Below are 57,671 nucleotides of genomic sequence, written 5' to 3'. Positions count from 1 at the left end.
ATTCAGTGTGCGGCAAAAATCGAGAGTATCCAGTTCCGTCACCTCTCGCGGCACGAATGTGATGTCATAAGCAGGTTGATTGAACACCAGCAACTTTCCATTACGGTCATAAATCGCACCGCGTGAAGGATACTGGATTTTATTGAGGAAAGCGTTACTATCTGCGTTCTTCTTGTAAGTATCAGTCATGATCTGCAACACAAAAAGACGCATGATATAAATGATAACAATCACAATTGCTACCCCACCTATCACTAATTTCCGCTTTTCGAGTGTATAATCTTTTGCCATCTTACTTCTTCTTCACTCCTTCTATAGCCATGATACAGGTTACAGTCAGCAACGTACTTGCCACAATTCTCAGCAGCAACGTTCCGATATGTGCGAACGAAAAGAATTCTATGGTAAGTAATATTGCATGATGAATAAAAACGCTAACAACCAAATACTTCAGGAAAGGAACAATCCCCATCGATTTGATCGAAGGAACTATATTTTCGAACGTATCCCGCGGTACAAACAGACGCAGGAAAGTAGGGCGTAAAAAAGCCAAAGCCACCGTAGCCGCAGCATTCATACCCGGTGTATCCGAAAAGATATCCACCGTCAGTCCCAGAAAAAACGCCCACAGCATCAAAGCATTCCGCGGCATTTCCGACTCGAATTTCAGTATGAGATAGATATATAGAAAAGGAGTGGCATATCCGGCAATATGCACATTATTCAATATCAGTACCTGCAATAGTACCAAACCGATAAACCAACCTATTTTATGCAGATAATTGAGAACCAATTTGATTTACAATTTTACAATTTACGATTTACGATTGAGGTTACTCCCCTATCATTTATCACTCCTATCACCTTATCACTCTATCACTTCTCCTCTTCCTTCTCCAGCGCTTTCTGCTCCTCTTGTCCGGTACGGGCAATTACCCGCACATTGCTCACCTTACCGAAGTCCGTAGCCAGTTTTATCTTCAATAGATAAGAGAGACCGTCGTGAGAGTCGGACATATCATCCACCGTTCCCACCATGACTCCTGCTGGGAATACTGTAGAATAACCACTTGTCACCACCGTATCACCCAAGTTGAACTCTGCATGGCGAGGTAAATCCTTCAGATATGCAAAGCGAGAATCTCCATATTCCCACTTCAAATAGCCAAAATACTCGCTGCCTACAATCTTACAACTGATGCTCGATTTACTGTTCAGCAACGGAATAACGGTAGAGTAATGCGGAGAAGTTTTATAGACAATGCCCACTACTCCATTAGCATCTACCACGCCCATTTCCGGACGGATACCTGCAGACGAGCCTTCATCAAGTGTAATATAGTTATCCACCCGGTTCAAACTGTTTTTGATGACATTCGCCTTGAATATTTGGTATTCTTCCGGGTCAAGCCGTTCCAGACTATAGAGCCGCACAGAGTCCATTCCTTTATTATTCAATGTTTTCTCCAGGAATGCCACTCGTTGCTCCAGCCACATATTACGGTCGAGCAAGTCCTCATTGACAGATTTCAGATGGAAATAAGAAGTTATAGTTCCCGAAACATCGTAAACTTTCCCCGCCACACTATTGGCCGATGTGAAAAACACACTCTGCTGATAGTAATTGAAGCGGAACAATAAAACAAAACTGGCTGCCTCTAACAGTAGAAAGAGGAACCAGTAGTTGTATTTAATAAGAAAGTTCAGTAAATTTCGCATATGCCTTTATTACCGCATCAAGAATGAGAAACGATCCACATTCTTCAGCGCCACACCCGTACCTTTGGCAACAGCGTGCAGGGGATCTTCGGCAATGTGGAACGGAATGTTTATCTTATCAGTTAAACGCTTATCGAGTCCACGGAGCAATGCACCACCACCTGCCAGATAAATACCGTTGTGCACGATATCGGCATACAATTCGGGAGGCGTATTTTCCAATGCATTCAAGATAGCTGTTTCAATCTTTGAAATTGATTTCTCCAGACAGTGCGCTACTTCCTGGTAGCATACAGGCACTTCCATAGGCAGAGCCGTGATACGGTTCGGACCATGAACGATATAATCTTCCGGAGCATCCTCACCCAGTTCGGTCAAGGCAGCACCTACATTGATTTTAATACGCTCGGCCATACGCTCGCTGACCTTCACATTGTGTTGACGGCTCATATACTCCTGAATATCAGCAGTCAAGTCATCACCCGCAATGCGGATGGAGTTATTGGCTACAATACCACCCAAGGAGATAACGGCAATTTCCGTAGAACCACCACCTATATCCACAATCATATTTCCTTCCGGAGCCTCCACATCGATACCGATACCGATAGCAGCAGCCATAGGTTCGAAAATCAGGTAGACGTCACGTCCGCCGGCATGTTCGGCAGAGTCGCGCACGGCACGCAGCTCCACTTCAGTACTACCTGAGGGGACACCGATAACCATACGGAGCGAAGGAGAAAACAGACGGTTACGATTATTCACCATCTTTATCAAACCGCGTATCATCTGCTCGCAAGCATAGAAGTCGGCAATTACACCGTCACGAAGCGGACGGATGGTACGTATGTTTTCGTGGGTCTTTTCGTGCATCATCTTTGCCTTATCACCCACGGCAATCATCTTATCGGTGCGACGGTCGAGAGCTACCACCGAAGGCTCATCCACCACAATCTTACCATTGGTTGTGATAATGGTATTGGCGGTACCAAGGTCCATCGCTATTTCTTGCGTAAAAGAGAATAATCCCATGTTGTTAATTATGAATTATAAATTATGAATTATGAAGATGACAGCATGCTCGGCGCAACTAACTCATCATTCATCATTCATAATTCATCATTAATATTAGTGTTTGAAATGACGAATTCCTGTGGTCACCATCGCGATGCCATGTTCGTTGCAATAGTCGAACGAAAGCTGATCCTTGATGGAACCACCCGGTTGAATAACTGCGGTCACACCTTCATTTCCGGCAATCTCCACGCAATCGGGGAAGGGGAAAAAAGCGTCGGATGCCATCACGGCACCTTTCAGGTCGAAGCCGAAGTTCTTAGCTTTTTCGATAGCCTGCTTCAAAGCATCCACACGTGAAGTCTGTCCCACACCGCTTGCCAGCAATTGCTTGCCTTTAGCCAGTACGATAGCGTTGGACTTGCTGTTCTTCACAATCTTGTTAGCAAAGAGCATGTCTTCTATTTCCTGTGCGGTAGGTGTTTTCGTGGTTGCAGTTTTCAAATCTTCAGGCTTCTCGATGTTCAGGTCGCGGTCCTGTACCAATACACCATTCAGGAGAGAACGGAACTGCTTCTTAGGCAGTGAGGCAGGCTTGCGAACCAGAATAATACGGTTTTTCTTCTGTCCCAGGATTTCCAATGCGTCTACATCGTAATCAGGGGCAATAATTACTTCAAAGAAGATTTTATTGATTTCCTCAGCAGCCTCCTTATCGACCACTCCGTTTGTGATGAGCACACCACCGAAAGCAGAAACAGGATCGCCGGCCAATGCATCGTTCCATGCTTCGAGCACCGTGGGACGTGAAGCCAGACCGCAAGCATTGTTATGCTTCAATACGGCAAACGTAGTCTCTTCAAATTCATCGATCAAGTCAACGGCTGCATTGATATCGAGCAGATTGTTGTAAGAGATCTCCTTTCCGTGAATCTGGTCGAACATAGCTTCCAGATTTCCGTAGAAGTAACCCTTCTGGTGCGGGTTCTCGCCGTAGCGCAAAGACTTCTGATTATTGGCAGAGCAACGGAACGCAGAACCTTCTTCGCCATCGAAGTAGTTGAAGATGGCTGAATCGTAATGGGAAGAAACGGAAAACGCCTCTTTGGCAAACCAACGACGTTCTTCCAGCGAAGTGGTAGCTCCATGTTCCATCAACATATCTCGGAACGGCTGGTATTGTGCCTGAGAAGCAATGATAACTACATCATTGTAATTTTTGGCAGCAGCACGGATCAGTGAAATACCGCCTATATCTATTTTCTCGATGACAGTCGGCTCGTCGGCACCGGAAGCTACGGTAGCTTCAAACGGATACAAATCGACGATAACGAGGTCTATTTCGGGAATTTCATATTTTTCTATCTGTTGCATATCCTGTTCCAGTCCGCGACGGCAGAGAATACCACCGAACACTTTCGGATGCAGGGTCTTCACACGTCCACCCAGAATAGAGGGATACGTGGTCAAGTCTTCCACTGCTTTACAGGGATAACCCAGTGATTCTATAAACTGACGAGTTCCGCCTGTTGACAGAAACTCAACTCCTTCTTCATGCAGTTTGGTGATGATTTCGTCCAAACCTTCCTTATGATAAACCGATACTAAAGCGGTTTTAATTCTTTTTGTTTCAGACATGGAATTGCGTATATAAGTATTTGATGCGCAAAGGTACTAAAAATGTTTATTTGCACACATACTCAAACACAATAAATTAGGTATAATTAAAAAAGGCAGCAATCCTGTTTAGGATTTACTGCCTTTATCTTTCTTTTTTGCCAAACGGAAAGGAAACCGCTCCACTGTGCCAGAGTTGTGCCACTGTTTTGGCACAGTTTTGCCATCACCTTGGCAAGACTATGCCATGCTCATGGCACAACTGTGCCAAAGCGATGGCAAAACTTACCAGATAGAGATACGTTCTTCTATCGGTACATACATCGGATCTTTCTCCGTAATGCCAAATGCATCATACCATGCTGCAATGTGCGGCAATGCAGCGTCTACACGCCATTTGCCCAAAGAGTGTACGTCAATCTTCGTCAATTGCAGGATGGCTTCGGGACGGGTATTGTTAGCCCAAACATTGGCATAAGCCAGGAAGAAACGTTGTTCGGGAGTGAAACCGTCTTTTACTTCCAGCGGAGCAGCAGCGGTAGCCTTCTTGAATGCCTGGTAAGATACTTGCAACCCTCCGTGGTCGGCAATGTTCTCACCCAGCGTCATACGACCGTTGGCATGTACCCCCGGTGCAACCTCGATGCTGTCAAAGAAAGCAACCATTACATCGGCACGTTTCTCGAAGTTCTTAGCATCTTCTTCCGTCCACCAGTCTTTCAGATTACCGTCTTTGTCGTACTGGCGACCTTGGTCGTCGAAGCCGTGTGTCATCTCATGACCGATTACAACACCGATTGCACCGTAATTGAAGGCATCATCAGCATTCATATCGAAGAACGGATATTGCAGGATACCGGCAGGGAAACAGATTTCATTCGTTGTCGGATTGTAATAAGCGTTTACGGTTTGCGGAGTCATCAACCACTCGTCTTTATCCACCGGTTTACCGGCTTTGGCAACCATTTCGGCATATCCCCAAAGATTGGCACGTTTGATGTTGTTCCAATATGAATCGTCTTTGATCTCCAAGGTAGAGTAGTCTTTCCATTTATCAGGATAACCGATCTTCACGTGGAAAGTGGCCAGTTTCTCCTGTGCTTTCTTCTTGGTTTCGTCGCTCATCCAGGCAAGGTTGTTGATGCGTTCGCCCAAGCTGGTCTGAAGGTTCTTCACCAAAGATATCATACGTTCCTTGGCAGCAGCAGGGAAGTATTTCTCTACATACATCTGTCCTACGGCTTCACCCAGTGCGGAACTTACCACAGAAACGGCAGTCTTCCAACGGGGTTGCATTTCCTGCGTTCCGGACATGGTACGTTCGTAGAAGTCGAAATTCTGTTGAGCCATCTCATCATTCAAATAACCGGCAGCTGAATCAATCAGTTTCCATTGCAGGTAAAGAGCTTGCTGATCGACGGGTAAGGTATTCAGGATGTTGGCAGCTTCAGCAACCGAAGCGGGCTGGCCGACAATGATTTCCTTCACATCTGTCAGTCCAAGACCTGAAAGGTATGCGTCCCAGTTGAAAGTAGGATAATTCTTCTTCACCTCTTCCATGCTCATCTTATTGTAGTTAGCATGCGGGTCACGCAGTTCGGTACGAGAACGGAAAGCCTTGGCAAGACGGGTTTCCACGTCCATAACCACTTCCATACCTTTCTTGGCAGTAGCCTCATCGAAACCTGCCAACTGATACATTTTCTGTACATGAGTACGGAAGGCATCACGGATAGCGGTAGTAGAAGGATCAGTAGCCAGATAGTAATCGCGTTCGCCCATGCTCAAGCCGCTTTGATAAAGCTGCACGGCGTTCTCGTTACTGTTCATTTCGTCAGCAGCCACATAAAGGCCGAGGTAAGCACCGATGCCCTGTTTGCGCAGATCGGCGAGCAAAGCATAAACAGCTTCTTTATCTTTCAGGGAAGCAATCTGTTCCAGATCGGCTTTGATAGGAGCAACACCTTCCTTATTCAGCTTCACGCTGTCCATGACAATCTTGTAGAGGTCGCCTACCTTTTGCGCTACACTGCCTGCTTCGTGCTGAGTGGCAGCCAGTTCTTCAATCAGACCTTGTATCTGCTTACGATTATTCTCGGCAAGTTCTGTAAAAGAACCGTACTGTGAATACTCAGGTGAAAGTGGATGGCTTTCAATCCAACCGCCACAGGCGTACTGATAAAAACTACTCCCCGGAAGGGCAGTTGTGTCAAGATTGGCAAGCTGGATACCGGCTGTCATTTCAGCTTTCTGCTTGCCCGTACCACATCCCACCATCATAAGGCAAGCTGCGGCTAAAGGTAAATAATGAGTTACTTTCATAAGATATAAATAATATTTAAGTGATAGCGTGATAAAGTGATAAGGGGAAGGTATTCACCATATCGTTTTATTGTTCTCGCTTGGCTTCTTCCAGTTCGGTAGAGACGGCATCCCACTCTTCCATCACAGAGTCGAGCTGTTGCTTCAGTTTCTGATGCTGCTCGTAAAGGGCCATATCCGAAGCTCCCTCAGGAGTTGCCATTCGGGCTTCGAGAATGGCGATGGCAGACTCGGTCTGTTCAATCTCCGATTCACAGTCAGCAACGCGACGTTCTAGTTTTTTGAGCTTCTTGTTCAGTTCCTTCTGTTCTTCGTAGGAAAGCTTGGCACCGGAAGATTGAGTGACGGTATCCGTATTCTCTCTTCCACCGGAAGGTGAGGTAGAAAGTGCGGGTGCTTTCTGTAATTCGTTCAGGTTTTCTATCTGCTTCTTTTGCAGGAAGTCGTAGATGCCACCGAGGTGTTCTTTCACAATTCCACCACCGAACTCATATACTTTAGTCGCAAGTCCGTCCAGGAAATCACGGTCGTGGCTTACTAAAATGACTGTACCGTCAAATTCGTGGATGGCATCTTTCAGCACATCCTTCGAACGCATATCAAGATGGTTGGTCGGTTCGTCCAGTATCAGGAAGTTCACGGGTTCCAGCAGGAGTTTGATCATTGCGAGGCGGGTACGCTCTCCACCGGACAACACTTTCACTTTCTTATCAGAAGCTTCACCGCCGAACATAAAGGCACCGAGGATATCACGTATCTTCGTGCGGATATCGCCTACGGCTACGCGGTCGATGGTATCAAATACAGTCAGGCTTTCATCCAGGAGTTGTGCCTGGTTCTGAGCGAAGTAACCGATCTGTACATTATGACCGAGGGTAAGCTTACCGGTATAGTCGGTGATTTCTCCCATGATACACTTTACCAGGGTGGATTTACCTTCACCGTTCTTACCTACGAACGCCACTTTCTCACCACGGTTTATGGTCAGGTTGACATCGTGGAAGATGACATGGTCGCCATAGGCCTTCCGGACATCCTCACAGATGACAGGGTAACTTCCGCTACGGCTGCTGCAAGCAAACTTCAGGCGCAATGCAGAGTTGTCTTCCTCGTCTACCTCGATGCGTTCTATCTTTTCCAGTTGTTTGATGCGGCTCTGCACCTGCACGGCTTTCGTGGCTTTATAGCGGAAGCGCTCGATAAAGGCTTCCGTATCTTCTATCTGTTTTTGCTGATTCTCATAGGCACGAAGTTGCTGTTCACGACGTTCCTTCCGCAGTACGACAAATTCGTCATACTTCACTTTGTAGTCGTAAATCTGTCCGCAAGTAATTTCAATGGTACGTGTGGTGACATTATTGAGAAATGCACGGTCGTGACTCACCAATACCACGGCATTGGCACGTGTAGAAAGGAAATTTTCAAGCCATTGGATACTCTCAATATCCAGGTGGTTGGTAGGTTCGTCGAGCAACAGCACATCGGGACGGCGAAGCAGGAGTTTGGCAAGCTCGATACGCATACGCCAACCACCGGAGAACTCACTGGTGGAGCGGTCAAAGTCTTCGCGGCTAAAACCTAAACCTTGCAGGGTTCGTTCTATTTCAGCACGGAAGTTGGTGCCGCCCATCATCAGGAAACGTTCGTTCTCATGAGTGAAACGGTCGATGAGTTTATGGTATTCTTCGCTGTCATAATCGGTGCGTTCGGCAAGTTGCCGGTTCATGCGTTCAATGTCTGCTTGCATTTCGAAGATGTGTTCGAAAGCCAGTTCCGCCTCTTGCATCACGGTACGCTTATCACTGAGAATCATCACCTGTGGCAGGTAACCGATAGTACATTCGCGGGGAATGGCAACGACGCCGGAAGTGGGCTGCTGTAGTCCGGCCAATATCTTGAGCATGGTAGACTTACCCGCACCATTCTTGCCCACCAGGGCGATGCGGTCTTTTTTGTTGATTACGTAAGAGACGTCTTCGAACAGAGGGGTTGCATTAAATTCTACCTTCAGTCCTTCTACTGATATCATAGTGTCAATGAATTTATCGTTCAGGGCTGCAAAGGTAACGATTTCCTGTGGGATATGACATCGGAAGCCTATATTATTGTAACTCGTTGGCGGAATTCATTCACTTCTATACGGTAATGAACAAAATGTGATAAGGTGGTAGGGTGATAAAGTGATAGCGGAATAACGCTCTGTGGTATATAGCGCAGCTACCTTATCGCCCTATCACCTTACCACCTTATCACTCTTGTATTCTTTTCTTTTCCGGTATGCACCAACTTATTCTTCTACTTTCAGCGGCAAAGTGATTGTAAAGCATGTACCCTTTCCGGGTGTGGACGTCACTTCGATCTTGCCTTCAAAACGTTTAACGATTGTTTTGCAAATGGACAGCCCCAGGCCCGTGCCTTGCTTGAAAGAGTCTCCTTTGTAAAAACGGTCAAAAATATGTTCAAGCACTTCTCTTGACATACCTGTTCCGGTATCTTCCACAAATATATTTACATACCCGGAAGCGGCCGGTCGGTATCCGATACGGATATTTCCTTCGGAAGTAAACTTTATCGCATTGTTCACCAGATTGTTTATCACCTGGCTCAACCGGGCGGGATCGGTATAAACAGTCACCTCCTGTCCGGGAAGGTCCAGCAGCAGTTCCACTCCTTCGCGCATATTTATCCTTTGCGCACTGCCTATCTCATTCAATACCCGATGGAGGGAAACACTGCAAAAACTAAATTCCATGGTGTTTGACTCTATCTTGGAAAGGTCCAAGATATCGGAGATCAAGACCATCAACAGCCGGCTGTTCTTTTCAATCAGAGAGGTAAATTCGATGATATCTTCTTTGGTCAAGTCCGATTCGCCATAAGCCAGCAGAGAAGAAAAACCTACGATAGCATTGAGTGGCGTACGTATTTCGTGACTCATATTGGCAAGAAAGATACTTTTTAGTTCGTCACTGCGCCGGGCTTTGCGCAAGGCTTCATTCAGCCTTTCTTCGGTATCCTTATATTTCTGGGTACTCATGCAGATACCGACAACGCGGAAAGGGGTTTCTTTCAACTGCCCGACGTAGGTGGACTGGGCTTCGAACCACTCCCAACTGCCGTCGTCACGGCGAAGACGGTATTCCACGGGGGCTTCATACAGACTGCCATCCAGTTGGAGGGTCAAAGCGTCAAATACCGACTGACGGTCATCGGGATGCATCAAATAAGCAAATTCTTCAGGAGTAAGAGTATAATCTCTTGTGGGAATACCCAAATATTCGAAGTAGCGGGGATCGATAATCATAAGGTTACGCTCCATGTCGTAAGACCATTGGAATATCTGCGTGCGGCTCAGGGCGATGTTCAGCAGATGTTTTCGGGTACTTTCTTCCAGCACGTTGCGGTAGTAAAGTACGATTCTTACCAGCCGGTTTTCCTCATATATGCCCATCAGAGCACCTTGTATAAGAAAACTAATATGTCTCTTTGGTTCAAGCATGAAGCAATTGGAAGACAAGTGGATAATGCTCTGACGGCCTTCATGCAGATCCTGTAGGTAACGGGGCAGGACGTTCTCTCGGTCCTGCACCACTTCTAGCATGTCGACGACGGGCTTTCCAATGATGTCCGCATCCTGTTGAAGTTCATCACTCATCTGCTTGTTCATACGCCAGATGCGGTCTTCAAGATCGATCATGACAATGCTTACGGGCCATACATCGAACAATTGTTCGGCAATGGCGTTCACTATCCGTACTTCCTGAGGTATATCGGGGTTCATAGGATTATGTTTATCGTGTAGGGTGACAAAGGTCGGGCATAAACAGGTAGTTGGCAAACAAACCGGAAGAAATCAATATTCCATTTTGGCACAGATATATTCCATCGTTCACACCTTTACATCTTTTAACGGGACAGAAAGAGATAAAGAGTCGGATTTAACGGTTATTCCTGTTGATTATATACCGATATCTTTCAATTTTGCATACCTAAAAGGAAAGAGATGAGCATAAGTAAATTCAATATACATGCAGGCTTCACTGCTTACAAGTGTATCACAGTTCATAAGTTGGAACCTTTATTGGAGAAATCCTATAAGACAGAGGGAGGTATTTTTGTCCTCTGCAGCAAAGGTTCCCTGAAAACAATCATCAATCATACCGAATACCGGATTCGGGCGAATGAGTTGATAGCGCTTCCGCCAGAGAGTTTCGTACAGTTGCTGGCAGCGTCGGATGATGTGGAGATCCATGCTGTCATGTTTTCACAACAACTGATCCAGAACGCGGGGATGGGTAAGAATATGATGGATAAGTTCCACATCATCGGCAAGCACTATGTTTTCCCGCTGTCGGAGGTGGCTTCCATGCTATATGCGGAAATGTTTACGTTTCTATCGCACCTTTATAAAGAGATAGGGGAGAATTTGAGTGAAGCTATGTCCCAGTCGTTCCTGAGCCTGATGTTACAGGGGGTGTCCGAGCTTTGTCCGGAACAGGCGAAGCTGATAGAAACGCCGGGTAGCAGGCATTTCCAGCAGTACCGGATTTTTGTCAGACTGGTACATGCAGACTATGCCCGGGAGCATCAGGTGGCGCATTATGCTAGGCAGATGAATATGCAGCCATCAGCCCTTTGCCGGCTTGTCAAGAAAGAGTCGGGGCATACGGCAATGGAAATTATCAATCAGACACTCATCATGGATGCCAAGACACAACTGCGCACGGAGAATACACCGGTGAAGGATATTGCACTGGGTCTGGGGTTCAATAATGCAGCTTTCTTCAATAAGTTTTTTAAGAAACATACGGGGGTGACGCCGCAGATGTTTCGGAATTCGGTGAGATAGCGGGGATACAGAAAAAGAACGTATATCTCCACATTCCCAGCAAGCGAAGATATTTATTTCATCTTTCGCTGCTTTGCCTTACGAAGCAGACGTCGGGCAGGAATGGCTTTTATTTCACCATCAGGTGTACCCACTATCACAGTTTCGTTCCGCTGTGCTTTTTTCTCAAGCATGCGTTGCTAGGCCAGTGCCAACCCATAGTGCAATTTCTCGCTTAATTCCTTCCACTCATCGTTTGACATAACTTTCTATGGTTTTAAAGAGTTCTACTTCATACATCCGTGTCGGAAGAGTAGGACCGCCTTCAGCAACAATAACGCGGTTCTCCTTCAGCATATTCTTAGTAAGAATTTAGAGTTGCTAACATTTTCACCGCAGCAGCTGCGACAAAGATAAAGAAACTCCCCCAAACTCATGCACCACAAGCCATTATTTTTCAATTCCTCTCTGTCCTGTCCGGAGAAACAAGTATACAGAAAAGTGTCCCTATCGCAAACCTTTTATGCTGCAAACGAGTTAAATAAGAAGTTATAGAGACTTCTTACGAAAAATACAACTACGTGCATTTGATAATAATCCCTATGTTTGCATCATGAAAAAGTTACTGCTGACTCTGTTCGCTTTCCTGATAGCCATTGATGTGGCTTATCCGCAACTCGCCATTCGCCACCGGTTAGCCACTCCAAAACCTGCCGACTCGCTCGATATAGACTATTACTCCCACAAAAGGGGGCTTCAGGCGGGCACCATGTCTTCGGCATCAATATGGGAGTCTGGGCTTTCGACCGCTATATCCGTAAGGCTGACTTTGCCTACATCAATGGGCGTACCATCAAGGACAACCTCAAGCATGGTTTCGTGTGGGACAATGACGCCATGGGTACCAATATGTTCATGCACCCCTACCACGGTAGCCTGTACTTCAACTCAGCCCGATCCAACGGATACAATTTCTGGCAGTCCGGGTTCTTTGCCTTCGGCGGCAGCTTCATGTAGGAGATGTTTATGGAAAACGAGTACCCCTCTACCTACGACATCATTGCCACCCCCATTGGCGGTATGGCCCTGGGGGAAGTGACCTACGAAGTGGAACCGAAGACACTCAATGCACAGGGCGACCGTTCGAGGGCCATTCTCCATGCAGTCGGCCTCCGGCTGGACCTGAAATTGCGGAAGCAACTGTACCTCACCAGCACATTTATGAACTACACCCGCGATACCAAATACAGGTATCACGCCAATGTCTTTTCCAATACTTCGGAAGGGCGTATTATGCTGACTATAAATATTGATAGAGAGGCATCACCATTGCCTTACTCATATATTTTCCATTCCCACATCCCCGCATCTCCCCGCAGAATATGTAAGCGGAGATAACGTGCCTCGCCAATACCCTTAGCCACATGGGGAGACCGTGCCTGAAGTTTCTTTTCTTCGGCACACACCTGCCAATGCTTGCCATCGACAGACTTTTCCAGTCTCCATGTATGCCCTTCTGTGGGCTTGGTGAAATAGAACTGGCATTCGCCAACGTTGCGCATCTCTTTCAAATCCACCGTAATGTACGGACTGCTATCCGTGACGGCAGCCATCCAGCGGGTTCCGTTCGATTCATCGCCTACATGGGCAGCCTGATAAGTATGTGTACGGGTATATTTCTTCACCGAGGCTTTCTCCGGCAGAGGATCATTCGGTTGTGTCTCGATGTCTACCACCGCCGTACGGGGAGCTTTCTCACTGGAAGCCCGGAAGTCAGCCTGCAACGCCAAGTTCCGGCGTGTCTCCTGAGGCGCGGACAGATAGCCTACGCCACGCATATCGGGCACTAAGGTCTTGATGGTTCCATCTTCATTAAATTCCATCCGGTTGGCATATACCTGGCGGGTAGTTCCACCATCGCCATATTCCAAATAGAGAAAGATGTATTCATCCGTCTTTTCGTCATAGAAGATATTCCCGTGACCGGGTCCCCAAACCTGGTTTTCGGGAGCGGAGAAAAGGAAGATATCATTACCTTCCGGCTTGACGAAGCCACTAAGCGGAGATTCACGGCTCATCATATAAGCATTGACATAGTTCTGATTTCCACTCAACGTATATACATAATAATAGATACCTTTCCGCTTAAACATCAACGGACCCTCGGAATATCCCTGACGGGCAGTCTGCATAGTCAGCGGCTCACCTTCTATATGAAGCCTGTCCGCAGAAAGACGGGCAGCCAACCGACGGCGCCAGAAGAGATAACCGTTGCCATCGTCATCTATAAAAGGTTCCCCGTCAATGTCATTTACGATAAACGGACTATCCACACCTTCCACTCCCGGAGCAAAAAGCCCGTTACCTTCAGCAAAACGAAAAGGACCGTCCGGACGATCAGCTATCATGACATACGTACCCATCTTTTCATCCGGTTTCACAAAGGTGACGTAGAGGTAGTAAGTACCGTTCTGCTCAATCACCTTTCCGGGAGCCCAATAACGGAAATAACCAGTTTTCTTCTCTCCTTTGTCATTCACCCAATCATAGCCTTTCGCCCAGTCGAAGCCCTGGATGTGCGAGCCTTCGAAGCTCCAGTTCACAAAATCTTTCGACTTCCACACTACCGGCGTTCCGGCACGACCGAGACCATAGTCCAGGTCAGTAGTAGCATAGAGGTAGTAGGTATCGCCAAACTTAGAAAGTGAAGGGTCAGCCAGATTATCGGGAATCAGAGGATTATAATTACGATTTGCTATCAAAGTTTCCACAACGGAAGCATCCACAGCAAAAGCCGTCCCATGACGGATGCCACGGGGGAATGAAACCAGATCGGACACATCTTCCCAAGTCTCGCCATGATCCAGTGAACGGACTGCACCGTAACGGTGGTCACGGTATTTATCGAAATAAACATAGAGTGTATCACCCACAAACAAGGGGGCAGGTCCTTCTGCCCAATAGTTTCCGGTGATAGAAGGAGAAACTTTAATGGGGAATCCTTTCGACAAATTTCTGGTACGGGTAATGCGGAGATTTTTCTCCGGCGGATTGGAGTTTTCATTCTTCACCACCATAATCAGGTCCTCATTCTTCGGGTCTTTCACGATGGCAGCATCAATGACACTGAAATCGGGATTGAAAAACATTTTGGTCTTCGAGAAGGTCTGGAAATCTTTCGTAGTTACGTAGTACATGCGATGATTCAACCCTTTCTCACTCTCACTGGTTACTACTTCTTTATGACGGCCGGGAATGGTAGTTGCCCAGAATATATAATATGTCTGCGACGGTTCATTGTAGAAAAGTTCGGGCGCCCAGCAATTGTGGGCAGTCGGTTCGTGCATCATGACGGGGATGGCTCGCTGCTCGCTCCAATGAATCAGATCGCGGGAAGAGGCATAACCGATAATCCGGTCGGTCCAACTGGAAGTCCAGACCATGTGAAAGGTGCCGTCGGGTGCCTGGCAGATACTCGGATCACGCATCAGTTTATCTTTCCCCACGACAGGGAGCAGGTATGACTTGCCACCGTTCAGGGCGGTCCAGTTCAGGCCATCGTAACTATAAGCCAGATGCAGTCCGTCTCTGCTGTCATTGATGAAATAAGAAAAAAGGTAAGCCGTTCCATTGGCACAAGTGGTCATCAGGGTGCCGAAGCATAAAGCCAACCAGATAAGTACAGTTTTCATGGTTTATTCAAGATTAATGATTTCATTGCCTACAAAGATATAGCATCTCCGGAACATACCGAAACGAAAAAGACTGGAGAAATGAACCGATACCTGTAATATTGTATAAAATTCAGTTGTCCAATCAGAAGAATTCCTCTACCTTTACACCGACACATCAAATATTATAGATTATGAAAGGAGAGCGTAACACACAGGTATATCAAGTAGGGCCTTGTCTATTCGGTACTTCCTCCACCATTCCACACTGGAAAACGGAAGAACTGATTCCCTCCCTGAAACCTTTCCTGTTATCTTTAGATACATACAAAAAGAAAGAACTCAAAATAGCATTCTCACTTGCCGTCCAGCCGGAGAGTGAAAGCCGCGAAGAAGACCATGCTAAATATCGCTCACTCGTCGAGTTTGAATGGGAAGGTGCCACGTGCAGGATCAGTGTGATTCCGGATACAGACTCTTATCTCATTACCATCCTCGCTCCCAACGATCCGAAAGAGTACACAGCCTATTTCTTCTACGGATTTACCAAAGGTGTCCTGTTCCTGCACGAAACAGAAGCGGATGCATTTGTTCTCAACAATATTCTGATGATGATTTATGCTTTCAACATGGCTTGTTCCGATACTGTATTAATGCACGCTTCCGTCATAAAGAAAGATGGAAAGGGATATCTATTCCAAGGCAAAAGCGGAACGGGAAAGAGTACGCACAGCGGGTTGTGGCTAAAACATATCCCCGGCTGTGAACTGCTGAACGACGATAATCCCATCGTACACTTCAACCGGAAAACAGGGGAAGCCACAGTTTACGGTTCACCCTGGAGCGGAAAGACACCTTGCTACAAGAATGATTCTGTTCCTGTAGGGGCATTTGTACGATTGGAACAGGCGCCGATGAATGAGATTCAGCGGGAGAGTCCGGCACGGGCATTCGCATCGCTATTGCCGTCGTGCTCTAATCTGAAGGAAGTGAGAGAATTGAATAATGGTGTCATCGAGACAGTGAAATATCTTGCGGCCCATACTCCGGTGTATTTTCTGAAATGCTTACCAGACAAGGAGGCGGCGGAAGTTTGTTTTGAAGCTACGAGCTGCAAGTGGCTGCACTATAAACCGAAAGGCACTCGTTACTCGTAGCTTGTAGCTTGTAACTAATTCATTATTATGATAGATAACGGACGAAAAAGAATCATCCCCAACGAGGTACTGTTGCCCGAAGTAGCACGCCTCATCAGCGAAGGACATACCGTAACCCTGACAGTCAGAGGAAATAGTATGAACCCATTTCTTGTGGATCGTCGCGACCGCATTGTTTTAGGCCCTTTTACCGATAACGATCTGCAACTGAATACGGTCGTACTCGCCAGAGATACGAACGGACGTATCGTTTTCCACCGCATCACCCGCCGCAACGGCAAAGAGCTAACACTGCAAGGCGACGGTAATATACGGATAACCGAACAAACGAGCGTAGACGATGTCATGGGAATAATGATTGCCGCCATCCGTAAAGAAAAAGAATATCCGTGCAATGGCCGTATCTGGCAGCGCTATTCTTTCTGGTGGCTGAAACTAACCCCTGTAAGGCGATGGTTACTGGCGATATTCAGAAGAATCAGAAGAGTAACAACCCAATAAGTACGAACTATGAAAATCAAGGACGGATTTACTTTACATCAGATTGGTGACGAATACATCATCATGTACAACGGCACTCAAAATGTGGATTTCAATAACATCATTAGTCTGAACTCTACAGCAGCCCATCTTTGGAAACATGTGGAAGGAATGGATTTCAATGCCGACACCCTTACCGACTTCCTTATGGAAAATTATGAAGTAGACTCTGAAACCGCAAAGCGGGATGCAGAACAACTGATAAAGAATTGGCTGGAAGCCGGAATCATAAAGTAAATGAGTTACAAGCTGATTCATTATGAAGACAAAGCAAATAAAGTACATCTGGGAAGTATCTCGTGGACAACGGGGACGTATTCTCCTCTCCTGCCTCACAGGCATCATTGGGGTAGCGGTCTCTCTTGTCTTTATTTATGCCTCCAAGGTCGTCATCGACATTGCCACAGGCGCCGCCATCGGAAGCCTGACCAATGCCGCCATCCTTACCATTGCTTTGTTAATCGCTCAACTTCTGTGTGGAACCGTCGATACCTGGCTCAGTACCCGTATGCAAGTGGAAACAGGAAATGCACTGCGCCATCGCCTCTTCTCCCGTCTATTACAAAGCCGTTGGAACGAATTGGAACGCTTTCACACCGGCGACATCGTAAACCGGGTGGAACAGGATACTGCTTCCATCGTGGAGTTACTGACCAGCACAATCCCTGCTTTCATAGTTACCATCGCTCAGTTGATAGCCGCATTTGTATTCTTCTGCTTTCTCGATCCGTCCCTGCCCTGGGTAGTGGTAGGTATTCTACCTATCTTCCTATTAGGTAGCCGCTTCTATATGAAACGAATGCGTCGCTACACCCGTGAAATCCGGCAGAGCGACAGCCGCATCCAATCCGTTATACAAGAAAGCCTGCAACACCGCACCGTCATCAAAACCCTGGAACAAGGCGACCGGCATATCGGAAAGTTGGATGACCTGCAAGATGTACTCCGTAGTCAGATATTCGGTCGTACCCGCTTTTCACTCTCTGCACGTATGCTGGTGGCATTTGCGTTCTCCGGCGGCTATCTTACAGCATTTCTTTGGGGTGCTGTGCGCCTCAGCACAGGCAGTATCACCTTCGGAACAATGACTGCCTTCCTGCAACTGGTAGGAAAAGTACAACGGCCTGCACTCGATCTTTCACGCCTGCTACCTTCCTTTATCAATGCCCTCACCGCTGTAGAGCGATTGATAGAACTGGAAGAACTTCCCGCTGAAGCAAGCGGAGCATCACAACTATTCCTCCAAACCCCGGATTTACAATTGAAAGATGTCACATTCAGTTATTCAACAGGTGACCGCCCTATACTAAATCACTTCTCCTGCAACTTCCCTGCCGGAAGCTGTACTGCCGTATTAGGTGAAACAGGCGCCGGAAAAACCACCCTGATCCGGTTGCTTCTCGCACTCGCTGACCCGCAAGAAGGAAGTATTACCCTTTCACCTGCAAACATAACACAATCTTCACTCTCAACTCTTGAAGTTTCCCCTCAAACCCGTTCCAACTTCGTCTATGTTCCCCAGGGAAACACTCTCTTCAGCGGTACCATTCGTGACAACCTGCTAATGGGTAATCCTCATGCCACTGAAGCCGAAATGCTCCAGGCTCTCCGCACCGCCTGTGCCGACTTCGTCCTCTCTCTACCAGATGGAATAGATGCCAATCTCAATGAACAAGGTGGCGGCCTCAGCGAAGGACAAGCCCAGCGTATCGCCATCGCCCGCACCCTCCTCCGTCCCGGACACATCCTGCTGCTGGATGAAGCCACCTCTGCCCTTGATCCCGAAACGGAACGACAATTAATTAAAAACCTGCGCAGAGACTGCACAGGCAAGACATTCATCTTCATCACACATCATCCGGCAGTAGCCGAGGCTTGCGAAGCTACGATACAACTTTAAAAGATACATTGCCGTGAAATTAAAAAAGGGAATCATCTTACGATAACTCCCTTCTATTTCTAATTCTAAATTTGCTTTCGCAAAGTTCCCGGACTTAGAACAGCTTGGCAGGGTATTCACCTGCATCCACTAAAGCCTGGATTTTATCTACAACGCTTTGGCGATCTTCAGGATAAGTCACGCCAAACCATTTGCTTGTAGTATCGAGGACTTCGCATGTAGCAATACCGTCCTGAATCAATTTATCTACCATCAACGGGATGAAGAATTCACTTTTCAGGTTCTCCATATTCTTCGGATCGCTCAGGAAGCTCTTGAAGAAATCGAAGCTGTATGCAAAGTAATCAGGAGTAAAGCCCCAGAAGTTCATACTTACCGGAGTAGTTTCGGGGGTAGCTGCCCATTCGCCATTATCGTCAATGTATTTCACTTCGCCATCCATACGCTGGATCTTAGTGCGTTCTACAACAGAAGTCAGCAGGTTGTTGGCATCCGTACCGCAAAGACCGCGAGATACAGTACCGCTATCGCTCAGTGTATTGCCAATGCGGAAACCTACCATTGAATATACATTCTTTGAACCTTCGGGCAGTGCAGAGAGGAATTTACCCATTACCTGGAAAGAGTCACGACCATAGAAGTCGTCGCAATTGATAACAGCAAACGGTTCCTGAATTACATCAGCACCCATCATTACGGCATGGTTGGTTCCCCAGGGTTTCGTACGACCTTCGGGACAAGTGAAGCCTTCGGGCAGATCGTCGATAGACTGGAACACCAGTTCACACGGGATATGACCTTCATATTTTGAAATAATTTTATCACGGAAGTCTTTCTCAAAATCCTTACGGATTACGAAAACGAGCTTACCAAATCCGGCGTTAATGGCGTCATAAATTGAATAGTCCATAATAGTTTCGCCATTCGGACCCAGTCCGTCCAATTGCTTCAAGCCACCGTAACGGCTGCCCATTCCGGCTGCCAATAAGAATAAAGTTGGTTTCATACTTAGTTATTATTTAAAAAGGTTAGTGTATCCTTGTTTTGATTACGGGGGCAAAATTACAAAAAATAAAGTCAAGAGAGGTAGACAATTGATTCATATTTTAGCTCTATCGTACAAAACTCACCGTTAGAACGGATAGCCGATAGCAAAATGCCATGCCATACCATCTTTAAACTTCGGAATATTATAATATCCCTTTTTTCCTGTATCATACGGATCATGCAGTGCCACACCCCAGTCGAAACGGAATACAAGGAAATCCAGGTCGTAGCGCAGACCGGCACCTGTGCCCAAAGCAACTTGTTTCGGGAAATTCTTCAACGTCAGTTGCCCATTGGGACGGTTTTCATCCTTACGCATCAACCAGACATTACCTGCATCGAGGAAGACAGCTCCGTGCAGATCGCCGAGAATACGGAAACGATATTCCACGTTTGCTTCCATACGGATATCACCCACATGGTTGATATAGGAATACTTTTTCTCTTTATCGGGTGGATAGCCACCAGGGCCGATACTGCGTGCAGAATAGGCACGGATACTGTTGGCACCACCTATGTAGAACTGTTCGGTATATGGTGCAGTCGTCGCATTTCCATAGGACCAGATAAATCCTCCTGCAATACGGGAAGCAATCATCTGGTTCTTATCTATCCTGTAATGATAACGGAACTCCGAATTCAGCTTCAGGAATTGTGCGAAAGGAACTCCCAGCAGTTTCTTATCTTCTTTGCTGAACGACTGTCCGAATGCCTTGTAAACCAAAGAGGTCAGGTTACCGGCAGAGCCGAATGTAGTCTGCCACCAAATGGGGTTACGGACTGTGCGGAGAGAAGCATTATCATAAGTGTATGTATATTCCATTTTAGGAATAAACTGATTACGGAGGCTGATGTAAAGGGCCGGATTCTGAGCTTGTATTTCCTCAAAAGCCGCAGTCGGATTACGCAACACGTTAAATGTCAATTGGAAGGGCGTGATACTGTGTTTCCGGGTAGGCACAGGCTGAAAGTCATACGTAACGTTTCCACCGAACGCAAGCAGTTTATAGTACTTGGCACGGTTCATCTGGTCTATATAGACACGGAAGGTAGTGGAAGCCGGGAAGTCATATTCCTTGGTACCCATCCGGGGAAAGACGATACGCGGAAAGGTAAGTGCAGAAGATAAGCCCAACTCGTAACTATTCATCAGCGAACTGCTGTTCTTACCCGTCTGCCATTCATAAGAGCCGTTTACTTTCACATTCCAGGTTTCACCACCGCCGAAGACGTTGTTCTTCGTTACGGTGAAGGCGGCACCGGGGCCGGTCTGGTTATTACTTTTCATCGTAACATTGAAGTCCAGTTCGGCATCATACGGTTTATCCAGCATAGCACGGATATTCACGTCCAACGTATCGGAAACGAGCGCTGTATCGCGGGGCGTGTACTGCATCTCCAGATAACGAAAAATACCTACACTTGCCAGACGCTCCTGGATACGTGTTTGCCGATACTGGCTATACAACTTTTCCGGACGACGGCGCATACCTCCCTTGTCCAGTTCCTGCCGTTTCCGTTGATAACCTTGGTAGTTCAGCCAACGGTGAAGCATATTGGGACGTATCTTCAGTTTATCGTAATAGTGTATCCAAAAAGTCTTGTAGTAGAGACTGTCATTGGGCATTTGTCCTTGTGGCCCTTGGAGGTAGAAATTGGTTTTACCTACGAAGAAAGGACGTTCGGCATCCTTCGGCATACCGGGAACGGGGATCATGCGCAGGCTGACGTGCCCACCGGGAACGAGGGTTGTATCAGCCTGGTAAGTCAGATAGTCAGGGCGAAAATAGTAATACCCCATATTACGCAGCAGGCCGCTGATGCGGGTACGCTCACCATCAAGATCGGTAACATTGAACTGTTCACCCGGGCTGATCAGGGAGCGACGGCGACCGAGGTTGATAATCTGCATGGTGGTACTGTTGAATCCCCTATAATAAACGGTATCAATAAAGTACGGGTTGCGCATATCGACCGTGTATTGCAACTTGGCTTTCAGACTGTCCTTGGGATTAACGAAAGTTTGATAGCTTACTGTACCATTAAAGTACCCATAATCGTGCAGGATATTTGTCGCTACTTTCTGTCGGATGTCCGGATTAACGGAGGATATGAGCACGGGAGTAGCGGCAAAGCGGTTGAATATCCACTTTCCGAAACCTTTCTTGTACTTTCCAAAACCATTGTACACCCACAGTCCGAAAGGGAAAGGAATGCGGTATTCGGAACTACCGAGCAGAGAGTTATTGGGGGCTTTGGCAAGGGCGGCTTCCACTTCTTCCATAGCGGTCTCGCCTACCTTGGTATCGGAGCGGTTCTCTACAATCATCGGCTTCTGACCGGTGTAGAGCACTTCGCCTTCAGGCAGGTGCTTAGTAGTGGAGCAGGCTGCCAGAAGCAGGGTTGCAAGGAGTATATATACAAGTTTCTTCATTTTATTCTTCTATGTATTAAGAATTTATGTATGTGCCTACCACCTCCCCCTTCGGGTACTCCTCCTCCCGGGAGGAGGAGAACTGAGAATGATTCGAGAGGCATCATACTATTGCTATTTCTTTTACACTATTCGCTTACAGGTTCTACTTTCTTCTTTCTCTTGAATATGAACAGCTCACTCAGGCGGTCCATTTTCCGGCGAAGCACAAGGCCGACACCTGTCTCGGTTATCTCACCGTCGAGCACACTTTCATAGTTCTTGTTGTGGAATACGCGGACATAGCGTGTACCACTATTATCCAGACGATATTCCAAAGAAATATTATCGATGAACGATTCTACGTCATTCGTTGCATTGGCGCCACTGGACACTTTTCCACCGATAATGATCTGTACACGATCATTGAAGAAACGCTGCGAATAGCGGAAACTGTAATCCGTCTGTTTATCGCCCGTTTCGGCGGCAGTACGGTCTTCAATACCCACACTGAGGGAAGCATTCTTCAGGTTCCCGGTCAGTGAATTAATCTGGCTTTGCAGCACACTGTTCAGTGCGGAACCCATGGTTAAACCACCACCTTTTCCGCTGTTATAAAGATACATACCGGTGGCAAGCATGGTGATGGCCTGCTTGCTTCGTTCATCGGCGCTCATTCCTGCCAGCTCACCCTGCACAGTGGCATCTTCAGGGGCACTCAGATTAAAACTCAAATCAGGGTTCTCCAAACGATTCTTGATGCTGATGGAAACGTCGAAGTTCACCATACGCGAACCACCGTCATCACCATCGGATACGGAAGCGCGGACACGCTCCGTAGCAGTCAGGTTGAGCGAAGGGTTCATCGGATTACCCGTCCAGTCCACATAGCTTCCGTTGACAAACTGGAACTCTTTCAGAGGAATAACGGGCAGGGCATATTTCATCATACCACCGATCAGCGTATAGCGACCGGACAATGTGAGATCGCCTTGCGGAGTATATTGCAGATTCAGGTCACCTCCACCTTCCAATTCCACACGGCTGCTGCGGTCAGGGCTGAGATCGGCACGTAAGCGTACGGCATCATCAATATGCACAGACATCAACATGTCCATACCGCCAAGCGACATAGTGGGAACTTCCGTTGCCTGTACCGAAGTAGTATCCGTAAAGGAAGTGAATGTAACGAGTTCACCCAAACGGTCTTCTACTGTCAAGGGCGAATCGGTCAGCACATAGGTTACATCCGTATTACCCAGCAGATTCATGTTTCCGCGCATGGTCAGTCCATCCAGCGGACCTCGTACGGTAGCGTTCAGGTCCACGAAGATTTTACCGTAAAGCATACTCTCGCGTGTGCGGGGTGCATCGAGCAGAGTATAATTCTGTGCACGCAAGGTCAGGTTTGCTGTCGGTCGGTCCATATTCCGGAAGTCCACGTTTCCGTCTATCGTGAAGGGGTTACGACTGGTGGTATATATAGCAAACTTATTAAATATAAGCTGGTTATTCTCTATCTTCAACGGACGATTGTCGAACCAGTAGCGAGCACCTGCCTGACGGGCGTAGACAGAGACACTGTCTAATGAAAGATCGCCGCTCATCTTTGGTTTCTCCATATCTCCATTGATATAAAGTCCACCGTCAATGTCACCTGTGAAAGTAACGACCTGATCGGGCATAAAGGCATTGGCAAGGGAAAGCGGGAAATGCTCGAAAGTGGTGTTGACTTCAAGCGAATCACGTCCGTTCTTCTGAGTTAATACGGCATCGGCAGTCAGCACCTCCTGATCTCCCGACCGGAAATAGGCATTCAGATAGTGCGTGCCTTTATCACCCGGAAGCCATGTGGCGCCCAGTCCGATGTTACCTACCGGCTGGCGTTCGTAAGTCAGCTTTTCCACATCGGCTTCAGCGGAAACTTGCAGGGAGGTTGCTGTTTGTATATAGTTTGCTTCCGCAGAGAAAAGTCCCGTGATACGGGGCATATAAGGCAGAATGCCACTTAGTTTATCCAAGCGGAAACGGATTAATTCCAGATTTATATTCTGTAAAGAGACAGTGTCAGACCGGTCGGACTGCATACGGAAGCAGAGTCCGTCCTCACTGTCCATGTCGACATTAGCGTAGACGCGCATATTCTTGTGCAGATAAATCCAGTCGCTGTTATCTACAAAGTGGAACTTCTGGAAAGCAATGATAGGCTCGGCAGGTGTCAGGCGGAAGGCAATACCATTACCCCTACCCCGGCCCTCTATCAAAGGACGGGCATTGATACCCAGATCGAGTCCGGTATCTCCCTTCGCATCCACATAATTCAGGGTAAGTTCGGCATCTTCATTACGGATTTCACCCGTCAGTGTACTGCGGAAGACAAACTGAGGGTTCTTTGGTCCATTTATAACACCCCCCTGCAACTTCATGCGTGCAGTGTCCTGGCTGATAGCAAAGAAAATGGTATCCAGTTGTAAGGAGTCCATACGCAGACCATGTATAGCAGTTCGCCCGTTGATACCACGTCGGGGTGTGGCGCCAAAACGCAATATAAAGTCATCAAAAGAAATATCCTTGGTTGCCAGGAAATAACTGACAGGATTCTGCTTACCGGCTTTCAGTTGCATACCGGCTGAGGGCAGTGCTTTCCGTAATTCTGCATGGTCGAGTTGCTTCAATTCTATCTGCCGGGTAAGAAGTGTGGCAAAGGCAGTGCCCTGATCCATCAGTTTCTGCAAGGTACTGCGGGCACGGAACTGAAAGTCGAGGTCGCCTGCATCCATGTTCATCTTGATAGAGTCATGGCGTGCCTCGGCACCGAGAGTGAAAGCGAAAGGATGCTTCAATGGTTTAGGAGAAATACCTAACTCATGCAGACCGACATTCTCCACATTCATAGCCACCTTGCCATCCAGGTATTTACGGTCAAGACGCATATCTGCATCCGCCTGCATCTTCAGCAGGGCATTGTCGCTCGTCATGTGTACAGTGGCAAGAGCGGATTTCAATCCGGCTGTCAGGTCAATGCCGGAAATATTCCAGTGTCCGTATTGTAATTCACCGAGAGAAGCTTGTACAGCAGCCACAGTATGGTGATTGGCAGGATCAAATCCTTTTCCTTTGGCGGCAACCTTAGCCGAAAGGGTATAGATAGAATCTTTAGGCAGGAAGTGGTGCACTTGCAAGGCATCCACATGAAGGTCTGCCTGATAGGCTTCGGTAGAAGTGTTGTAACGAGCCAGCAGATTCAACAGCCCTTCGCGTTCTTTCAATTTCAGGCTGGCATCATAATTGGGGCCATCCAAACCAAGTCGCGCAGCAAGGTGCATACTGTCCGGCACAACAATAGAACCGTCGGGGGTGACACCTGTCAATCCGGTAAGGAAATTCAGATTCTGTGTCCGGATATCAAAGTCAATGCTTCCGTTGCGCGTCAAACTGTCGGTGAGGTTCCAAATCTCACCACCACCATTCAAGGTGAAAGCACCCGGCAGGTCGATATTGAAGCGGGAAATCTGCATCTGCTTGAAGTTACCTTCCGTACCGGCACGGATGGTAAGAGGGCGGAAAGGATATGCATCCTTGAATGTATCAGGCAAGTCACCTGCAAAGAGCATTACATCCTGCTTACCGATGCGGGCATTGAAACGGGCGGAGAGTCGTCCGGAAGTGGGAATTTCTACCAATTCCCAATAAGTCTGGGCGGTGAAATCCATTTCACTGTGTGGGGTAAGCAATTTTAAAGAAGGCACCTGAATAACAGTGGAATCAGCAAATACCCGTCCCGTCAGTGAAGTGATGCTCAGGCCGGAACGTTCGTTCATGGAGAATTCCCGGATAACGGCATTTATGTTCCGTCCATGATAAAGCACGGAGTCCACTCCAATGCGAATATCCCGCAAGGCAATGTGCGAAGCATCAAAGCCCGGGGCAGGTTTCACACCGGTGCTATCGGTAGCCGCAAGACTACCGGTATCTATCAGGCTATTAATGGCACTGAGCAATTGGCTACCCGCATCATAGTTAACCGTAGTACTGCTCAATTCAAATTTCTTCAGACCGTACATCTGTCCGCCCAGGTCAGCAACCGCATCATCCACCTCTGCATCACCCAGACGGGCAGCAAGACGCATGGAATCCAGCGGCATTTGCAAATCAACGGAAACGTTCTTCAATGCCAACTTGTGTAAAGCCACTTTCCAGTTAAGGGCGGCAGTCGTGGTATCCGGTTCGGCAGTGGTAGTGTCGTTCATTACAACGAGCATATGAGTATCACTCAGTTCCACGCGGTTGATAATAGCATCTTCTTTCTTCAGGTCTACACCGTGACTTTCGAGGAAGAAACGCCCCAACACACCACGTACACGAATACCCTCTATCAGATCGGCAGAGTTTAGGAAAACTCCGTTCACAGTAACCTCGTCCAGTTCTACTTTTCCGCGTATCAGCGGCCATGCCTGCACGCGCACGTTCAGGCTTTCCAGTGTCAGCAGGGTATCGGAAACCTGTTTCACGGCAAGGGAGTCGCCGGGAACAGAGGAAATTTGTTTATCTGCCTGTATAGGCTGAATGACCTGCACACCGCGTACCAGCAGGTTCAGCGGAAAGCGGAGGTCGATGCGCTCAACAGATATATCCATACCCGTTGCCTCGGATGCGATGGCAGTGGCTTGCTTCCGTATCAGGTTCTGTACGGGAGGGATATAAAGCAATACCATCAGTATTACAAACAATATGATAGGGGTGAGCAGTATCCACACCACCCATTTCAACCATTTTCTTCTCATTAGGACGTCAATCGATAGTCAGTGTTTAAATCGTTACAAAGTAAACAAATTCTAACGACATTTGGTTGATGTAGAAGACAAAAAGGCTATTTATTCCTCTACCTGTACTACGATATCTTCAATCTGAGCGAGTGCTGAGAAAGATTTCTCTTTTATCTTTTCACTGAATACTTCCCCGCGTGAGGCTTCAAGCTCTTTCAATAAAGCAACAAGTTCGTTAGCTCCCAGTAAAGTAAACAAGGGAAGCATCTTATGCCCCATGGCGGCAATGCCGTCTGTATCTTCAACATCTAATGCCTGTCGCAAGCGATCAGCATTCAGGCGTGTTTCTGTGACAAAACTTTCCAGAATAGATTTTGCCGCATCAGGATCATCACCTGAGAAAACAGTGAGAGCAGAGAAATTTAATGCAGAAGCAGGAACAGCTTCAGTTGCAACCTTATCGGTCTGTACAGCATTCGTTCCTATATGATTCTGTGGAGTAACAAGACCTGTTTCTCTCTTTTCAATATCCAATTCTGCCAACAGTTCATTCACCATAAATGGTTTGTGCAAGCTTCCGGCAAAACCATGTTTTAAAAACTCTTCACGTTGCATATCACTACGGGCAGTTACAGCAATCACAGGTATAGTCTTAGCTTGCGGAATATTTGAAGCACGCAACAGGTTCAGCAAGTCGAAACCATTCATGGCGGGCATTTGCACATCAGTGAGCAATACATCGAAAGTATCGGTACGGAGGGCTTCCAATAATTCATCCAATTGCAGACAAGCAACAGAAGTGATGCCACTCTGTGCAAGCATAGCAGAAGTGAGAGTGAGCTGGATACGGTCGTCATCAATCAAGAGGATATGCAAAGCAGGAGTTTGAGCAGGTGAAGAGGATGAATTTTCATTCTTCTGTTCATTCACTTCGGAAGTATCATTCAAAGCCACCGGATACAAAGGTATCCGCAACGTAAACGTACTCCCCTTTCCGAGCACACTATCTACTTCGATACGCCCTTCCAGCAGTTGCACCAACATACGGACAATAGATAATCCCAAGCCGAATCCTTCCTCTCCCTGTGCTCCCGGCAAACGGGTAAACTCCTGGAAGATACGTTCACGATCACCGGGCTCCATCCCCTTTCCCGTATCGATAACAGAAAGCTTCAAGTGATTTCCGGAGAAAGCCGGATCACCTTTCGGCACAAAGCTGGCAGTCAGCGTGATGCCACCCTCCGAAGTGAACTTCACTGCATTCGAAAGCAAGTTATTGACAATCTGACGCAAGCGTAAAGGGTCACTGATGAAAGTTCCTTTCAGTTCGGGATCTATCTCACATTTCAAAGACAATCCTTTGGCAGAAGTCAGCGGTTCAAAGCTGACGTATATTTCTTCCAGCAGGCGTGCAGGATGGAAAGTAACACGGTTTATCTCAGCTTTATGCAAGTCGAGGCGATGAAAATCGAGCAAATCGGTAACCAGTTTCAGCAGATGCTCCGAGGAGGTTTTCATGTTGTCGAGATAGAAGCGTTGCCGTCCGTCAACAGTGAGCCGGGAGAGCAAATCTGCATACCCCATGATAGAACCTAAGGGAGCTTTGAAATCGTGGGTAATGGCAAGCATCAGCTTTTCGCGAGAGGCAAGCAACTCTTCGGCGAAGCGGTTAGCTTCTTCCAACTGACGCCGATAGCGGTTACTACGAGTAACATCCCGCCAGATCATGACAAGAAAGATAACGGACAACGCAACAGCCCCCGCAGCAATGCCTGAAATAATCGTAGCAGAACGATGTCGTACCGCTTTCTGATACTCGGCCTCTTCACGGGCACGCAGCAGAGTTTCCTGTTCATATCCCTTCAAAAGACTGTCAATACGGGCACTCAACACATGATCAAGGCGTTGCAAAGTTCGCTTACGACGCTGCATCACACTATTGGCCGCTTTCCTTTGCTGGGCAACGGTACGTAATTTTGCGTGCAGTGAATCAACAGGATTATAAGCATCAAGCACAGTATCCGTAGCAACTTCAAGGGTAGTTTGTACCTGAACAGCAGAATCTTTGCGTGGTGGAACGAAGACTTCCCCCAGACGACGGAAGAAACCTTTCTTCTTAGGTTGAGTCACAACGGTATCACGACGGGCAGTAACACGACGTTGCACACGCTGTTGGGTGATAATGGTATCCTGCTCGGCTATAATCTGCTCCACCTCCCGAGCAGAAATCATGCTGTCATTAGCTTCGCTCAGCGTACGCAGCAAGCGGACCGTATTAGCATCTTTTTCCCGCAAAAGCCCTATCAGGCTATCCGTACGCAGGATATCACTATTATCCGAGCTCATAAGATTCTCCATTTCCCGGTGCACGAAGAACAGGGAATAAAGCAAGACTGCCAACAGGACCACATAACCGGCAGCTATCTTCTTCTTGGAGACATTATTCATATTTATATATTATAGTGATAGGGTGATAGTATCACTTTCCTTCATCTCGTTTTATAACGGAAACGCAGCCAAAGCATAATGCCTGCACTCGTCAGTCCGAATGGGAAAGCCATCCATACGCCGACCGTACCCCAACCCAGCACGAAACCGCATAAGTATCCTACAGGCAAAGATATAACAAAATAGGAAATAAATGCAATGAACATCATCGGTTTTACGTCTGCGATACCACGCAGGGCATTGGCAAAGCTGATTTGCAATCCGTCACCAAACTGGTAAACCAGGAATGGAAGGAACAAAGAAGATACCATGGCAGAAACCTCCACGCTATCTGTAAACCAGCCCCCAACCTGATTGCGCAACAGAAACACAATACTCAGAAGCACCACCGCCATTGCCAAGATGAGGTGATAACCGGCATATGCTGAACGGCGGACATTCACCATATCGTTCTGCCCCTTGAAGTTACTGACACGAACGGCAATCGCCGCCCCCATCCCGTAAAACATCATAAAGGTGAACTGAGAAATAGTAAGCATAATCTGATGTGATGCCAAAGCAATGGTTCCCAACCAACCGACCATAATCGTGCTGAGACTGAATGAAGCCGTCTCCATGCCCATCTGCAAGCCGACCGGCCATCCAAGTCCATTCAGTCTCCTGAACATTTGTTTCGACCATCCCAAACGGAAGAACCCCGCCTTATATCTTAAGAATCTGCGACTACGGAAAACAACCAGTGTAAAAACAATGACCATAACAATACGCGAGAACAGGGTACTGATACCCGCGCCCAACAACCCCAATTCCGGAAAGCCGAACTTTCCGTAAATCAATATATAGTTACCTATGATATTCAATGCATTTCCACCAAGAAGCACCCACATGGCTGTCTGTGTTTGGGTGATGCCATCCGTAAATTGCTTGAAGCCATTAAATAGCATAACAAATACCAGGGATGCTAACAGAATCAGGAAATAGGGTTTTATCAAGGGAATCAGTTCTTCGGGTTGCCCCATGTATTCCACACAGAAATAGACGACAGTCATAATAAGTGTCAGCAACAGCGCTACCAAAACATTGGCAAGCAGACTTGAGCGCAAAGCTTGTCCGGCCTCCATGAAACGACGGTTACCGTAGAACTCACCCACCACAGGCGTCAGTCCATAAGAGAAACCGGTACTGAAAATAATGCAAAGTGTAAAAAGATTATTGGTGAAAGAAGCAGCTGCCAACTCGGCCGTACTGTGGTGTCCCACCATCAGAGTATCGGCAAATCCGAGAACAATGACACCCATCTGGCCGATAACGATGGGAAGTCCTAAGTAAAAGAGGGCTTTATAATGCCCCTTGTATATAGCAATTAATCTATTCATTTATCTTTCTCATAATATAATACCACCGAGTTTTCCTCACGGAAAGTCTCTTGTGCAACTGCCTTCAGCTGCACTGCCGTCACTGCGCGATACCGTTCTACCTCACGGTCTATATCCTCTGCCTGTCCGGCCAATTCGAACCATGCCAGATTTGTGGCTACATTCAGGTAATTGATATTCCCGAATATCTGGGTGGATTCAAACTTATTCTTTACTTTCTCCAATTCCTGTTCTTCTATCGCCACTTGCTGTAACTCCTGCAACTCTTTGCGTACAGCGGCCTCAGCCTGTTCCAGTGATACTCCGGCTGATGGCTTTCCACTGATATGCAGCAATCCCGCATCACGCGTACCCGAAATATAAGCGTCTATGCCGGAGAACAATTTCTGTTCCTGCACCAACCGCCGGTTCAAGCGACTGGAACGTCCGTTACTAAGGATATCTGAAAGGATATCAAAAGCATAATAGTCAGGATGCTCGCGACTACACATGTGATAAGCCATAAACAGCGCATCCAGGGGGACAGGCCGTTTCACCACCTGCCTGCGTTCCTTTGTCTGTACGGGTTCCTGCGGCAATTGTCGCACAGGCACATCCCTGCGGGGAATCGGGCCAAACCACTTTTCTGTCAATCGGACAGTTTCTTCCCACGATATATTTCCGGTAACGGCAAGTACAGCATTATTAGGTGCATAAAAGCGGTAGAAGAATGACTTCACTTCCTCCAGTGTAGCTTGTTCAATATGCGATAAATCCTTTCCGATGGTAGGCCAGCGGTACGGATGCACCTCATAAGCCAACGGACGGATAAGATGTCCCACATCTCCGTAAGGCTGGTTCAGACAACGCTGTTTGAACTCCTCCATGACCACACCGCGCTGCACTTCAAGGCTTTGTTCACTGAATGCCAGTTCCATCATACGGTCGGACTCCAACCAGAAGCCAATCTCTACATTCGATTTGGGAACAGTGAGGTAATAGTTTGTAATGTCATTGTTCGTCCAGGCATTGTTTTCGCCACCTGCCGACTGCAAAGGGGCATCATAGTCGGGTATATTCACAGAACCGCCAAACATCAGATGTTCGAACAAATGGGCAAAGCCAGTATGTTCGGGATGTTCGTCCCGGGCACCTACATCATAAACGATGTTCAGTGCTACCATCTGAGTACTGAGGTCTTCGCAGTGTACCAGACGCAGTCCGTTATTAAGACTATATTTATTTATCTTCATAAGATCAGGAGTTTAAGCTGACAGAGGAGGAAATGATTCCTTTCTGGTGCAGTAATGAGGCAAATGATTAAGCAGTACTACCTGTCATCCTGAGCTTGTCGAAGGATCTACTCCCTTAACATAAGGCTGCGCTATACAGCAGGGGAAGAGATTCTTCGACTACGCTCAGAATGACGGATAGTCCACAAATCATTTCATTCAAACCCTACAGATTTGAACAGACAAGACTTTAGTCCAACACCACCACCTTCGTAATCTTCACATCCTCTTCCGGGCGGTCGCTACGGTCCGTTTTTACCTGCTGTATCTTATCTACTATATCCATGCCTTCAATCACTTCGCCGAACACAGTATATTCACCATCCAGGTGCGGAGTACCACCTACCGTAGTATAAGCCTTCACCTGCTCCGGTGTAAAGTGGAATTCCGGTTGCTTGGCAACTTCCGCCTCAGCCTGTGCAAACAGTGTATCCTGCAAGTTCATCAGACCATCCTGGTCATTTTCCTTACGCATCTTATAGATTTCCTTCATGTGTTTTTGTGCCAAAGCATTGAACACAGTAGTCAGACGATTCTGGTTCATCTGGTTCTCCATGCCCAGCAACGTAGTGTCATTATACACTTTACCCGTCACAATGTAGAACTGGCAACCCGACGATTCCTTCTCCGGATTCACATTGTCACCCTGACGCGCAGCAGACAATGCACCTTTCTTATGAAAATACTTCGGATAAACGAACTCAGCCGGAATCGTATAACCTACATCACCTGCACCCAGCATCTTTCCTTTCGGAGCATTCTTTGAGTCAGGGTCACCTGCCTGTATCATAAAATCCTTGATGACACGGTGGAACAATGTACCTTCGTATGTACCCTCTTCCGCCAGTTTGATGAAGTTATCACGATGTTGCGGCGTCTCATTATACAGTTTCACGATAATGTCACCCGCAGTTGTTTCGATCTTCAATTTAGTTTCCTGATCCATGTTTCTATCTTTCTTTTGTCCCGATTGGCAGGCTGTAACGCTGCAAATCAGTATGGTTAATAATACAATGAAATTCCTCTTCATAACGCTTTTTATTTAAATTAAGTTTGCAAATATACGATTTTCAGACAAATCGGTTTACCTTTGTGTCTTAAAAGAGACAAAAGATAAGGCAATGAAATCTATACTCATCGTTGAAGACGACATTACTTACGGTATGATGCTGAAGACCTGGTTAGGCAAAAAAGGCTTTCAGGTAGCTTCCGTCAGCAGTATCGCCCGCGCCCAGAAACATTTGGAAACAGAGGGTGCCGACTTGATTTTGTCCGACCTGCGTCTGCCCGACAAGGACGGCATCGACCTGTTGAAGTGGTTGGGAGAGCAAGGTCTGTCCATTCCGCTCATCATGATGACAAGCTATGCCGATATACAATCGGCGGTGCAAGCTATGAAATTAGGTGCCAGCGACTACGTTGCCAAGCCTGTAAATCCGGACGAACTTCTAAAGAAAATCAGTGAGGCTGTGAAACAACCCGCTGCTTCTCCCAGACAAGCCCCCAGTTTCGGGAAAGGAGAAAGTACCCATCAGAAAAATGCAGGCGGCACTCCGTCTTCCGACTATCTGGAAGGAGAGAGTGATGCAGCCAAACAACTCTATAATTATGTAAGACTGGTTGCCCCCACCACGATGTCGGTACTGATCAATGGTGCCAGTGGAACGGGTAAGGAATATGTAGCCCACCGTATCCATCAACTCAGCAAGCGTGCCGGTCAGCCTTTCGTTGCCATCGACTGTGGCTCCATCCCAAAAGAACTTGCCGCATCGGAGTTCTTCGGACACGTAAAAGGTTCATTCACCGGAGCATTGACAGACAAAACAGGAGCCTTTGTTGCAGCCAACGGAGGAACCATCTTCCTCGATGAAATAGGCAATCTCAGTTACGAAGTCCAGATACAACTGTTACGTGCCTTGCAGGAACGGAAAATCCGCCCGGTAGGTTCCAATAAAGAAATCACTGTAGATGTGCGACTGGTTTCCGCTACGAATGAAGATCTGGAACAGGCCATCGAGAAAGGAACTTTCCGTCAGGATCTGTTCCACCGTATCAATGAGTTCACTCTGCGCATGCCCGAACTCAAGGACCGGAGAGAAGACATCCTTCTCTTTGCCAACTTCTTCCTCGACCAAGCCAATCGGGAACTGGATAAACAGTTGATCGGGTTTGATGATGCAGCATCCCGGGCATTGCTGGAATACCACTGGCCGGGAAATCTGCGACAGATGAAGAATGTGGTACGCCGTGCCACCCTATTAGCGCAGGACCAACTTATTACGTTGAAAGAATTGACCGAGTTGCAGCAAATCACTCATCCCCACGTAGGTCTGCCATTACGTAATGAAGAAGCAGAAAAACATCAGATAATCGAAGCATTACGGCAAACGGGAAATAACAAAAGCCGGGCAGCTCAACTATTGGGTATAGACCGTAAAACCCTGTATAATAAACTGAAACTTTACGAAATAGAGAGCTAAAAAGGCTCTTCGCACCGTATACCAACCGCATCAAGTCCGTACCTACTCCGTATCTATACAGTTAGAATAGGTACGGACTTGACACGGACTTGGTACAGTGTTGGTACGGGCTTGATACGGACTTGGTATGCAACAGAGTACCTTAGTGTGGAATTTTTCCACACCTGATTCCACACTTTCCACACAATTCCACACTGTGCCACAGATTCCAAAATCTTCAATAGCACTAATAATCAACAACTTGTTCAATCAGCCTTCTCACTGGCACGAGCTTTGCAACTATATTTTACGTAAGCGTCAAGCTTCCTAAATTGAAAAAAGGAAACCTAAACTCTTAACTATAATATATATATTTAGTATAACTAAAAAAGCAAATGATTATGAAAAAGTTAGTATTAGTAGCAGCCCTGTTTATGTTTGTTTGTGGTGGTTCTTTCGTGGCAAACGCTCAGGACCCGGTGAAAACTCAACAGCAACAACCGGCAACGGGAAACGCTGAAGAGCCCAAAACCGCTGAGCCTGCCAAGGAAGAACCCAAAACAGAAGAACCAAAGGCAGAGGAACCGAAAGCTGAACAACCCGCAGCCAACGCTCCCGCCAACGGTACTCCTGCAACGGAAACACCTGCACAGCCTGCTGAATAATAGTAAGCACACTGCCACAAAAGCCGTTCCCTCCTTGTCTATTCTGGGGAACGGCTTTTGTCGTTTCTAGCCCCAACCCTATCATCTATCTTCTTGCAGAAACTTAAATACCTACTTATAAGTACTTCATCCCCCAACGACATCCCTAAATTACCAACAAATAGCGATTTCCTACCTGTCGACATCTCTTTACCTTTGCAAAAAAAATAGTAGTAGCACTACCGTTTTAATATAACATCCCCGATGGCTAACAGATATATATTATTCTTTCTTTTCACTTTAGGCTTTATACAATCAGGATTCTGCCAGCATTATACAATTAAGGGACGGGTTGTTGATAACAAGAACAAGTCTCCAATGGAGTTCGTTACAGTATACTTGCCCGGATACGAATTGTGGGCCATTAGTAATGAAAAAGGAGCGTTCACTATCAATCAAGTACCAGTCGGCAAAGTAAAAATCACTGCACAATATTTGGGATACGTTACGCAGACATTGGATATAGATGTACAGAAAAACATCGAAGACCTACTAATCACACTACAAGAAAATAATCTGACGCTAAATGAAGTGGTGGTTACAGCACAGAAAAAAATAAGTGATCCAACAACTTCATATACGATAGATCGTGCCACTTTGGATCATGCACAAATATTAAATGTCAGCAGTCTCAGCACTCTATTGCCGGGCGGTAAATCAACCGGTGATCAGAATCTGGCAAGCTCTGACGAACGTATCGCTCTACGAAGCGGAAGCAGCGAAATGGGAAATGCTTCTTTCGGCACTGCCATCACAGTAGACGGTGTACGCCTGCAAAACAACTCGGAGATGAGTGAAACAAAAGGTGTCGGTCTGCGCAATATAGGTTCTTCAAACATTGAATCAGTAGAAATCATTACAGGAATCCCATCTGTGGAATATGGAGATTTATCAAACGGAATCGTAAAAATAAATACGCGGAAAGGGAAAACACCGTTTATCATCGAATTGGTCACCCAACCTAAAACAAAACAAATTGCTATAAGTAAAGGCTTTTTGCTTGGAGACAGAGCAGGTACAATTAATACCAGTTTGGAACGCACAAAGTCAACCTCTGACTTGGCCTCTCCACATACTGCCTATGATCGCAATTCTTTAACATTGACTTACTCTAATACCCTGAACCGGAAAGCCCAGCGTCCACTTTCACTGAATGCGGGCTTTACCGGAAACATAGGTGGTTACAATTCTGAAGCCGACCCGGATGCTTTTAAAGATACTTATACAAAAACACGCGATTACACCTTTCGCGGAAACATCGGACTGAACTGGCTGTTGAACAGACCGTGGATAACCAACCTCTCACTGACAGCCTCCATGTCATACTCAGACAAGCTATCTAAAGTAAATACCAATAAAAGCAGTGCATCCACGCAGCCCCTTATTCATAGTACGCAGGAAGGCTACTTCATAGCAAGTAACTATGATAAGAATCCAAATGCTGAAATTATCCTCAGTCCTACCGGATACTGGTATCAACTGGCATATACCGATAACAAACCTGTCAGCTATGCAATGAAACTAAAAGCCGACTGGGCAAAACGTTGGGGAAAGATTTCCAACAGAATCATGCTTGGGGCGGAACTGAATAGTAGCGGTAACAAAGGCCGGGGACTCTATTACGATGATATGCGCTATGCACCTACTTGGCGTGAATATCGCTATGATGAATTGCCATTTCTTAATAATATAGCAGGCTATCTGGAAGATAGAATAATACTTCCTCTCGGAGAAAATTCTTCTTCCCTGGAATTGACAGCAGGAGTACGTTCGGATATCACCTATATCAAGAACTCCGAATACGGAACAGTAAATAGTTTCTCTCCACGTTTCAATGCGCAATATACATTATGGAAGAATGCAGATAAATGGGTCAGCAATTTAAATGTATATGGCGGTGTAGGTAAATCCGTAAAACTACCTTCATTTGAAGTCCTTTACCCATCACCCTCTTACTCGGATAAACTGGCCTTTGCTCCCGGAACTATGAGTGACGGAACCACTTTCTATGCTTACAGCACGATTCCCTCAAAAGCCATCTATAACCCCGACCTGAAGTGGCAATATACCCGACAAGCAGAGATCGGTATGGAAGCCACCATCAAAGGAACAAGGGTCTCGGTATCAGCTTTCCGGAACAGAACGTACAATCCATACATGCGTACCAATGTATACACACCTTATTCTTATAATCTGACAACTCAAGAGCATCTGAATAATTGCGAAATTCCTTCGGCAAACAGGGTTTACAGTATTGACCAGCAGACAGGTATCGTTACCGTTACAGATAAAACAGGTGCATACCCAAGCCAGGAATTATCTTATAATACCCGCAATACATTCAAATCGAACATCCAATATAGAAACGGTTCACCGGTAGAAAGAATGGGACTCGACTGGATTATTGACTTCGCACAAATCCCCGCGCTGAGAACATCAGTCCGCCTGGATGGAAATTATTACTATTATAAAGGTATAGAAGAAAACCTGATTGCATGGATGCCAAGCTCAGCATCGAATATGGCTGATGGCAACCCATATAAGTATGTGGGTTATTATGGAGGTTCCTCCATAACCTCTACTTCCTCTTCTACTTCTGCTTCCGTTTCTAACGGCAGCTTGTCTAAACAGCTTAATATGAATCTGACTATCACAACGCATATTCCCAAAATACGAATGATCCTCTCTATGAGAATAGAAGGTTCCTTCTATAATTATAAGAAGAATTTGTCGGAATACAGCAACGGAGAAAGTAGAGGCTTTGCCCTGGAGAATGCCGGAGATTACTTTAGTACTGATTATGATATCTACGGAAAAAACAAATATGTAGCTGTTTACCCGCTCTATTACTCTACGTGGGAAGATCCGGATACCCGGATACCTTTTGCAGAGAAATTTGCATGGGCAAAGGAGAATGACACAGCGTTATATAATGAGCTGGCAAAACTCGTAACTAAATCGAGTACATCTTACTATTTTAACCCCAACAAGATTTCCTCGTATTTCTCCGCCAACATTAACCTGACAAAAGAGATCGGAGATTTTGCCTCCATTTCATTCTACGCAAATAACTTCTTCAACCACATGGGACGGGTGAAATCATCACAAAACAATCAGGAATCATCACTCTACAACAGTTCATACATTCCGCAGTTCTACTACGGTTTGTCAATCAGACTAAAATTATAAGTGTTTAATTAAAATAGAAATGAAAATGAAAAAGTATGCTTTTCTAATTCTTAGTGTATTACTCTTTTGCGCAGCGTGCAGCGACGATGAGAATGATGTGTACAAAACCTATCTGGTGACTGTACAACTGGCTTATCCGTCAGGAAGTGAATTAAGTGCAGTAGAAGGAGTTCCGGTAAAGTTAACCGGAAGTACAGGTACTACTTATGATGCTACCACCGATGCCAATGGTAAGGCTGCTTTCACTGTACCGGCAGGTATCTATGAAGCTTCTGCCTCTGAAAAACGCGCTTCAAACGGTTACTCCTTTATACTGAACGGAGTTAAAAGCGGCATCACGGTAACGGAAACGTGGACTGGTGACAGTGTCGTAGAAGTGGCCTTAACAGAATCCAAATCAGGACAAGTTATTATCAAAGAGTTGTATGTAGGCGGATGTCAGAAAGATGACGGTTCCGGAAATTATCAATATGACAAGTATGTTATACTATATAACAATTCAGAACAGGCTGCCACGTTGGGAAACTTCTGCTTAGGAATGGTCAACCCATACAACGCAAACTCTACAATCAACGATTATAAAGACGGAGTACTATCCTATGCCAACGACAACTATATTCCTGCCGGATGTGGAATCTGGTATTTGCCCAGAAACTTAACCATCGAAGCCGGGAAACAAGTAGTTATAGCTCTGAACGGAGCCATCAACCACACATTGACTTACTCTAACTCTGTGAATTTAAGCACTGCAGATTATTGTACATATGATATTGAAGACTTTAGTCAGACAAACTATTACCCCACTCCTTCAGAGAGTATTCCTACTGCAAACTATTTTACAGCTTATAAATATGGGCAAGGAACAGCATGGGTATTGAGCAACCAGTCTCCCGCATTCTTCATTTTCTCGACTCACGATGTCACTCCTGAGGTCTTCGCCAGCAACACAGATTATCATTACACAGCCGATAAAGAAGGTAATGCTGTTTACCGTTGCACAAAAGTTCCTACAGACTGGATACTGGATGCAGTGGAAGTTTTCAGCCAGGCACAACTGGCCAAGAGTCAAAAGCGCCTGACGCCTGCTATTGATGCTGGATACACAGTCCTGACCAATGCACAGGGCTACACTTCATACCGTAACGTAGACAAACAAGCTACCGAAGCAGTGGAAGGAAATAGTGGTAAACTGGTTTACAGCTATAATTATGGAACAGATGGAAGCACTGATCCAAGTGGTATAGACGCCGAGGCATCTCTGAAGAATGGAGCACGTATCATTTACCAGGATACGAATAATTCGACAAATGATTTCCACCAGCGTAAACAAGCTTCTTTGAGAGATTAAAACTGCCTCTCTTAAACAATTAAACTACGAAAACAGCCCAGTATTGATGCTTATAAATAAAAGAATACTCCTATTCACACTGCTTAGCGGAGCTATCTGCTCCGTCTTTGCAGTGCAATATTCCGACTCTATTGGCTGGAAGAATCTTCCGTATATCAAGCAATCGGAAGCCTGGCTTAATAGTGAGAATGCCGCCGGACTACATACACTGTCTATCCCTCGTATCACTACAGCAGAGGTATACGTAGATAAACAGAACGGAGGATTTATTGATTATTTCCAGTCGGACAATAGCTTGGAATTCGGTGCTCAGGTGGAGTCATTCTATCGTCTCAATTCCAAAGTAGTATTCTACGGGAAAGTAGACTACCGTAACTTTGCGGGCAAAAACATGAGTGGTTCATATTTTATCAATCCGAAGAATACTCCTTTCGACATCGTAGAATATACCGATGAAAATCGGGGAGATAAAAAGCTGGAAAACTATCATCTGGTAGGAGCCGTCAGTGCCGACCTCTCAAAAAAGATAACGATCGGAGGAAAGGTAGATTACACTGCTGCCAATTATGCCAAGCAAAAGGACTTGCGTCATGTCAACAAACTACTTGATATGAATGTGACTGTCGGAGTAAGTTATCTACTCAACAAACAAATTGAGTTGGGGGCAAACTATTATTATCGCCGAAGTACGGAGGGACTGTTACTGGACATGTATGGCACTACTGACCAGATATATAATTCACTGATCAGTTACGGTAGTTTCTTCGGGGTTATGGAACAGTTCGGAGAAAACGGATATACAAAAGAGGGTGAAGAAAAACCATTGTTCAATGAATATCATGGAGGAGCCTTACAATTGAAATGGCACATTCTTCCAAAACTTCAATTCTTTAATGAATTTGCCTATAAATCACGTAGTGGATATTATGGTAAGAAATCTCCTGCCACGGTAGTTTATAGCGAACATGAGTCTGATATACTGTCGTATAACGGAACACTAACTTTACAAGAACGGAAAAATTTGCATTCCCTGCACATTGATTTCCAACAAGAAACATTGAACAATTTCGAGAATATTTATCGGTATAACAATGAAGGTGGAGGTATCAATAATGTAGATTATTACGGAACGCTGGATACCACAGACAAGACCACTTTGAATCTGAGTGCTGAATATAGAGGCAACTTTTTGGTAACAGACGGATGTCCTGCATGGGTGGCAAAAGGCAGCTTTTCTTATTTCAGCAGAGAACTTACAGCTTCTATGTATCCGTATTACCGGAAACAGGATATCACCTCCACAACATTTCATTTGTCAGGTGAACGCAACATATGTCACTCAAAAGATATGTATAGTCTATATTTAGGCGGAACATACGTTTTGGGTAATGGAAACGCCCTAAAAGACGGAACCTATGCCACTCCGTCGGAGAGCCAGTCCGCCCCCAAAAGTATGGATACGTTTCTGCACCAAGAATTTGAATACCTTACCTGCAAACGGCTGAAAGGGGAAATCGGCTTCAAATACGCGCATGCAATAGGTGCAAAAGGTATGAAAGGATATACTTCTATCCGCTACGCCATGACTAAAGCATTCGACGTGGAATATTTGGAAGGGAGTCAACGCCATGAGCTGACGTGGACTTTGGGAGTTACTTTTTAACAACAATAATGATTAACAATAAACAAAAAACAACAATGAGAACTAAAACATTATCAATCGCAGCCGCCATCATGGCATTATTCTTTATCGGAACTTCTTGCAGCAACAAGCAGAAGAGCACTGAAGAAACCGCAACCACCGAACAGACCTCCGGTGCCATGGAAATAGACGATCTTCTGGCTAACGCCGAGTCACTGACCGACCAGGAAGTCACCATCGAAGGTGTATGTACACATGCCTGCAAGCACGGCGCCACCAAAATCTTCCTGATGGGTAGCGACGACACACAGACCATCCGTGTAGAAGCAGCCAAACTGGGTTCTTTCGATACGAAGTGTGTCAACAGCATCGTTCGCGTCACCGGAACCCTGAAAGAACAACGTGTGGACGAAGCTTATCTGCAACAATGGGAATCACGCTTGAAAGCTGCCGCTGCCGAAAAGCACGGTGAAGGCGAAGCCGGATGCAGCACCGAGAAGAAAGCACGCGGCGAAACAGCCAATACGCCCGAAGCACGTATCGCTGACTTCCGCGCTAAAATAGCCAAGCGTCAGGCCGAATCAGGAAAGCCCTATCTGTCATTCTATTATATGGAAGCCGCCAACTATGAAATTCAGTAAGGCGGGAACCGCATTTCGGAAATGGAGCCGGATAATCCACCGGGACCTCTCATTCTTCTTCTCGGGGATGGTATTGATATATGCCATCTCCGGAATTGTGATGAACCACCGGAATACGATCAATCCTAATTACTCGGTAGAGCGACAGGAATATACCATTACCGAAGTGATGCCCCCGCAGGCCGGAATGAAAAAGGATGATGTCCTGGAGCTGCTGGCACCACTCGGTGAAGAAAAGAACTATACCAAACATTACTTCCCGAAGGAAAACCAGATGAAGGTATTCCTGAAAGGCGGTTCCAACCTGATGGTCAATCTGCAGACCCAGCAAGCCGTTTACGAGAAGCTGACACGTCGTCCGTTGATAAGCGCCCTGACCAAGCTGCATTACAATCCCGGAAGATGGTGGACTCACTTCGCAGATGTGTTTGCCGTAGGACTCATCATTATTACCGTCACGGGAATGGTGATGCTGAAAGGACCAAAAGGCTTGTGGGGACGCGGAGGTATAGAACTTGCAGCAGGTATACTGATTCCGTTACTTTTTCTATTTCTATAAACGACTCAAGCTTCGCATATAGCCCGAGGTATAAACATTGGTTAGCAGTCTAATTATCAAAGCATTGCATTTACCAAACATTTACCGCAAGAGGTAAAAGCATTTACCGCCGCATGTAACGACCTTTACCCCGTATTGTAACGCTCTTTACCTCGGTATGTAACGGTCTTTACCCCGGCATGTAAATGGAGTTACCATTTGGGGTAAACAGAATTACCTACAGGAGTTCCGAGATCAATCCATGCAGCTAACGAGTAATTAAAATAGGTTCAATACTAAAAACAAAAGATATCAATGGAGAATATCATTGAATGCAATAACCTGACGCACTATTATGGCAAACGGTTAATTTACGAAAACCTCAGCTTCAGCGTGCCTAAAGGGCGCATCCTGGGACTGCTGGGGAAGAATGGTACAGGAAAAACCACAACGATCAATATATTGAGCGGTTACCTGAAACCCCGCTCCGGCCAATGTTCCATCTTCGGACAGGACATTCAGGCCATGCATCCTTCGACGCGCCGTAATATCGGCCTGCTCATCGAGGGACACGTGCAATATCAGTTCATGACCATCCGGGAGATTGAGAAGTTTTATTCTGCTTTCTATCCAGGACAGTGGCGCAAAGAAGCGTACTACGACCTGATGGACAAACTGAAAGTAGCTCCCGGACAACGCATCTCGCGTATGTCGTGCGGACAACGTTCGCAAGTGGCACTGGGACTTATCCTGGCACAAAACCCGGAATTGCTGGTACTGGACGATTTCTCTCTCGGTCTGGATCCCGGCTACCGCCGTCTCTTCGTGGACTATCTGCGTGACTATGCCCGCTCGGAAAACAAAACTGTTTTCCTGACCTCACACATCATTCAGGATATGGAACGCCTGGTAGACGACTGCATCATCATGGATTATGGACGTATCCTCATCCAGCAGCCCGTAAAGGAACTGCTGGACACGATACGCCGCTATACCTGCACGTTGCCCGAAGGTTACAAGATGCCGGAAGATAAGGATTTCTACCATCCGTCTCTTATCAGAAATACGCTGGAAACCTTCTCGTTCCTGCCTCAACAAGAAGTTGAGACTCGTTTCAAAGCCCTGCAAGTGCCTTACAGCGATTTGAAATGCGAGACTGTAAACCTGGAAGATGCTTTTATCGGACTAACGGGAAAATACTAATAACCAATAACTATTATGAACGCTATATTTTATAAAGAATGGATTAAAACCCGCTGGTATCTGTTGCTTGCACTGCTGGTAACGCTCGGTTTTGCCGGATACTCAATGTTGCGCATCAACCGTGTTGCCAGCATGAAAGGTGTGGAACACGTTTGGGAAGTTATGCTGTCACGGGATACCGTATTCGTGGATTTACTGGAATTTATTCCTCTATTGGTCGGGATACTGCTTGCTCTGGTACAATTCGTACCCGAAATGCACCATAAATGTCTGAAACTGACATTACACCTGCCCTACCCGCAACTGCGGATGATTAACCTGATGCTGCTCTACGGACTGGTAGTGTTACTTATCTGCTTTGCCGCCAACTACCTGCTGATGACGGTTTACATGCAAGGCGTCCTGGCTCCGGAACTTTATTTGCGGATTCTGCTGACAGCTCTTCCCTGGTATCTGGCAGGTATTGCCGCTTATCTTCTGATTTCGTGGATATGCCTGGAACCGACCTGGAAACGCCGCGTCCTCAATCTGGTAATCTCTGTATTGCTGTTGCGTATCTTCTTCCTGGCTCCGGCACCGGAAGCCTACAACGCTTTCCTGCCTTGGATGGCAATCTACACCTTGCTCACGGCAAGTCTCTCATGGCTTTCCATTGCACGGTTCAAGGCAGGAGAACAAGATTAACAGGTTATACATTCACTATTAAGAACGAAAAAGACAATGAAACGTTTTAGTCAAATATTCTTATACATCACCATTGCATTGCTCATTATCTGGCAGTTGCCTTGGTGTTATTCTTTCTTTGCGGCAAAGCCATCGAAAGTTCCTTTCTCCATGTACAGTTGTGTCCTCGGCGACTTCCTCTCCATGGGCAATGAAGATGGCAAAGGCGTGGTACGGCGCGACCAGTCCGGTAATGTATATACACAGGAGCAGACGGACAGTATTCTCCCGTTCTTCTACATGCGCCAGCTTATGGCGGATGAGCGGTTCCCGGACAGCATCAATGGTGTTGCCGTCACTCCGCGCGAAGTGCAGCTTACGAATTTCAGCTTCCGCTCGGCAGCTTCGGATATCAATGCCTCCAAGATAGAACTTTATCCTTTGCTGGAGAGTATGTCGGGACGCGTGGATCTGACTATGCCCGATGATGTGTTCCGTATCACCTCGAAAGGAATTGAATTTATCGGTATGAAAACCAATACGGTAGATGCTGACAAAAGCCAACTGTTCACAGAGGCTATGGTGAAGAAAGGGTTTAAATTCCCTGCCCGCCGGTTGGCTGGTAATCCCACCACTCGCAAGGAGTACGATGAAGGTTATCTGATTTTAGACAATGAAGGAAGACTTTTCCATCTGAAACAAACGAAAGGACGCCCGTATGTACGTGCTATTTCCCTGCCGGAAGGCTTAAATGCGAAGTATCTTTTCATCACGGAGTTCAAGGACCGCAAGACGCTGGGTTTCCTGACGGATATGGATAACAACTTCTATGTGCTGAACAATAAGACTTATGATGTGGTCAAGACCGGAGTTCCTTCCTTCAACCCTGAAGAGGATGCCCTGTCTATCTTCGGGAATATGTTCGACTGGACGGTTTGTGTGAAAACAGCCGATGCGGACGAATATTATGCACTGGATGCGGATGATTATTCGCTTATCAAGTCCATCAGCTTCCCAAGAAAGAGTAACAGCATACCGGGATTACGTTTTACTTCCTCTCAGGATAAATATGTGAAGCCACGCTTCTGATAAGAGGGTAAAGCCATAAATAGAAATGCGTCAAAAAACAGGATAGTCTTTTGACGCATTTCTATTTTATAGTAAGCTCTTTCCTATATCATCTGAAAGCCTTGCCAAAGATTCGTCGGCGGCACAGGTGCCTCCACTTCAATCATTTCTTTAGATACCGGATGCACAAAACTGATACGACGTGCATGCAGGCAAATACTTCCATCCGGATTGGAACGGGCAAAGCCATACTTCAAGTCTCCCTTGATAGGACATCCCATCTTTGCCAGCTGGCATCGTATCTGATGATGCCGCCCGGTCTTCAGATCCACCTCCAACAGAAAGTAATTATCCGACTTACCTATCAACCGATAGTGCAGGATAGCCTTTTTACTCTTCGGCACTTCCTTATCATAAGCATAACTTTTGTTCTGCTTCTCATTGCGCACCAGATAGTTCACCAATTCTCCTTCCGGCTCCTTCGGGGCATTCTTTACGATAGCCCAGTAAGTCTTCTTCACCTCACTGTTCTTGAACATTTCATTGAGGCGGGACAACGCCTTGCTGGTCTTGGCAAATACAACAAGACCGCTCACGGGGCGGTCCAGCCGGTGGGTAACACCGATGAAGACATTACCGGGTTTCTGGTATTTCTCCTTCAGATACTGCTTTACGATTTCCGAAAGCGGCGTATCCCCCGTCTTGTCTCCCTGAACGATCTCGGAAGCGGTCTTGTTGACTATAATGATATGATTGTCCTCGTATACGACAGTCATACGCTTTCTTACATATTCATACCACCATCTACCTGAATCACCTGTCCTGATACATAAGAAGACATATCAGAAGCCAGGAAGGTAGCAATGTTTGCCACGTCTTCGGGAGTACCGCCACGACGCAAAGGAATCTTCTTTGCCCATTCAGCTCTTACCTCGTCAGACAATGCAGCAGTCATATCAGTCAGTATAAAGCCCGGAGCGATAGCGTTGGCACGGATACCGCGAGAACCTAATTCCTGTGCGATAGATTTAGCCAAGGCAATCATACCTGCTTTGGAAGCTGCATAGTTGGCTTGTCCGGCATTGCCGTGAACACCTACTACAGAAGCCATATTGATAATGCTACCAGCTTTCTGGCGCATCATAATCGGAGTACAAGCATGAATGAAGTTGAAAGCGGATTTCAAGTTAACGTTGATAACCATATCCCATTGTTGCTCGCTCATACGCATCATCAGACCGTCACGGGTGATACCTGCATTGTTTACCAAAATATCGATGCGCCCAAAGTCTGCATGAATAGCTTCTACCACCTTGGCAGTATCTTCAAAATTAGCAGCGTTTGAAGCATAACCTTTAGCTTTCACGCCCATTGCTTCAATTTCCTTTGCCGTATTCTCTGCATTTTCATCAATCACCAGGTCAGTGAATGCGATATTTGCTCCTTCAGAAGCGAACTTTAATGCGATAGCCTTACCGATACCGCGTGCAGCACCGGTTACAATGGCTGTTTTTCCTTCTAATAATCCCATACTTTTTAAATTATTGATTAAAGTTATTCTTTTCTACGCAGTGCCCCGAACACGATGTTCTCAACGTATTGTCCACGTGTTTCATCGGTCAGTTTAGCACCTATATGCCCACGTATGTAAGGCACTTCAATACCTTTCACACTGTAATGCACCAATTCGGCAGTCATGTCGATATCGTCAACCTGAAACACCCCTTTCTCCACGCCCTCACGGAGAACATCCTTGAAAAGCTGTATTTCTTTGGCATCAAAACGTTTTCGCACCTTCTCTACCCTCCATATATCACGGAAAAAGGTAGCACGGAGTGTTCCATTCCGGTACACCACCTCTTTCACGGCATCCAGGCGGGTATAAATCATTTCAATTATCTTCTGATCGGGAGAGATGTCTTTCTCTACTACCCTCTTCATTATATCCGAAAGGATGTCCAGCTCCGATTCGACAACAGCCATATAGATCTCTTCCTTACTTTTAAAATAGGTATAGAGCGTTCTTCTACCTTTCTTAGAAGCAAGGGCGATATCGTTCATCGTGGTATTCTCAACACCCATCTTTGCAAATAGCTGACGGGCTACATCCACTAATTTAGCTTTTGTCTTCGATACGGCCATATATTAATAATTGCACATTGCTTAATAATTTGAGCAAAAGTAAAACATTTCTGTATACCACACAAGAAAACGCAGATTTTATTAACATTCGGTCACAGGAAGAGGATAAAAAAGCATATTTACTATAAAGCTACTTATCAACATGTTAGGCTATATGTTACACTTTTTAGGAAAAATAAGATGGATTTTATTTGTTTATTCCACAAAAAGCCGTACCTTTGCACCCGTTAAACATCGCGGAGTGGAGCAGTTGGTAGCTCGTTGGGCTCATAACCCAAAGGTCATTCGTTCGAGTCGGATCTCCGCAACTAAATAAAAAAGACCGTTTCTCAACGGCCTTTTTTCGTATTCTAGCAATACCTATTGTTATTTCACAACTACTGTCGCTGCTTCTTTCAACTTTATATCCAATGAAGCGCCTTCCGATTGAGGCATCCAAAGTACCTGTCGACATTCGCCTTTCTCCAAAGTACATTTTTGATTACCATGAGCATATAGATATTCCGTATCAACATGGAAAGAACTTGCATTCACATTCCAACTCCGTATCCCGTTCAAATGAAGATACAAATTGTCCGCTTTGCCAGTATTAAACAACCACGCACCATTCTGGACTGTTAGAGCTCTAAAATTACAGTCATTTATGGTAGCATAATCTTGCACCATCAAAGACAATGAATCGCGGGTTAACCCTTCAACAGTCATTTTTTGAGCTTCAAGACTGGTCTGTAAGAACTGAACATGATCCGGCAGAGCTATAGTCATCTCTTCGGAGCGTAAATAAAGCCAATACAGGTCATGATATTTCTTTTCAAGCTTATCATTAGGAAAATCAAATACGATACGTAATGTATCTCCAACTGAGTTCATCGTCATAAATTCATCCATACCGGAAGCATAAGTGAAAGTTCCCTGTCCAGCTTCGGCAGGAGTAATTTTCAAAGGGAGCTCTCCAAATGCCGGCATTCTTATTCCCTTCTTTTCGCCCTCGCCGGTAGTGATGATATTTCTAATTGCCACCATCTGTATAACTTTGCATTCCGGCAGTTGAACCGTCTTCTTTTCTCCTTTAATATCCAGGAAATTATTATCCCAACCTGTAACTTGCATAGAGGCGTAGAATATGCCAGCGCACACCACAACCAATCCGGTAAGCAACATTCCAAATATTATATAAGTTGTTCGTTTCATAATCTTCTTCTTTATTTTTGTTTCTTACTAAATTCCCGATACATAGCGGACATATCTTCCGCCGAAATACCGAGGGTATACATCTGCTTAAAGAAATAATCTACTTCTTCTTTGAGGAAATACTCTTTGCGCAATGAAAGGATTAACGCGCGAGCACCGGAAGCAACAAAATAACCGATACCACGTTTGTTATAGATAACTTCCTGCGATTGCAGATAATCGTATGAACGCATCACCGTATTGGCGTTCACCTCTACCACAGCTGCATATTCTCTGACGGATGGTATGCGTTCCTCTTCCCGATATTGCCCGAGAAGTACCTCGTCACAAATGCGATCTGCTATTTGAAGATAGATGGCTTTACTTTCTTTAAAATTCATACTTACCAGCGGTTAATGATTTCAGACTCTTTGAAACGGAAATAAGCAACTACCCAGTTGAAGATAGCCATTACGAAAAAGACAACCGTTGACAGATGCATCATAGCTTCATCCGACATTGTTTGATGTACTCCATGCCCACCACGTCCTTCAAACAAGATTTTCGCCAATACCGATCCTATTGCTACATAAACTATGATGATAACAATGACAGCTGAGAATGTCTTAACAAACGAGTTTCTTGGCCAGATGCTACTGCCCAATATAAATATAGACTGAGCAAAAAAGTATCCGCTTAATGCCATCAGAAGACCATCCCAAGTTTGGAGACCTGTCCAATAATATCCGGAACTCCCTAAATAGGAAAGCGGAGCAGAAGCAATAATCCCTTTCAATTCCGGATAACTCACCATGTAGATTATCACACGTGTCCAGTCAGCCAATTTAAAAGCAATCAGAAAGACTATGAGAAAACCGAAAGTAAATACCAACCAGCGAGAGAGAAACTTCTCAAACATCGTTGCAGGCGTCATCAGCACTGCTATCCGGTTTGTTTTAGTCTTCATTCGTTCCATGACAAACGAAGCACTCAGCAAACCCATAATAACTATAGCCCAAAGAAAGATAGTCAATTCAAAGTACCAGATAGGGTCTTGCTCCACCCCTCCGTTAATCATTCCCTGAGGATATTTATATCGAAAATATCCGTTCCATACGAAAGCAATCGCCATTATGCCATACATCATTACGAAGCGGAGCAAATTTGCCTTCCAACTCTCCACCATTTCTTTGCGACATAAGTTCACAAAACGGGGTGCACTAAAAAAGGTATCGCGTATCATTGTTCATTCTGTTTAGGGTGAAACATTCCTTTTATTTTCTCAGGGTCCGTAAGCGCAGCACCGAACAACAATTCAAGATTGATCTCCGACTCTTCATTATCCGTATTCGGCAACATCAGGAAATTACCCTGTATGGAAGGAAGCGTGTAAATTGCTGCTTCTGTCAATTCGCGGTCATCACTTTCAACGAAAAGAAACTTACTACAGATGTTGGCAGTGGATGCGTCAAGCAACACATGACTATTATCCATGATCACCACATGATCCAGTATCTTATCAATATCCCGCACCTGATGGGTAGAGATAATAATAGTTCTATCGTCTGACATGCCCGAAGCAATAAACTTACGGAACTGGCTCTTACCCGGAATATCAAGACCATTGGTCGGTTCATCCATAATCAGCAGTGAGGTGTGGGTAGCCAATGCAAAGCTCATAAAGACTTTCTTCTTCTGCCCCATAGACAAGGCTCCCAAATCAATATCCTGCTCCATTTCGAAGTAATGCAGGTATTTCACCATGTCTTCCTTACTGAAACGGGGATAGAACTGACTATTCAGCTCCACGTAACTGACTAAAGATATAGAAGGTAATTCAAATTCTTCGGGAACCAGGAACATATCCTGTAGTGTGATAGGCAACCGACGGCGTACATCGGTATCATGATACATTATTTTCCCACTCTTAGGAGTAAGCAAACCGCTCATCAGATAAAGCAGTGTAGATTTGCCGGCACCGTTCTTTCCCAGTAACCCGTATACCCTACCTCTCTCTAATGAGAGCGAAAAATCGTGCAGGACTTCTTTTTTGCCCCGACGATAACTGAACGAAATGTTTTCTACCTGTAGCATACTTATATGTTTTTATAGGTGGCAAGGAAACAAGATACAAGGAGAAGGCCTTGTCAACTGGTATCTGATACCTTGCTAATTCCAATATTAGTGTATTAGTTTATTAGTACACCGCAAAGGTAGATAATCTTTTTAATAATCCAAACATTTACAGAAAAAAACATAAAAAAAGGAGGAGCTAAGAATCACTCTCCACTCCTCCCGACACGACAAACAACTAAAATTGTTGCTATTTGATGCCTTCCAACGCCTTTTTGGCAGTAGCATTGGTGGGGTCTATAGCCAGAATTTTATTCCAGAACTCTTTCGAAGTAGGATAGTCGCTCTTTAACAGATAGTAGTAGCCCAGATAACTGTAGCACTCTATCAACGCAGAGTTATACTTCGGTTCATTTTTACTCAGCAGCATGTCCATTACCTTTTCGTAATAAGGTTTCGCCAGCCCGTCAGTAGTTTCGGGGTCCATGGCAGAATTGGTCCGGGCACGCCACATTTCTCCCAGATAACTGTCGGGAGCTTGTTCGGAAACAAGGGTGAACACAGAGTCAGCAGACTGCAATGCCAGTTTACGGTCGGCAGGCTGCACGGCGAGCGAGTCCGAAGACGTGCCCTGTCCGTAATAAAGACGTCCTAACTGGAATAATGTTTCAGGAGTCTTCTTGTCTTTGGCTAATGCATCGTAGTATTTCCGATACGCAGCAATAGCCTCTGCATAATTATTATTCATTTCATGGGCATCGGAGATTTCACGCCACAAGTCTACTTGCGTACCATCTTTCTCTAATGCTTTACCATATTCTATAATAGCTTCATCGTATTTCTTCAATGCACTCAGCAGAGCACCATAATAACGGTAATCCAAGTAAGAATAATCAGCACGGTCCGAAGCATTAAAGAAAGCATGAGCAGCCTTCTCCGCATCTTCATAGCGTTTCAGATCCGTATTGTTATACATGACAAGACGGTTGAAAGCAGCGTGACGGGCATTCTTCTGCAAGCCTTTCTGAGCAACCTGTAATGACTTCTCAAAATCATGATTAAGGAACAGTGCAAAAGCATATTTCAGCATATCATCTTCCGTAGCAAGAGGCGTATCGATGAACTTAGCATACATTTCAGCAGCCTTGCCGAAACGATTGCTGGAATAGTATACCTCCGCCAGTTCCCTATCGGCTTCCAGACAATTCGGATCTACAGTTTTGAGTTGTTCCAACTTCTCAATAGCCAGTGCAGGACTAGCAGACTTATAAGCCTGTGCATACTTCAGATAAGCCTCCTTACAATTCGGGTCAAAATAGATGGCTTGCTCATAAAGCTGGCAAGCTTGCCCTATATTTTTTTGTGCAAGAGCAATATCACCCTCCAACACAGATACCTTGGGATCTTTATTATCGGCTTTCTTTGCCATTGCCAGGTATTCCTGAGCTTCGGTAAGCTTCCCGGCATCCAGATAAACATGGGCTACGGAAGTTACAAGATCCACATTCTTTTTGTTTTTCCCTTTCAGCAATTCCCCTACTTCTTCAGAAGCTTGTGCAGGATTTGTCTGAATCAGGCTTTTCATTTTATCTACCCCAGCCTGCCATTCAGGTACAGGCGTTTGTGCGGAAAGTGTGCCGGCCAACAGCAACGCTCCCATACTAAGAACTAACATCGTTTTCATAATAGCATTCATTTTAGTTATTTATCTTTTATATTCACCACCCGTACCGGTTGGGTAGCGGGTACTAATCCCGACTTTAAAATAATCCGCTGTCCCCGGTCGGATGCGAGGAAAGAAGCAAATCCCCACGGAAGTGCACTTCGCGGATCGTTCAACAGGGCATAGATGCTGCGTGTCAACGGATAATCACCGTAAAACAAATATGCCTGATAGGGTTTGAAACTGTTTTCCGGCGTTGCCTTGTCGGCAGCGCTGACGGACATCACCCGTACTTCTTTGCTGAAGGAGAGTCCAGTACTGTCATTGCGGTCGCTCAGCCAATTCACGCCGATAATACCGATAGCATCAGGAGTCTTTGACACAAAGTCGATGACCTCTCTATTAGTCTTCAACGCCTTTATCTGGTCTGACAGTGGGGCACCCTTACAAATAGAATCTACAGCAAAACGAACGGTACTGGAATTCTTGTTATCAAATACCAGACGAATATCTTTCAGCTGGGATGCCGGATAAATTTCTCTCCATTGTGTGGTCTTTCCCGTCAGGATGTCGCGAATATCATTCACGGTAATTAGCGTATCAGGATTATCTTTATTGGTAATCAACGCTAACCCATCCGTAGCAATCTTTATCTCCTGCGGGAAGAACTTCCGGCTGTTGAAAGAGTTCATCTCCTCCGGTGTCAGTCTGCGGCTGGTGATTGCCAACCGCAGGCTGTCCTTGAGCAATAGATTGACGGCTTCTACTTCCGTCACATAACGGGGCACAATTCCTGCCAAAGGAAATACACCTTCAAATACATCCACCTCTTCCTGCACGATAGGCTGGAAACTTTCGTCCGCAGCAATTGCTATCACGCCGGAAGTGTACGTATCCGTCAGTCCGTCCTTGGACTTACTTTGGCAGGCAGACACTAGAATCAGTATCACCGCCAAACCTAAAAGTTGAAGTTGTTTCACCGTTTTCATGACACACACATTATTATTGCAACTTAAACACAACTGGTATTGTATACTTCACCGACACTGCTTTACCATTCTGCTTACCGGGAATCCACTTCGGCATAGACATGATCACGCGGACAGCTTCTTTGTCCAGATAAGGGTCTACACCTCTCAGTACATTCACATCACGTACACGTCCGTCGGCACCCACCACAAACTGGCAAGTTACACGGCCTTGTGTTCCGTTTTCCTGAGCGATAGTCGGATACTTCATGTTCTTGCTGATGAACTGCATCATCTCTGTCTGACCACCGGGGAACTGAGGCATTTGCTCTACCATATCGAAAACCTTTTCAGGTTCCGGTTCAGCCTGTGTTACCACTTGCTTCAGGTCGGCAATATCCTTACCATGCTCTTCGTCATTACCTTTCACGTCAGCGATAGAAATAGTCACCTTCGTTTCCGCCAATTCATGCTGGCTCTTAATTTCATCCTCATCTCTCACTTCCTCGTCTTTCTTGATGACGGGAGCCGTAAATTTGATAGAACTCTTCAGTGCAGGAGGCGGGGGAGCAACCGGCTCCACTCTTTTCATTTCTTCCTGCTTAATTTCCGGTTCTTCCAATTGAGATAAGGTAGTCACCTCAGTCATCACTTCTTTCTGTTTCGGCGTAGCCATCTTAATCAAGGTAGGGATACTGAATCCTACCAATGCGATGACGATCACCAGTATCACAGCAATGTTATGACGCTTCGGAGATTTCTCTCTTAACTGATAAGCACCATAGGCTTTATTCTTGCCACTGAATATCAGGTCACACCATTCCGAAGAACTTAAATCTACTTTAGCCATATTCTTACTTTTTTAGGTGTTACACATTATTCGGCAATGTTCTGCGACAATTCTCCCTTGCTATCATAGTTCTTTATCAGGAACTCATCGGCTTCGGCGATATCCGTAATCACATACTTACCTATATTACATATCTGCATTTCATCGAGTGCATCAATCAGATTCTTGTACGAAGCATCATCTGTGGCTTTGATAATTACGGTCGGAGTATCCTTTCCGCTCTTAATTTCACCCAGTTTCTTCGTAAATTCTTCCTCTGATATCTTAAGATCCAGTTTCTGCTGTTTCAAGTTATTCACTTCATTTACAGCAGCTCTATTACGTTGCAAAAGCATTGCTCTCAGACCGTCCGCTTGATAGGTTGTTTCCTTCAGCGAACTGTAGTCCTTATAGTTGGGCTCTCCATCGTAATAATACAATTTATTGTCACCTCCCAACAGTAATGTGATAGCCTGTGAAGCCTTCACTTTCGACTGCTGTTCTTCTGTGACGTTCTTATCATTGCTCGGCATGCTTATCTCCATAGTCTGAGGTTTACTCAGTGAAGTACAAAGCATAAAGAAGGTAATCAGCAACATATTCATGTCCACCATCGGTGTAAAGTCCACCCTGACGGTCATTTTCTTTTGCTTATTTTTTCCGCCTTTTTTCTTATTGCCGCTTTCTTGTATTTCAGCCATAATATTTCCTTTCTGTTAGTCTTCAGAAGTAGTCTTCAGAGAAGTAATCAGGTTATACCGGTTCTCTCTGAGGTCCTGAAGTGAGTTCATCACATTCTTGATTACGGAATAAGGAGTATTGGCATCCGCCTTGATGGCGATACGTAAATCTTTGTTCGTAGCACGGGCATTACGTACCCAAGCTTTAAACTGATTATCGATACTGTCGGTAGGTATCCCCTCATTCTTTAACACAGCGTCTTGCTGATCCTGCGGCAAATCGAGGTACTTCTTCATACTCTTCATCGGCACTCCGAAAGTAGATGCCAGTGAGAATTTCTTAGTTTCCTCCGGAGTGAAAGTCACCCCATATTCTTGCCCCATTGCTTCCAGCACCTCGCGCAAGTCAGACTGTTTGTCCAGACTCATAAACACTTTTCCGTCCGGATCGACCAATATCTGCAGGATATTCGTTTCCGGGATCTTAATCTCGGATACGGAGGCCGGAGTGGTAACTTGTACCGGCTCTTTCTTCACGAACGTAGACGTCAGCATGAAGAATGTCAGCAGCAATACAGTTACGTCACTCATCGCCGTCATGTCGATGAACGTACTTTTCTTTTTTATTTTCGCTCTACCCATAATTGTAGTATTTTAAAAGGGTTCGACCGATCTATTTATGCGTAGCTGCAAATGTCTGCACAATAGAGAAACCAACCTCGTCAAGGCTGTAAGTTAACTTATCAATCTTATTGGTATAATAGTTATAGGAGATAACGGCCAATGCACCGGTTAAGATACCGAAAGCAGTATTAATCAAAGCCTCGGAAATACCTTGTGACAATGCCATTGAGTCAGCAGAACCTCCGGCAGCCAAAGCGGCAAACGAACGGATCATACCGATAACCGTACCAAGCAATCCCATCAATGTACCCAGAGTAGTGATAGTACCGATAATAGGTAAATTCTGCTCCATCATTGGCAATTCCAGTGCAGTAGCTTCTTCCAGCTCTTTCTGGATAGCAAGCAACTTCTGGTCTTTGGCAAGAGTCGTATCATTTTCCATTTCAGCATACTTCTTCAGAGTAGCATTTACTACATTAGCAACAGAACCACGTTGATTGTCACAAAGTTCCTGAGCCTTCTTCATATCGCCAGCAGCCAGAGCAGCTTTAATGTTAGCAACGAATTTAGCCAATGAACCTTTACCGAAAGCAGCACCAATTGCAATGTAGCGTTCAATACTCAGTGCGATAACAGTCAGCAAGAGAGTCTGAATAACCGGAACGATGAATCCACCTTTATAGATAGTACCGAGGAAGTTCCCTGGCAGCGGATGATTGTTCGGGTCATTGTTCATAAAGTTAGAGGGATTTCCCAACACAAAGTGAAAAATAAGCACGGCAACGATAAAGCAAATTACGATTACCCAACCGGCTGATTTGATGCCTTTAAAAGAGGCAGATTTCTTTTGAATAGTTTCCATGATGAAAAATTTAAATGGGTTTGTATTAAAATTGATTTTTAAAAATTATGCGCATGGATATAGTTCTCCCCTTCACAGCATGAACACGCCGCTAACACCCGTATAACCCACCCCAAGACATAGGGTTGTAAAAGGTCACCTACTTTCAGCCATATTTAGGGAAAGGAGTAAAGGGAAAAAGGAAAAACTAATAAAAGGAAGTTTAAATCACAATCCGCCGCAAAGTATAGATGTAGTATTCACTACTAAAAGAAGTGTAATGCGGATCTTTATCTGAATAGTATAATTTAGATTGATCGTGTACCAATAAGTTATGGTGAGATGAAATTAACAGAATCCCCTTCATAAAAGATGCAGTTTCAACAGCTCTGCGAAAACGATAGGGATTAAAAGAATATCTTTCAGAGATAGGTTTGTTTCCAAGTTCTGCATCCGTAGTCCACATAAACTTGGAATTAGTAAATAAGCTTCGTGTATTATTAGCGACATTATCTGAAGAAGCATTCTTTAATGATGATGAAGAAGCACTCACCTCACATGTAGATGCTGCTTTATCAACCATCCCCGTAAAGTTGACGGCTCTGCTACTGAGACTATAGGTCACCATAAGTAGCACAAATACCAAGAATGTCTTTACAGTTGTTCTCATGTCGCTTTCAATTCTATTAGTAACAACAGCTAATGACTGTTTTTTGTTTTACTAAAATCGAATTTTCTTTTAATAAAAAAATAATGTTCAGTAAATAAAGGATTTATAGTACCTTTTAAGACGAAGTAAAGGTACGAATAAAACACCAAATACGAAAGCAAAGATAAGATATAATTTCTTGATTTTAAGTAGTTTTAATCATTAATTCCGAACTATAATCAGGTGCTATTACAAGATAATACAACAATGCATATTCTATTATAAGTATGCAATTAAAATGTAAAAACAGCACTAAATATTCTTTCCATCAGTACACAAAAGATAGGGGAGTAGGTGAGAAAAAGGTTCCTTATTCTTATTATTAATAGGCAGTATATTGTTTACCTGCCACCTCTTCCTGCAGGTACTCTTCCTCCAGGAGGAGGAGAATTGAATAGAACAGTAGGGGGTATAAATACAAAAAGCCC

At 45.5% G+C, this 57,671-nt stretch carries 46 protein-coding genes, 1 tRNA gene and 1 pseudogene (1 of these 48 running past the window's edge); 17 read left to right on the top strand and 31 right to left on the bottom strand.

The features are described 5' to 3' along the window. The 8 genes from mrdA to BWI44_RS15845 all read right to left on the bottom strand — a co-directional run. Positions 1–291: the start of a penicillin-binding protein 2 gene (gene mrdA, locus BWI44_RS15880; RefSeq protein ID WP_195209522.1), read on the bottom strand. The gene continues 1,575 nt to the left of window position 1, outside the view; only the first 291 of its 1,866 coding nucleotides appear in the window; it begins with the start codon at positions 289–291; the stop codon falls past the left edge of the window. Between the two features lies 1 nt (position 292). Further along, on the bottom strand, positions 293–793 hold the full coding sequence (mreD, locus tag BWI44_RS15875; protein WP_044534186.1) for a rod shape-determining protein MreD: 501 nt from the start codon (positions 791–793) through the stop codon (positions 293–295). Positions 794–876: 83 nt separating this feature from the next. Next, positions 877–1,719, bottom strand: coding sequence for a rod shape-determining protein MreC (gene mreC / locus BWI44_RS15870; protein WP_044534185.1), 843 nt, complete (start codon positions 1,717–1,719; stop codon positions 877–879). Between the two features lie 9 nt (positions 1,720–1,728). Continuing rightward, positions 1,729–2,751 (bottom strand): rod shape-determining protein, encoded by a 1,023-nt coding sequence (locus tag BWI44_RS15865; RefSeq protein WP_007667579.1) that lies wholly within the window; start codon positions 2,749–2,751, stop codon positions 1,729–1,731. Between the two features lie 96 nt (positions 2,752–2,847). Further along, positions 2,848–4,371 carry a bifunctional phosphoribosylaminoimidazolecarboxamide formyltransferase/IMP cyclohydrolase gene (purH, locus tag BWI44_RS15860; RefSeq protein WP_195209523.1) on the bottom strand — a complete coding sequence of 508 codons (1,524 nt, stop codon included), beginning with the start codon at positions 4,369–4,371 and terminating at the stop codon, positions 2,848–2,850. Between the two features lie 264 nt (positions 4,372–4,635). Beyond that, entirely contained in the window at positions 4,636–6,672 is a 2,037-nt protein-coding gene (locus tag BWI44_RS15855) for a M13 family metallopeptidase (RefSeq protein WP_195209524.1), read from the bottom strand. Positions 6,673–6,739: 67 nt separating this feature from the next. Continuing rightward, positions 6,740–8,701, bottom strand: coding sequence for a ribosomal protection-like ABC-F family protein (gene abc-f, locus BWI44_RS15850; RefSeq protein ID WP_195209525.1), 1,962 nt, complete (start codon positions 8,699–8,701; stop codon positions 6,740–6,742). Between the two features lie 258 nt (positions 8,702–8,959). After that, the gene (locus BWI44_RS15845) at positions 8,960–10,453 is read right to left on the bottom strand and encodes a sensor histidine kinase (RefSeq protein ID WP_007667589.1); all 1,494 of its coding nucleotides are present in this window, start codon (positions 10,451–10,453) and stop codon (positions 8,960–8,962) included. Between the two features lie 222 nt (positions 10,454–10,675). Here BWI44_RS15845 and BWI44_RS15840 point away from each other — a divergent pair, with 222 nt between their 5' ends. Further along, complete coding sequence (locus BWI44_RS15840; protein WP_195209526.1) at positions 10,676–11,521, top strand: helix-turn-helix domain-containing protein; 846 nt, start codon at positions 10,676–10,678, stop codon at positions 11,519–11,521. Between the two features lie 53 nt (positions 11,522–11,574). On the opposite strand, the gene BWI44_RS22390 is transcribed toward BWI44_RS15840, so the two are convergent. Continuing rightward, positions 11,575–11,694 carry a DUF8506 family protein gene (locus tag BWI44_RS22390; protein ID WP_488472724.1) on the bottom strand — a complete coding sequence of 40 codons (120 nt, stop codon included), beginning with the start codon at positions 11,692–11,694 and terminating at the stop codon, positions 11,575–11,577. A 592-nt stretch (positions 11,695–12,286) separates the two neighbouring features. Here BWI44_RS22390 and BWI44_RS15835 point away from each other — a divergent pair. Continuing rightward, a pseudogene (locus tag BWI44_RS15835) lies at positions 12,287–12,610 on the top strand (DUF3943 domain-containing protein); the annotation flags it as partial. A gap of 224 nt (positions 12,611–12,834) precedes the next feature. Here BWI44_RS15835 and BWI44_RS15830 read toward each other — a convergent pair. Continuing rightward, positions 12,835–15,192, bottom strand: a complete 2,358-nt coding sequence (locus tag BWI44_RS15830) for a family 43 glycosylhydrolase (protein ID WP_195209527.1) — start codon at positions 15,190–15,192, stop codon at positions 12,835–12,837. 173 nt (positions 15,193–15,365) lie between these two features. Between BWI44_RS15830 and BWI44_RS15825 the strand changes: the two genes are divergently transcribed. From BWI44_RS15825 to BWI44_RS15810, 4 genes are read left to right on the top strand one after another with little or no spacing between them, the layout of a single operon-like run. Next, positions 15,366–16,328: a hypothetical protein gene (locus BWI44_RS15825; RefSeq protein WP_195209528.1), complete on the top strand. Its 963-nt coding sequence runs from the start codon at positions 15,366–15,368 to the stop codon at positions 16,326–16,328. A gap of 27 nt (positions 16,329–16,355) precedes the next feature. Further along, positions 16,356–16,829 (top strand): S24/S26 family peptidase, encoded by a 474-nt coding sequence (locus tag BWI44_RS15820; RefSeq protein ID WP_117707954.1) that lies wholly within the window; start codon positions 16,356–16,358, stop codon positions 16,827–16,829. A 9-nt stretch (positions 16,830–16,838) separates the two neighbouring features. After that, positions 16,839–17,105 (top strand): PqqD family protein, encoded by a 267-nt coding sequence (locus BWI44_RS15815; protein ID WP_007667602.1) that lies wholly within the window; start codon positions 16,839–16,841, stop codon positions 17,103–17,105. 22 nt (positions 17,106–17,127) lie between these two features. After that, positions 17,128–18,768 (top strand): ABC transporter ATP-binding protein, encoded by a 1,641-nt coding sequence (locus BWI44_RS15810; protein WP_195209529.1) that lies wholly within the window; start codon positions 17,128–17,130, stop codon positions 18,766–18,768. Between the two features lie 94 nt (positions 18,769–18,862). Here the strand turns inward: BWI44_RS15810 and BWI44_RS15805 are convergent, their stop codons facing one another. The 7 genes from BWI44_RS15805 to BWI44_RS15775 all read right to left on the bottom strand — a co-directional run bounded on the left by BWI44_RS15805 (position 18,863) and on the right by BWI44_RS15775 (position 33,119). After that, positions 18,863–19,774 carry a nucleotidyltransferase family protein gene (locus BWI44_RS15805; RefSeq protein WP_044532454.1) on the bottom strand — a complete coding sequence of 304 codons (912 nt, stop codon included), beginning with the start codon at positions 19,772–19,774 and terminating at the stop codon, positions 18,863–18,865. A 126-nt stretch (positions 19,775–19,900) separates the two neighbouring features. Further along, positions 19,901–22,249 (bottom strand): translocation and assembly module lipoprotein TamL, encoded by a 2,349-nt coding sequence (tamL, locus tag BWI44_RS15800; protein ID WP_007667607.1) that lies wholly within the window; start codon positions 22,247–22,249, stop codon positions 19,901–19,903. Between the two features lie 128 nt (positions 22,250–22,377). After that, positions 22,378–27,012 (bottom strand): translocation/assembly module TamB domain-containing protein, encoded by a 4,635-nt coding sequence (locus BWI44_RS15795; RefSeq protein WP_286814981.1) that lies wholly within the window; start codon positions 27,010–27,012, stop codon positions 22,378–22,380. 90 nt (positions 27,013–27,102) lie between these two features. Further along, complete coding sequence (locus BWI44_RS15790; RefSeq protein ID WP_286814980.1) at positions 27,103–29,442, bottom strand: ATP-binding response regulator; 2,340 nt, start codon at positions 29,440–29,442, stop codon at positions 27,103–27,105. Positions 29,443–29,483: 41 nt separating this feature from the next. After that, positions 29,484–30,818 (bottom strand): MATE family efflux transporter, encoded by a 1,335-nt coding sequence (locus BWI44_RS15785; RefSeq protein WP_286814979.1) that lies wholly within the window; start codon positions 30,816–30,818, stop codon positions 29,484–29,486. Further along, positions 30,815–32,050 carry a M16 family metallopeptidase gene (locus BWI44_RS15780; RefSeq protein WP_286814978.1) on the bottom strand — a complete coding sequence of 412 codons (1,236 nt, stop codon included), beginning with the start codon at positions 32,048–32,050 and terminating at the stop codon, positions 30,815–30,817. The genes BWI44_RS15785 and BWI44_RS15780 overlap by 4 nt, the downstream gene beginning before the upstream one ends. 229 nt (positions 32,051–32,279) lie before the next feature. Then, entirely contained in the window at positions 32,280–33,119 is an 840-nt protein-coding gene (locus BWI44_RS15775) for a peptidylprolyl isomerase (protein ID WP_117707959.1), read from the bottom strand. Between the two features lie 91 nt (positions 33,120–33,210). Here BWI44_RS15775 and BWI44_RS15770 point away from each other — a divergent pair, with 91 nt between their 5' ends. The 10 genes from BWI44_RS15770 to BWI44_RS15725 all read left to right on the top strand — a co-directional run bounded on the left by BWI44_RS15770 (position 33,211) and on the right by BWI44_RS15725 (position 45,565). Continuing rightward, positions 33,211–34,569: a sigma-54-dependent transcriptional regulator gene (locus BWI44_RS15770; protein WP_286814977.1), complete on the top strand. Its 1,359-nt coding sequence runs from the start codon at positions 33,211–33,213 to the stop codon at positions 34,567–34,569. A gap of 380 nt (positions 34,570–34,949) precedes the next feature. After that, positions 34,950–35,213, top strand: coding sequence for a hypothetical protein (locus BWI44_RS15765; protein ID WP_044533176.1), 264 nt, complete (start codon positions 34,950–34,952; stop codon positions 35,211–35,213). A gap of 243 nt (positions 35,214–35,456) precedes the next feature. Further along, positions 35,457–38,441 carry a TonB-dependent receptor gene (locus BWI44_RS15760; RefSeq protein WP_117693109.1) on the top strand — a complete coding sequence of 995 codons (2,985 nt, stop codon included), beginning with the start codon at positions 35,457–35,459 and terminating at the stop codon, positions 38,439–38,441. A gap of 25 nt (positions 38,442–38,466) precedes the next feature. After that, complete coding sequence (locus BWI44_RS15755) at positions 38,467–39,789, top strand: DUF4876 domain-containing protein (protein ID WP_286814976.1); 1,323 nt, start codon at positions 38,467–38,469, stop codon at positions 39,787–39,789. Between the two features lie 46 nt (positions 39,790–39,835). Then, complete coding sequence (locus BWI44_RS15750) at positions 39,836–41,452, top strand: DUF6850 family outer membrane beta-barrel protein (protein ID WP_286814975.1); 1,617 nt, start codon at positions 39,836–39,838, stop codon at positions 41,450–41,452. A 35-nt stretch (positions 41,453–41,487) separates the two neighbouring features. After that, positions 41,488–42,072, top strand: a complete 585-nt coding sequence (locus BWI44_RS15745; protein ID WP_115502055.1) for a hypothetical protein — start codon at positions 41,488–41,490, stop codon at positions 42,070–42,072. Then, the gene (locus tag BWI44_RS15740; protein WP_118308290.1) at positions 42,059–42,631 is read left to right on the top strand and encodes a PepSY-associated TM helix domain-containing protein; all 573 of its coding nucleotides are present in this window, start codon (positions 42,059–42,061) and stop codon (positions 42,629–42,631) included. Before BWI44_RS15745 ends, BWI44_RS15740 begins: the two co-directional genes overlap by 14 nt. Before the next feature lie 294 nt (positions 42,632–42,925). Beyond that, a complete protein-coding gene (locus tag BWI44_RS15735) occupies positions 42,926–43,813 on the top strand; it encodes an ABC transporter ATP-binding protein (protein WP_195209540.1) in 888 nt (295 codons plus the stop codon). 15 nt (positions 43,814–43,828) lie between these two features. Continuing rightward, a complete protein-coding gene (locus BWI44_RS15730; protein WP_138293101.1) occupies positions 43,829–44,497 on the top strand; it encodes a hypothetical protein in 669 nt (222 codons plus the stop codon). A gap of 36 nt (positions 44,498–44,533) precedes the next feature. Next, positions 44,534–45,565, top strand: coding sequence for a DUF4857 domain-containing protein (locus BWI44_RS15725; RefSeq protein WP_286814974.1), 1,032 nt, complete (start codon positions 44,534–44,536; stop codon positions 45,563–45,565). 83 nt (positions 45,566–45,648) lie between these two features. On the opposite strand, the gene BWI44_RS15720 is transcribed toward BWI44_RS15725, so the two are convergent. Genes BWI44_RS15720 through BWI44_RS15710 form a run of 3 tightly spaced genes read right to left on the bottom strand, consistent with a single transcriptional unit; the run spans position 45,649 to position 47,686 of the window. Continuing rightward, complete coding sequence (locus BWI44_RS15720; RefSeq protein WP_115502059.1) at positions 45,649–46,320, bottom strand: RluA family pseudouridine synthase; 672 nt, start codon at positions 46,318–46,320, stop codon at positions 45,649–45,651. Between the two features lie 8 nt (positions 46,321–46,328). Then, on the bottom strand, positions 46,329–47,075 hold the full coding sequence (fabG, locus tag BWI44_RS15715) for a 3-oxoacyl-[acyl-carrier-protein] reductase (protein WP_021967648.1): 747 nt from the start codon (positions 47,073–47,075) through the stop codon (positions 46,329–46,331). A gap of 23 nt (positions 47,076–47,098) precedes the next feature. Then, the gene (locus tag BWI44_RS15710) at positions 47,099–47,686 is read right to left on the bottom strand and encodes a TetR/AcrR family transcriptional regulator (protein WP_115502060.1); all 588 of its coding nucleotides are present in this window, start codon (positions 47,684–47,686) and stop codon (positions 47,099–47,101) included. Positions 47,687–47,921: 235 nt separating this feature from the next. Here BWI44_RS15710 and BWI44_RS15705 point away from each other — a divergent pair. Continuing rightward, positions 47,922–47,994, top strand: a tRNA-Met gene (locus BWI44_RS15705). A gap of 58 nt (positions 47,995–48,052) precedes the next feature. Here the strand turns inward: BWI44_RS15705 and BWI44_RS15700 are convergent. The 11 genes from BWI44_RS15700 to BWI44_RS15650 all read right to left on the bottom strand — a co-directional run bounded on the left by BWI44_RS15700 (position 48,053) and on the right by BWI44_RS15650 (position 57,204). Further along, positions 48,053–48,877 (bottom strand): hypothetical protein, encoded by an 825-nt coding sequence (locus BWI44_RS15700; RefSeq protein WP_007667654.1) that lies wholly within the window; start codon positions 48,875–48,877, stop codon positions 48,053–48,055. An 11-nt stretch (positions 48,878–48,888) separates the two neighbouring features. Next, positions 48,889–49,257 (bottom strand): GntR family transcriptional regulator, encoded by a 369-nt coding sequence (locus tag BWI44_RS15695; protein WP_007209418.1) that lies wholly within the window; start codon positions 49,255–49,257, stop codon positions 48,889–48,891. Between the two features lie 2 nt (positions 49,258–49,259). Beyond that, positions 49,260–50,099, bottom strand: a complete 840-nt coding sequence (locus BWI44_RS15690) for a hypothetical protein (protein WP_044532960.1) — start codon at positions 50,097–50,099, stop codon at positions 49,260–49,262. After that, positions 50,096–50,950: an ABC transporter ATP-binding protein gene (locus tag BWI44_RS15685; RefSeq protein ID WP_044532961.1), complete on the bottom strand. Its 855-nt coding sequence runs from the start codon at positions 50,948–50,950 to the stop codon at positions 50,096–50,098. Before BWI44_RS15685 ends, BWI44_RS15690 begins: the two co-directional genes overlap by 4 nt. 229 nt (positions 50,951–51,179) lie before the next feature. After that, a complete protein-coding gene (locus BWI44_RS15680) occupies positions 51,180–52,625 on the bottom strand; it encodes a tetratricopeptide repeat protein (RefSeq protein ID WP_044532962.1) in 1,446 nt (481 codons plus the stop codon). A gap of 5 nt (positions 52,626–52,630) precedes the next feature. Beyond that, positions 52,631–53,581, bottom strand: a complete 951-nt coding sequence (locus BWI44_RS15675; protein WP_007667665.1) for a PstS family phosphate ABC transporter substrate-binding protein — start codon at positions 53,579–53,581, stop codon at positions 52,631–52,633. Between the two features lie 13 nt (positions 53,582–53,594). Next, on the bottom strand, positions 53,595–54,410 hold the full coding sequence (locus BWI44_RS15670; protein ID WP_007667667.1) for an energy transducer TonB: 816 nt from the start codon (positions 54,408–54,410) through the stop codon (positions 53,595–53,597). Between the two features lie 26 nt (positions 54,411–54,436). Next, positions 54,437–55,093: an ExbD/TolR family protein gene (locus BWI44_RS15665; RefSeq protein ID WP_085930034.1), complete on the bottom strand. Its 657-nt coding sequence runs from the start codon at positions 55,091–55,093 to the stop codon at positions 54,437–54,439. Positions 55,094–55,105: 12 nt separating this feature from the next. After that, on the bottom strand, positions 55,106–55,711 hold the full coding sequence (locus BWI44_RS15660; protein ID WP_007667672.1) for an ExbD/TolR family protein: 606 nt from the start codon (positions 55,709–55,711) through the stop codon (positions 55,106–55,108). Positions 55,712–55,742: 31 nt separating this feature from the next. Then, a complete protein-coding gene (locus tag BWI44_RS15655; RefSeq protein ID WP_007667673.1) occupies positions 55,743–56,555 on the bottom strand; it encodes a MotA/TolQ/ExbB proton channel family protein in 813 nt (270 codons plus the stop codon). A gap of 202 nt (positions 56,556–56,757) precedes the next feature. After that, on the bottom strand, positions 56,758–57,204 hold the full coding sequence (locus tag BWI44_RS15650) for a DUF8440 family protein (RefSeq protein ID WP_022392318.1): 447 nt from the start codon (positions 57,202–57,204) through the stop codon (positions 56,758–56,760). Between the last annotated feature and the right edge of the window lie 467 nt (positions 57,205–57,671).

Source organism: Bacteroides sp. Phil13 (genome assembly GCF_001940965.1).
In the GTDB taxonomy this organism is placed as follows: domain Bacteria; phylum Bacteroidota; class Bacteroidia; order Bacteroidales; family Bacteroidaceae; genus Bacteroides; species Bacteroides intestinalis.
Note: the sequence above shows the minus strand (reverse complement) of the source record. Positions and strands in the feature narration are given on the sequence as shown.

What these genes read in the sequence shown, in the direction of transcription:
- mreC (WP_044534185.1), bottom strand. Translation starts at nt 1,719, where the DNA reads ATGCGAAATTTACTGAACTTTCTTATTAAATACAACTACTGGTTCCTC.
- BWI44_RS15865 (WP_007667579.1), bottom strand. Translation starts at nt 2,751, where the DNA reads ATGGGATTATTCTCTTTTACGCAAGAAATAGCGATGGACCTTGGTACC.
- purH (WP_195209523.1), bottom strand. Translation starts at nt 4,371, where the DNA reads ATGTCTGAAACAAAAAGAATTAAAACCGCTTTAGTATCGGTTTATCAT.
- BWI44_RS15855 (WP_195209524.1), bottom strand. Translation starts at nt 6,672, where the DNA reads ATGAAAGTAACTCATTATTTACCTTTAGCCGCAGCTTGCCTTATGATG.
- abc-f (WP_195209525.1), bottom strand. Translation starts at nt 8,701, where the DNA reads ATGATATCAGTAGAAGGACTGAAGGTAGAATTTAATGCAACCCCTCTG.
- BWI44_RS15845 (WP_007667589.1), bottom strand. Translation starts at nt 10,453, where the DNA reads ATGAACCCCGATATACCTCAGGAAGTACGGATAGTGAACGCCATTGCC.
- BWI44_RS15840 (WP_195209526.1), top strand. Translation starts at nt 10,676, where the DNA reads ATGAGCATAAGTAAATTCAATATACATGCAGGCTTCACTGCTTACAAG.
- BWI44_RS22390 (WP_488472724.1), bottom strand. Translation starts at nt 11,694, where the DNA reads ATGCTTGAGAAAAAAGCACAGCGGAACGAAACTGTGATAGTGGGTACA.
- BWI44_RS15830 (WP_195209527.1), bottom strand. Translation starts at nt 15,192, where the DNA reads ATGAAAACTGTACTTATCTGGTTGGCTTTATGCTTCGGCACCCTGATG.
- BWI44_RS15825 (WP_195209528.1), top strand. Translation starts at nt 15,366, where the DNA reads ATGAAAGGAGAGCGTAACACACAGGTATATCAAGTAGGGCCTTGTCTA.
- BWI44_RS15820 (WP_117707954.1), top strand. Translation starts at nt 16,356, where the DNA reads ATGATAGATAACGGACGAAAAAGAATCATCCCCAACGAGGTACTGTTG.
- BWI44_RS15815 (WP_007667602.1), top strand. Translation starts at nt 16,839, where the DNA reads ATGAAAATCAAGGACGGATTTACTTTACATCAGATTGGTGACGAATAC.
- BWI44_RS15810 (WP_195209529.1), top strand. Translation starts at nt 17,128, where the DNA reads ATGAAGACAAAGCAAATAAAGTACATCTGGGAAGTATCTCGTGGACAA.
- BWI44_RS15805 (WP_044532454.1), bottom strand. Translation starts at nt 19,774, where the DNA reads ATGAAACCAACTTTATTCTTATTGGCAGCCGGAATGGGCAGCCGTTAC.
- tamL (WP_007667607.1), bottom strand. Translation starts at nt 22,249, where the DNA reads ATGAAGAAACTTGTATATATACTCCTTGCAACCCTGCTTCTGGCAGCC.
- BWI44_RS15795 (WP_286814981.1), bottom strand. Translation starts at nt 27,012, where the DNA reads ATGAGAAGAAAATGGTTGAAATGGGTGGTGTGGATACTGCTCACCCCT.
- BWI44_RS15790 (WP_286814980.1), bottom strand. Translation starts at nt 29,442, where the DNA reads ATGAATAATGTCTCCAAGAAGAAGATAGCTGCCGGTTATGTGGTCCTG.
- BWI44_RS15785 (WP_286814979.1), bottom strand. Translation starts at nt 30,818, where the DNA reads ATGAATAGATTAATTGCTATATACAAGGGGCATTATAAAGCCCTCTTT.
- BWI44_RS15780 (WP_286814978.1), bottom strand. Translation starts at nt 32,050, where the DNA reads ATGAAGATAAATAAATATAGTCTTAATAACGGACTGCGTCTGGTACAC.
- BWI44_RS15775 (WP_117707959.1), bottom strand. Translation starts at nt 33,119, where the DNA reads ATGAAGAGGAATTTCATTGTATTATTAACCATACTGATTTGCAGCGTT.
- BWI44_RS15770 (WP_286814977.1), top strand. Translation starts at nt 33,211, where the DNA reads ATGAAATCTATACTCATCGTTGAAGACGACATTACTTACGGTATGATG.
- BWI44_RS15765 (WP_044533176.1), top strand. Translation starts at nt 34,950, where the DNA reads ATGAAAAAGTTAGTATTAGTAGCAGCCCTGTTTATGTTTGTTTGTGGT.
- BWI44_RS15760 (WP_117693109.1), top strand. Translation starts at nt 35,457, where the DNA reads ATGGCTAACAGATATATATTATTCTTTCTTTTCACTTTAGGCTTTATA.
- BWI44_RS15755 (WP_286814976.1), top strand. Translation starts at nt 38,467, where the DNA reads ATGAAAAAGTATGCTTTTCTAATTCTTAGTGTATTACTCTTTTGCGCA.
- BWI44_RS15750 (WP_286814975.1), top strand. Translation starts at nt 39,836, where the DNA reads ATGCTTATAAATAAAAGAATACTCCTATTCACACTGCTTAGCGGAGCT.
- BWI44_RS15745 (WP_115502055.1), top strand. Translation starts at nt 41,488, where the DNA reads ATGAGAACTAAAACATTATCAATCGCAGCCGCCATCATGGCATTATTC.
- BWI44_RS15740 (WP_118308290.1), top strand. Translation starts at nt 42,059, where the DNA reads ATGAAATTCAGTAAGGCGGGAACCGCATTTCGGAAATGGAGCCGGATA.
- BWI44_RS15735 (WP_195209540.1), top strand. Translation starts at nt 42,926, where the DNA reads ATGGAGAATATCATTGAATGCAATAACCTGACGCACTATTATGGCAAA.
- BWI44_RS15730 (WP_138293101.1), top strand. Translation starts at nt 43,829, where the DNA reads ATGAACGCTATATTTTATAAAGAATGGATTAAAACCCGCTGGTATCTG.
- BWI44_RS15725 (WP_286814974.1), top strand. Translation starts at nt 44,534, where the DNA reads ATGAAACGTTTTAGTCAAATATTCTTATACATCACCATTGCATTGCTC.
- BWI44_RS15720 (WP_115502059.1), bottom strand. Translation starts at nt 46,320, where the DNA reads ATGACTGTCGTATACGAGGACAATCATATCATTATAGTCAACAAGACC.
- fabG (WP_021967648.1), bottom strand. Translation starts at nt 47,075, where the DNA reads ATGGGATTATTAGAAGGAAAAACAGCCATTGTAACCGGTGCTGCACGC.
- BWI44_RS15710 (WP_115502060.1), bottom strand. Translation starts at nt 47,686, where the DNA reads ATGGCCGTATCGAAGACAAAAGCTAAATTAGTGGATGTAGCCCGTCAG.
- BWI44_RS15700 (WP_007667654.1), bottom strand. Translation starts at nt 48,877, where the DNA reads ATGAAACGAACAACTTATATAATATTTGGAATGTTGCTTACCGGATTG.
- BWI44_RS15695 (WP_007209418.1), bottom strand. Translation starts at nt 49,257, where the DNA reads ATGAATTTTAAAGAAAGTAAAGCCATCTATCTTCAAATAGCAGATCGC.
- BWI44_RS15690 (WP_044532960.1), bottom strand. Translation starts at nt 50,099, where the DNA reads ATGATACGCGATACCTTTTTTAGTGCACCCCGTTTTGTGAACTTATGT.
- BWI44_RS15685 (WP_044532961.1), bottom strand. Translation starts at nt 50,950, where the DNA reads ATGCTACAGGTAGAAAACATTTCGTTCAGTTATCGTCGGGGCAAAAAA.
- BWI44_RS15680 (WP_044532962.1), bottom strand. Translation starts at nt 52,625, where the DNA reads ATGAATGCTATTATGAAAACGATGTTAGTTCTTAGTATGGGAGCGTTG.
- BWI44_RS15675 (WP_007667665.1), bottom strand. Translation starts at nt 53,581, where the DNA reads ATGAAAACGGTGAAACAACTTCAACTTTTAGGTTTGGCGGTGATACTG.
- BWI44_RS15670 (WP_007667667.1), bottom strand. Translation starts at nt 54,410, where the DNA reads ATGGCTAAAGTAGATTTAAGTTCTTCGGAATGGTGTGACCTGATATTC.
- BWI44_RS15660 (WP_007667672.1), bottom strand. Translation starts at nt 55,711, where the DNA reads ATGGGTAGAGCGAAAATAAAAAAGAAAAGTACGTTCATCGACATGACG.
- BWI44_RS15655 (WP_007667673.1), bottom strand. Translation starts at nt 56,555, where the DNA reads ATGGAAACTATTCAAAAGAAATCTGCCTCTTTTAAAGGCATCAAATCA.
- BWI44_RS15650 (WP_022392318.1), bottom strand. Translation starts at nt 57,204, where the DNA reads ATGAGAACAACTGTAAAGACATTCTTGGTATTTGTGCTACTTATGGTG.